The organism is Pseudovibrio sp. Ad5, assembly GCF_001623095.1.
In the GTDB taxonomy this organism is placed as follows: domain Bacteria; phylum Pseudomonadota; class Alphaproteobacteria; order Rhizobiales; family Stappiaceae; genus Pseudovibrio.
On record NZ_LMCH01000066.1, the window covers coordinates 458,206 to 515,876 of the forward strand.

The window sequence follows — 57,671 nt, forward strand, 5'->3', positions numbered from 1 at the left end:
ACCAGCAAGGTGCGTACCACCATCACGCTGTGGGATGTTGTTTGTGAAGCACAGAACGTTTTCGTGATAACTGGAGTTCCACCACATCGCCACTTCTACAGTGATGCCGTCTTTTTCGGCAATCATTGTAACAGGCTCTTCGATGAGTGGGTGCTTGGCACGATCCAGATAACGAACGAAAGCTTCCAGACCTCCTTCGTAGTAGAGCTCTTCAACGCGAGGCTCAACACCACGATTATCTGTCAGGATGATACGGGCACCGGAGTTGAGGAAGGCCAGCTCGCGCAGGCGGTGCTCAAGGGTGTCGTAATCAAACTCAATTTTGGTGAAGGTTTGAGGAGACGGGGTGAAAGTCACCTCCGTACCGGATTTACCCGGAGCGTCGCCGACAACTTTCAAAGGAGCTTCAGCTTCACCGTGATGGAAGCGAAGGAAGTGCTCTTTGTCATTACGAAATACACGCAGCTCCAATGTGGTGGACAGTGCGTTCACCACAGAAACACCCACACCATGCAGACCGCCGGATACTTTGTAGGAGTTGCTGTCAAACTTACCACCAGCGTGGAGCTGGGTCATAATAACTTCAGCCGCAGAAATTCCCTCTTCCGAGTGAATGTCTACCGGAATACCGCGTCCGTTATCGGTTACCGAGACAGAACCATCAGCGTTCAACGTAACGGTCACATAATCAGCATGACCGGCCAGCGCTTCATCGATGGAGTTGTCGACAACCTCATAGACCATATGGTGCAGGCCCGAGCCATCATCGGTATCACCGATATACATGCCGGGGCGTTTACGTACAGCATCCAGGCCTTTCAGCACTTTGATGGAATCTGCACCGTATTCACCTGCGCCATTTTCCTGCTCAGGTCCGCCATTTTCAGGGGTCGACGTTTCGCTCATTCGAATCACTTCACACAACGGTTTTCATTAGGGTTCATGTTATAATTGGTTGGGCAAATGGTTCAAGCAATCTGGGAGTTTAAGCGCTCGTAAACCAAGGGAAATATTGCATAAACACTATTTTTAAGGGGGGATAATTTCCTTAGCGTGCATCCCATGGATTTGCTTGCACGATTAGCACCCCAAGTTTTCATTTTTGTGCCTGGCATTTTCTGAAAATTGAAACGACTTATCGGTGATATTGCTACCGTGTAATCATCAGGACTGCGATGCCGAGAAGTCCCAAAGAAGCCAGTCGATTAATCAGGTACATCGTCTTTTCTGACCTCAAGAACTGGCAAAATTTGACTGCCAGAAATGAATAGGCACCGTTGATGATCAGTAAGATAGCTGACAGCACAGCGGCGAGTTCAACAAAGCCCAGCAGGTTCATTTCCTCAACGCTGACCAAATTGGGCATCAGCGCGAGATAGAACATGATCGCCTTGGGGTTTGAAAGGTTGAACAGTAGCCCAGCAAACAAGAATGTCTTCGCAGAAGATTGTGGTGGGATTGAGTTGCTGTACTCCTCAGAAGGAGCCGCATTTGCGCTCTTCCAGATGCCCCAGGCTAAATAGGTGAGATAGGCAGCACCTAACCACTGCAACGCCACAAAGGCTCCAGAAAAACTGCTGGCAATTGCCGCTAATCCCAGTGCAGCCATGGAGAACCAGAGCAGATCACCACTCAACAGCCCCAAACAGAACAGCACTGCACCGCTGCTGCCAAAGCTCATAGCGCGGGCAATGATTGCAAAAACAGCAGGGCCGGGAATGATCGCTAATGTGAAAAGCGTGCCACCGAACAGGGCAAGGCTGGTTACATCCATAAAACTACGGCAGTTCTTTCGTGGTGACGAGCACTTTCAGTTTACGGCGCCGCAGTCTTCCGCAAGCGCCGTCTCAAAGAGCAGATTGCTCAGCGGGTCACCATGGTTGCTGCCACGCCGACCATTACCACGCTGGAACTTCGGTTCAGCCGCTGGAATGCTTTTTGCGACGAAATCAGCTTCTTTGCAGAGACCGCCAAATAGGCATAGATGCCGAAGACGATGAACAACACACTGGCCATGGTTGCTGCCAGTTCCCAATAAGCCAGCAGGTTGATCTTATCCATGGGCACGATGTTCGGCATCAGCGCCATATAAAAGATCACGACCTTTGGGTTGGACAGGTTCATTGAGAGACCAGCAAGCAAGGCTGTAAAACGTGAGGACGCCTCTACAGCTGCATCACCATCTTGCGTTGGGGATACGCCTTTTGAGTTCCACATCCCCCAGGCGACGTATAGCAGATAAGCGGCTCCAACCCATTTGAGCGCCATGAAAATGATCGCGTAGTTGGTCGCAATGGCTGCCAGCCCCATGATTGCAAGCGTAAACCAAAACAGATCGCCACAGATCATACCGACAACGAACATAGGTGTGCCACGCATGCCTTGTCCGAAAATACGGGCGAGCAAAGCGGCGATACCGGGACCCGGTGTGATGGCTGCAGCGAACAACGTTCCTGCAAAGAACAAAAGAACTGCCAATTCCATTTTATTGCTCTTCTTATCGCGCCACGATTGCGGCAGCGGTGCCAAACATTGCAACACTCGCGCTCTTATTCAATCGTGTCACGGCTTTTTCTGAGGTCAGGAGGCTTCGTGCCCGTACGGTCACACCAATATAGATTGTAAAGACCAGTGACAACACGGCAAGCGTAACAAACATCAACTCAACCAAGCCAATGGTCGTGATGGTTTCCATGGGCACCACGCTTGGCATCAAAGCCGCATAAAACAGCAAGCCTTTAGGGTTGGAAAGCGTGATCAGCATGCCGGAGACCAGTGTTTTGGCATTGCTTTTGGTGTTTGGCGTTATGGCGGCGGTGCCTTCAGTTGCCTGCGCTGTCTGGAGACCACTGGCAAGCCAGAGCTTCCAAGCCAGAAACAGCAAATAGGCAGCGCCTGCATATTTAACGATGGTGAACGCCAGTACATAAGTACTCGCCAGTTTTGCGAGGCCCAGGATTGCCAGAATAAACAGACACATGCTGCCAATCAGCATGCCAGAGACAAATGTGAGTGTCCCTTGCAACCCAAAACCGAGTGTACGCGAAACCAGTGCTGTAATCGCAGGGCCCGGTGTGATGGCAACAACAAACAGAGTTGCCCCAAATACGAGGAGAATTTGCAAGTCCATGGGGATCACTTAGGTCAGAGATAAGGCGCTTAACGCAGTTCGCGTATTCTCATCGGAAAGCTTGTCTCTGCTTTTCCAGAATACCGCCCAAGACTAATCACAAGGATATTTCTCTGACAAGCGAGATAAAAGCGGCTTGCCTTCAAGCCAGCTCAATGATGACACTTTCAGCTTAGCGCAATACCACCGTTTGCAACCTCGAAAATCTGTGCCGCACTTGGCAGATCTTTGAAGAGGTTTTCATCGGTGCCAGTCATGAAAACCTGACCACCCAGAACTTCTAGCCGTGTAAAGAGAGCTTCGCGGCGGCCCGGATCCAGATGGGCGGCGACTTCATCCAGCAGCAGGATCGGGGTCATGCCGGAGATTGATGAGGTGAGGTCTGCATGTGCCAGAACCAAGCCAATCAACAGCGCTTTTTGCTCTCCAGTTGAAGCTTGCGCGGCAGGCATTTGCTTTTCGCTATGGACCACGTAGAGGTCAGAGCGGTGCGGACCATCCAGAGTACGCCCTGCGGCACGGTCGCGGAAGCGGCCTTCCACCAGCAAATCCCGATAGCAATCTTCCCGATCTGAAGCGCTCATGCCGATGGTCGCGGTTTCAAACGCGCCTTGCAGGTGGATTTCTGCGGACGGGAAGGGGAGGCCGAGCTGCTTTTGTGCTTCCAGTGTTTTGGCCAGCAAACTCACGGTTTCACTACGAGCCAGAGCGACAGCGGTGCCCAGTTCAGCAACCTGCGCTTCGATGGCATCCAGATATTCGGGTGTTCCGCCCTCAGACAGCAGGCGGTTTCGCTGGCGCAAAGCTTTTTCAAAGCTTGCAACCATTCTGCCATGAGACGGATTGAGGGAGAGGACCAGACGATCGAGAAATTTGCGTCGATCAGAAGCTGAGCCCGTAAACAGGCCATCCATGGACGGGACCAGCCACAACACACGAAGGTATTCCAGGAGAGCTTCGGAAGAACGAGCTTCTTCACCGTCAATGCGGACGCGGCGTCCCGGTTCTCCGGCAGTTAAACCTGTGCCGATGCGGGTCTCACCAAATTCTCCATCCAAAATCGCGCTGACAGCCCAGCCGCCAGATCCATCGGCCCGGGCGATATCACCAAGGGTTGCGCGGCGGAGACCTCGACCAGCGGAGAGAAAGGAGATTGCTTCGAGAATATTGGTTTTGCCTGCGCCGTTATCGCCAACAAAAGCGACCATTCGGCTGTTCAACTCAACGCTTGTTGCGTTGTAGTTTCGAAAATCCGTTAGCGCGAGGCGAGTAAGCGCCACAGGCACTGGATCCGACATTCAGGCTCTCTTTGGTTACATGAATTTTGAGCATATTCTCATCCGAAAATTGGCCGCCATTTTTCGGGAATATGTAGCAGAAGAAAAAATGCCCCCGGCTTAGGACCGAGGGCAAAACATTTAAACGCGCATTGGCATCAGCACATAAAGCGCTTCATCACTGCCTTCATCGCGAACGAGGGTCGGAGAACCGGAATCTGCAAGCGTAAAGAGAGCAGAATCTGCTTCCAACTGAGCTGCGATATCCAACAGGTACTTGGAATTGAAGCCGATCTCGAATTCTTCGTTGTCGTACTCAACTGCAACTTCTTCAGTCGCAGAACCAGAGTCCGGGTTGGTGACCGTCAGAACGATCTTGCCTTCGCTCAGGGACATTTTGACTGCACGGCCACGATCAGATGCGATGGTGGATACGCGATCAACTGCTTCCTTGAAGGCATCACGATCAACGCGCAGTTCCTTGTCGTTTCCTTTTGGAATGACGCGCTCATAATCCGGGAAGGTTCCGTCGATGAGTTTTGAGGTCAGGATGATGTCACCAATGGTGAAACGGATCTTGGTTTCAGAGATCTCAACTTTGATCTCAACTTCCGGATCATCCAGCAGCTTCTGAATTTCGCCAACGGTTTTACGCGGCACAATGATACCAGGCATACCCTCGGAGCCTTCCGGCGCCTCAAGCTCAGCCTGAGCGAGGCGGTGTCCGTCCGTTGCGACAGCGCGGAAACGCAGGCCTTCTCCGATATCCAGAGAGTGCATGTAGATACCATTGAGGTAGTAGCGGGTTTCTTCCGTAGAGATCGCAAACTGAGTGCTGTTGATCAACTTGCGGATGCCACCGGCGGTCATGGTGAAGCTGTGAGTGAACTCACCAGCAGTCAGATCAGGGAAGTCGGTGACTGGCAGGATTTGCAGCGCGAAGCGGGAGCGCCCGGCGCGAATTTCCATAGCGCTGTCATCACCAGACGTTTCCAAAACAACCTGAGAACCATCTGGCAGCTTACGCACGATCTCGTAGATCATGTGAGCTGGCACTGTGGTTCCACCTGGCGTTTCGACCATTGCCGCGATGCTTTCCACGACCTCAAGATCCAAATCTGTTGCCTTGAGCTTGAGGTTGCCACCTTCAGCCTGCAGCATCACGTTGGAGAGGATCGGAATGGTGTTCCGCCGTTCCACCACACGGTGTACGTGGGTCAGAGACTTCAAAAGCTCGGTCCGCTCAAGTGTCACTTTCATGCGAAACGTCCATTCTTCTGGGCGGAGCATCGCGCCGGTGCAGCGAACTCCGCGAATTACTAATACAAATTGCCCAGTTTCAGTGCAGAGGCCCACTTGGTCTGCACTTGCCCACTATGCCGAGTTTAACCTCGTGCAGGGTCGTTCAAACTGCACGTTTAGCTCGCAAAATGCAAGAGGGGCGCTGCAAGCAGCGCCCCAATAATCACCAAATTCCTGCAAGGAGTCCAGATGGCTCCGTGTAGAGGACGCTTATTAGAGCACGTTGCATTCACGCATCGCGCTCTAAGTTCTTTCCTTGAGCTCATTCAGATCATTTGATTGAAGCCAATCAAATGGAATGCGCTCTAGGCGTCCAGCATACGCTTCAGCAGCTCCAGCTCCTGCGCAAGACCGTTATCTGCCTTGGAGAGCTCTTCGATTTTACGAACTGCATGGAGTACTGTTGTGTGGTCACGATTGCCGAAGCGACGACCGATCTCTGGCAGAGAACGTGGGGTCATCATCTTAGCGAGATACATAGCGATTTGACGAGGACGCACGATGGTGCGTGTCCGGCGTGCAGAAAGCAGATCTGCTTTTGTGACGTTATAATGCTTTGACACAACGCGCTGAATGTCTTCGATTTTAACGCGGCGTGGTTCAGCTGCACGGATGAGATCACGCAGAGTGATTTCAGCCATTTCCAGAGTTACCGGAGAGTTTGTCAGCTGATTATGCGCAACGAGACGGTTCAGAGCACCTTCCAGGTCACGACCTGAAGAGGTTACGTTACGAGCAACGTAGTCCAGAACGGCCTCCGGCACAGTGAAGTTCGGGTATGAGCGCTGCTGAGCACGCATACGATCTTCAATGATAGCGCGACGAAGCTGGAAATCTGGTTCGGAGATATTTACGACCAGACCACCTGCCAGGCGGGAGCGAACGCGATCATCCAGGCTTTCCAATTCAGCCGGAGCGCGGTCAGCTGCAACAACAACCTGACGAGCACCATCAATCAATGCATTAAGAGTGTGGCAGAACTCCTGCTGCACCTGCTTGCCATGAAGGAACTGCATGTCATCGATCAGAAGAAGATCGATAGAACGTAGAGTTTCCTTGAAGGACATTGCAGACTGCGCCTGAAGCGCGGCAACGAAGCGGTACATGAAATGCTCTGCGGTGAGGTACAGAACGCGGCGACCAGCCATGCGGGCCTGATTTGCAATCGCCTGCATCAAGTGGGTCTTACCAAGACCTACAGAAGCATGGAGGTAAAGCGGGTTAAAGGTTACGACACCGCCGCCTGCAACTTGCTTTGCTGCTGCAAGAGCCAGAACGTTGGATTCACCTTCAACAAAACTTTCGAAGACGTATTTCGGATCGAGGGATGCCCCTTCGAGTACGTCTTTAGAGGAAAGGTCGGAACGACCACCTCGACCGCCCATCATAGATGGCATTGGGGACGTTGCGCGCAGACCAACAGGATCATTTACCTGAATTGGGCGCATATCAGTCTTGCCACCCAGTGCTGGGCGTGCAGCTGGCTTAGCCGCTGCAGGACGGGGACGAACGGCACCGCGAACGGTGAGCTCGATCTTATGAATGTCATCACATTCATTTTTCCAAAGTCCCATCAGACGCTCTGAATAATGAGACTGAATCCATTGCTTCAAAAACCGCGTAGGAACAGACAAACGAACGGTGCCGTTGGTGTGCCCTTCCATGTCTACACGTGCAAACCAGCTGGAGAATACATCTTCACCCAGCTCAACACGTAGACGTTTCTTAACGCGATCCCATTGCTCCGGCCCTGGAGCTTCCTGAACGTGCATGCTCGCCTCCTTGCAGCCGTTGAGTATTCCGCCACAGATACTCAACCATCAAATCTATTGCGCTCATTTCGAGCTTTGTTGAACCAGACGCTTTTTTATTTCGTTGCCATTAGACAAAAACATCACATCGGTGTGGCGCCCACACACCGTTGCTAAATTCTAATATTTCTTGGGAGCTATCCTTGGCTCCACGGAAGACCTTGAGCCTTCCACCCAGAAACCGAGCCTCGATGACCTTCAGCATCATGACCGCCTTCAAAGCCGTCTGCCACGTTGTAGCAGTTTTTATAGCCAAGGGCTGTCATCGCGATCGCTGCTGCCTTACTCCGAACTCCAGAGCGGCACAAAAAGAAGATTGCAGCGTTTTGGTCAAGTCCTTTTTGCGTCAATGCGTCAGAAAGTTGACTCGCAAAGCCCTCATGAGGGCCATTGGATGGGAAACCCTGCCATTCAGCAAGGATGACTTCCTTCTCCAATTTGGAAAGATCCGGAATGCCTACGAAGGTCCATTCAGCGTTGGTTCTTACATCTACAAGAATTGCAGAACCATCAGCTTTAAGGCTCTCGAAAACTTCCGTTACGCTTCGATCACCTGCATAGGACTCATGCATAGATACTTCCATTTACTAACCTAGACGCATTACGTTTGCTCACCCAAATGAGTAAGCCACTATAAAAAGACTCAAAATCGAAATTCAAGAAAAATCAGAAGGAAAAGCAACAATAGCAGCAAAATGACGCAACAACTCTAGTAGTCTAAATTGCAATTACTATAAAATGCAACGCCTAGACTTTACGCCATCTGACCAGCTTTGCCCGACCCTGGTTCGATTCTTCTAACTTGTATGCTGGGATCGGGTAGCAACCCGACTTCTTCTTGACCATACACAGCCGATTTTGGTCCCGCAATAGCGGAAAGTTTACAAAACGCAAATGCCCTTTCTGTGACGCAAGGTCAAGCTCATATGTCGTCAACGGCTAAGTTCAGCAAAAAGCAGTGAACTCAACAACTTTCTCGATATGCGCTTGGTTAATGGTGGGCCCGGGAAGCGAATAAAAAAAATTTATCCGGCCATCTCTTGACTCACCAAGAATCTGCTCATTTCAACTGTGACAATTTTAACCTAGATCCAAGTCATTGTTTTTTAAGGATTTTCCTTGACAGGCTCCGAGACTAGTCCACAGGCTATCCGCCGTGAAAATGCCCCAGTTTTATCCTAGGGTAAGCTTATCCAGCTAACAAAAAAGCCCGGCCATACGACCGGGCTTTTTTAGTCCAAAAAAATTGGATTAGGCGCCGAGTGCCTTAATGCGGGCATTCATGCGGGATACTTTGCGAGACGCAGTGTTCGCATGCATAACGCCTTTAGTAGATGCACGCATGATCTCAGGCTGTGCAACTTTGAATGCTTCGTTAGCAGCTGCCTGGTCACCCGCGACAATTGCTTCTTCCACTTTACGAACGTATGTACGTACGCGGCTACGGCGAGCCTTATTAGTGGCCGTCTGGCGAGCAATTTTACGTGCCGCCTTCTTGGCCGAAGGAGTGTTGGCCATGGGCTCTGTCCTGATCTGTCAGTAAGAACTGTTTTCAAATCGCGAACGAGACCGCCCAAAGCCGCCCCGATCAAACGAATTCAGTGACGAACAAAATCCGCCTCTGGTTGTGGAGCGCTTATAGTTGGGAGTCTGAGCCTCGTCAACGAAAAAAGGTGTAGACCTGCCTAAAAACGGCTTATCCGTCTTCGAATTCAGGTTTTCTCTTTTCTATGAATGCCTTCATACCTTCTTTTTGATCGCTGGTTGCAAACATAGAATGGAACAAACGACGCTCAAAACGAATGCCTTCAGCAAGTGTTACTTCGTAAGAACGGTTTACACTTTCCTTCGTCATCATAACAATTGGAGTCGAGAAACTTGCAATCTTTTCAGCAGCTTTGATTGCTTCAGCAACCAGATCCTCATTTGCGATAACACGAGAAACCAGACCAGCGCGCTCAGCCTCTGATGCATCCATCATACGGCCTGTCAAGCACATTTCCATTGCTTTTGACTTGCCAACAAGTCTTGTTAATCTCTGTGTACCACCTGCACCCGGCATAACGCCAAGTTTGATCTCTGGCTGACCGAATTGCGCAGATTCTGCTGCCAGAATGAAATCACACATCATGGCAAGCTCACATCCGCCGCCCAGCGCGAAGCCTGCGACCGCTGCGATGATTGGTTTACGCTTTTGCGCGATCTGATCCCAGCTGGTGATGAAGTCCATCAGATAGGTCTGCGGATAGTCGTATTCTGCCATCACTTTAATGTCAGCGCCCGCCGCGAAGGCTTTCTCGGAGCCGGTGATGACTGTCGCGCCAATTTCAGGGTCACGATCAAATACGTTCAGTGCTTCATCAAGCTCAGCGATCAGGTCGCTGTTCAATGCATTCAATACTTTCGGGCGATTTAGCGTAATCAGGCCAATCTTGCCGCGTGTCTCAACCAGAATATTCTCGTAGGACATATGTCCCTCCCAATAAAATCAACTTGGATTTCTGCCCTAACATTGAAGAGTGATGGCTTAGCGGCAAGGTATCCGTTTGTCTTAGTTCTATCAGGCGTCTGTGTTTGCCCGCTCTGGAAACAGCGCTGCGAGCCCTTCTTTGCTAGCTGCACAGGCACCACGCTCGGTGATCAAGGCAGTGACGTACTTTGATGGCGTCACATCAAACGCGAAGTTGGACAAAGGGGTCTCTGGTGGGCAAATGCGCACCTTCTCAACCTTGCCCTCCGCGTTTTCTCCCGAGATCCACGCGACCTCTTCGCCGCCGCGTTCCTCAATCGGAATTTCCTTCAGGCCATCAGCAACGGTCCAGTCGATGGTTGAAGAGGGCAGAGCCACGTAGAATGGGACGCCATTGTCATGGGCTGCCAGCGCTTTGAGGTAGGTGCCGATTTTGTTGCAAACATCGCCGTGTGCAGTGGTTCTATCCGTTCCCACAATGCAAAGATCCACCATGCCATGTTGCATGAGGTGGCCACCTGCATTGTCGACAAGCAACGTATGAGGCACGCCGTGCTCTCCCAGCTCCCATGCGGTCAGGCCAGCGCCCTGATTGCGTGGGCGGGTTTCATCAACCCAGACATGGACCTTGATACCCTTGTTATGGGCCTGATAGATCGGAGAGGTGGCTGTTCCCCAGTCCACGGTCGCCAGCCAGCCCGCATTGCAGTGGGTCAGAATGTTGATGGTTTCGCCCGGACTCTTTTGCGCAGCGATCTCCTCAATCAGCTTAAGGCCGTGCTTGCCGATGGATTCGTTACAGGCCACATCTTCATCAGAAATCTCGACGGCCCGCTTCCACGCAGCTGCCGCTCTTTGCTCCAATGGCAGCTCTGAGAGCAGGCTTTGCATGTCATTCAACGCCCAGCGTAGATTGATTGCGGTGGGGCGGGTTGCATGGAGCACCTGCCACGCATTGCTTAGTGCTGCATCGCTTGGGTCCCGCGCCATTTCCAGTGCAACACCAAAGGCAGCTGTTGCGCCAATCAGTGGGGCGCCTCGAACCCACATGTCCTTGATGGAAACGGCTGCATCTTCCAGATTGCGCAGTTCAACCTCGACAAAACGATGAGGTAGGCACGTCTGGTCGATGATCCCGACAGATTTTCCAGCTTCCAGCGGCCAAATGGAACGGTATGCTTTACCATGAACCTTCATCGCGACGTCTCCTACCCATGTATGCGGTTTGTGCGTCAGATTATCGGATTTTTCCGTGGCTCCATCTGCATTTTATCGCGTCCGGTTTCTTTTCCTCATAAAGTTCTGCAGTCCGCAGTTTCCGCATGGTCCAATTAGATGAAAGCCTTTCATCTCCTCTTTAACCATACTGCGCTACGCTGACTCTCTTACGTCAGTTTACACATAACTTTGCCGGGTTGATGAAAGAGGCTTCCGATGGCTCCGCTGGACACTGAAATTCGCGTTATGGATGAAGATGGCATTTTGACCATGCTGGATTGGGCCGCCCAAGAGGGGTGGAATCCAGGTGAAGATGATGCGCCATCCTATTATGCGGCGGATCCCGGCGGTTTTCTTGGCTGCTATCTAAACAATCAGCTGGTCTCAATGGTGTCTGCCGTTCAATACGGTGAGGCCTATGGCTTTCTCGGCTTTTACATCTGTCATCCGGAGTTTCGCAGGCAGGGCCTCGGGGCCGTTATATGGAATGCCGCCATGAAACGGCTAGAAGGACGGACGATTGGCCTTGATGGCGTGGTGGAAGAGCAAGACAATTACGCGAAGTCCGGCTTCAGGCTCGTTCATCAGAATATGCGTTACAGCGGTCTATCTGATGTCACCATGCCTATGGATCAGCGGATTTCCATCATTGGCAAGGGCATTTTGCCGAGCATTATAGAATATGACCGCAACTACTTTCCCGCAGAGCGCTCCGCCTTTCTGGAACGCTGGATGGAGCCAATGAACCCTATGCGCCGGGGCCTATATCTGGTTGAAGAGGGAATTGTTCGCGGTTATGGCGTAATCCGTGCGGCCCGTGATGGGTATCGTATCGGCCCAATGGCCGCTGAAACTCCAGAAGGGGCTGACCTGCTGTTCCGCGCCCTTGCTGGTAGCGCCAAAGGGCAGATGATCAACATTGATCTGCCTTTGCCTAATGAACAAGCCGTGGAACTGGCAGAGCGCTACGACCTATCACCCGTGTTCGCTACCGCCAGAATGTATAAGGGCCAAGACCCCAACCTCCCCCTCGACAAGATCTACAGCTTTGCGAGTTATGAGCTGGGGTAGAAGTGGATGGACAGAAGCGGCAAGACAACTACGAAGCGATTTACGACACATTTTGCATCAAAATACGTATCCACAACCTAGAATAGATATCACTCTTTAACACAAGCAGTTCTTCCCAACTTTCTAGCAGATAGCTATAGTCTACACTAGGAAGCACGGGAGAGGTTCAGTGTATTATTATCATGACGGCAAGCATGAAGTAGGGCCGTTTGATGTCCGTAATCTTCGCATACTTCGGCAGAACGGTTTGATAACGGAGAGTACGCTTGTTCGCTCTACCAATGGCGATGATTGGACATCTGCTGGTCAAATTCTCGATAATGAAGGTACTTCGGCAACAATTGAGCAGAACCTAAGTTTAGATGATACAGAAGTAAATACCGACCAGATTCTAAAACTTCGCCCAGCGTCGGAAAACCTGTTTCCAACTTTGCATGCACCCCTTCATGAAGAATCATCACAATCAGAAGTAGGCACTGCCCCCAAGGGATGGCTTGCGAACCCGCCTACACCTTGGAGAAGATATGCAGCCCGGCTATTTGACACGACCTTTAACGGCGTTGTTTTAGTCATGCTATTGGCTTTTGTTTTTTACGCTATTGCGCCTGCTGCAGCTGATGAGTTCTTCTCATTGTTTGATGGTCCTGGAGGCCGTCTGATAGATTTAATGTTTACCGCAAGTGCTGCCTCTGTATTGGGTGGAAGTTTAATCGGCGTCAGTGGCACTACTCTTGGAAAATTTATATTTGGGATAAAAATAACTCGGACCGATGGCCAACTTCTTGGGTTTTGGGATGGCTTAAAACGTGACTTCAACGTTTTACTCAGAGGGTTGGGACTCGGAATTCCAATAGTCGCCCTGTTTACTATGTGGGGCTCCTATCAAAGACTAAAGTCAAATAAAACAACAAGTTGGGATACAGAAAAATATACTGCTTGGCATCGCCCCAGCGGAATTGGGCAATACATTCTCAATGTGATCGGTATCGGCCTGTTTTTCCTAATCTTGACCATGGTGCGCGCTATGGAGCAGCTATAAGCGTTTATGAAATATAGAGTACTAAAAACGCTCTTCGCATTAGCATCTTTTGTTAGCGGCGTAGTAGCGTGGTTTATGACACAAGGTTATAGCTATCTTGCTAACGATGTCTTTTGGGGCCACGTGGGCTTAACCGCAGCCTGTTGCTTCTTTTTCTTAATTACTGCGTCAATAGTAATTGCCAGTTCTATAAATCAATCAGGTAATATTAAAGCACCTCATTCATTGAATGATCTCTTCCTCCTGATACTACTGATTCTACAAGGTGGTGCAGCGTTGGGCACTATCTTCAATTTTGAAGCTTCATTACAAATTGCCCAAGCGCCTGCTCAGTTGAAAGGTGTTGTTGTTTCTGTTCAGAACAAAGGCAGTGCTGTGCTTTATGGCGAAATTGGCTCTAAGACATTTGATACTCTCAAGATGGCCCACTCAAAAGCCCCAATTCATTCAATAGAGTTGCGTAGTGGTGGAGGAGACATCACAAGCGCAGAAAGGATTGGTGCCTTTATAAACGACAAGGGCATTGAAGTGCTCGTCAAATCTCACTGCGCAAGTGCTTGTGTTTTGATCGCATTGTCAGCTTCAGAACTCTATGTTTCTCCTGACGCCCGGTTTGGTTTTCATCAGGCTAGCACAGCAGCAAGCCTAGATAGCCAAATGGGGAGCTTCTATGGAAAAATCGCAACTGAAGAGTTTATTTCACAACTAAAGATTCTGGGTACGCCCAGCTTCCTTTTAGAACAGGTTCGAAAAACGCCTCCTAATCAGATGTATTATATTTCTGGAGAAGACCTATCTCAATTTGGATTGGCCGAGATCATATCTGTTTCACATCAGTAGCAAACTGATAACTCACAAACCGACTCACAATCTATCTAAAGGCGGTTTAGGCCACTCCCTACTGTGGCAACAACGTCTCTCGGTCCAGTTGCTGTTCGTGGGCTTCTTCCTGGAGCCATGCTTTGAAGGATTTTACGACTGGGCGCAGGGTGCGGTTTTCGGGGTAGACGAAGTGGTAGGCGGAGGAGAGTTTCAGGCTGATGTCAAACAGGCGGACCAGTGTGCCTGCGGCGAGCTCTTCCTCAATAAAGAACTTTGGCACCAGCGCAACGCCCAGGCCAGAAGCAGCAGCCTGTGAGATCATGGTGAACTGATCGAAACGCGGGCCCTGAAAGGCGCCATCTGTTTCTACACCTGCCAGAGAGAACCATTTTTGCCATCCATCTGGCCGTGTTGACTGGTGCAGGCGCATAACGTCGATCAGGTCCTCCGGTGTGCGCAGGCTGTGTCTGTCGCGGAATGCTCTGGAGGCGACTGGAATGACTTCTTCCTGAAACAGCGGCTCTGCGATGGCTCCTGCCCAGACAGGTTCTCCGTAATGGATCGCTCCATCAAACGGTTCTACCGAGAAATCGAAGGGGCGCAGACGGACGGAGAGGTTGAAGCTGGCTTCCGGGTAGCGCTCGTGGAAACGGGGGAGGCGGCGGGCGAGCCAACGGGTGCCGAAGGTTGGGAGGACGGCGACGTTGAGCACATCCTCACTGCCCGCAAAGGACATCACCTGACGGGTCGCGCTGGTCATCTTTTCCAGCGTGCCGCGGATGTCATGCAGGTAGATACGCCCGGCATCCGTCAGAACAATGCGCTGGCGAATCCGTTTGAACAGCTCAACACCCAAGCGACCTTCCAAAAGGCGCACCTGTTTGCTGACTGCGCCTTGCGTCAGGAACAATTCTTCAGCTGCACGCGTGAAACTGCCGTGCCGCGCTGCGCTTTCGAATGCGATCAAACAGTCTATCGGGGGGATAAAACCACGCTTCATCCTGACCTCTCATGATGCCGTGAACAGCTCGAAACTCCTGAAATCGCGAGGTTAAGCACACCCAACACGATTAAATTTCGTTCTATCTGGCATCATCTCCTTCTTAAAACAGAATCTCAAATAAGCCGATACCCATTATTATCCTACTGATTTTAAGCAGTTTTCTCACTAGCGCAAGATCCAAGCGAAATTATCAGTCATTCCATATGCGAATGAATAATGGAAAAGACGTAGCTTTTACCCGTGAACAGGACAAGAGAAACTCTGCTCAAATTTCGAACTGACTGTTTCTCACTCTTTGGGGGCTTCAATGACCGTAGGTCTGGATACCGCGCAATTCGCAAAAGAAACAATTGAACTCATGGAGCGTATGGGTGTAGCCCGCGCTGCTTTGGAAGGGGGCACACTTGCTGCAACTTCTCCAAACTCCGGTGAAACGCTGGCGATGATCAAAGAAGACAGCGCCGCGGAAACCACCGCTGCGATTGGTCGTGCTCACGATGCTTTCAAAGAGTGGCGCAAGCTGCCAGCCCCTCGTCGTGGCGAACTGGTTCGCCTGCTGGGTGAAGAGCTTCGCACTTATAAAGATGACCTTGGTAAGCTGGTGAGCCTGGAAGCAGGCAAGATCACCTCTGAAGGTCTGGGTGAAGTTCAGGAAATGATCGACATCTGCGATTTTGCAGTTGGGCTTTCGCGTCAGCTGTACGGTCTGACCATCGCGACCGAGCGTCCGGGTCACCGTATGATGGAAACCTGGCACTCATCCGGTGTTATTGGTGTGATCTCCGCGTTCAACTTCCCAGTCGCGGTCTGGTCCTGGAACGCAGCACTGGCATTTGTTTGTGGTGACTCCGTTGTTTGGAAGCCATCTGAGAAATCTCCTCTGACAGCAATGGCGTGTGCTGCGCTGTTTGAGCGTGCGGTTGCCAAGTTTGGTGATGATGCGCCGAAGGGCTTGCTGGAAGTTATTGTAGGTGGTCGTGAAATCGGTGAGACGCTGGTCGACGACAAGCGCGTGCCTGTTATCTCCGCAACCGGTTCCACTCGCATGGGTCGTCAGGTTGGTCCACGTGTTGCACAGCGCTTCGGCAAGTCCATCCTTGAGCTGGGCGGCAACAACGCAGCGATCGTGACCCCATCTGCTGATCTGGACCTGACCCTGCGCGGCGTGGCCTTCTCTGCAATGGGTACTTGCGGTCAGCGTTGTACTACTCTTCGCCGTCTGATCACACATGACAGCGTTTATGATGCGCTGATCCCACGTCTTATCAAGGCGTATGCCTCTGTGAAGATCGGCATTCCGACCGAAGAAGGCACGCTGATCGGTCCGCTCATCGACAAAGACGCTTATGACAACATGCAGAAGTCTCTGGAAGCTGCGAGGGCAGCTGGCGGCACCGTGCATGGTGGCCAGCGCGTGATGGCGGACGAGTATCCGGATGCCTATTACGTTCAGCCTGCTGTTGTTGAAATGCCAGGTCAGGTTGGTCCTGTACTGGAAGAGACTTTTGCTCCGATCCTCTACGTCGTTCGCTACAGCGACTTTGATGAAGCGATTGAAATTCAGAACGGTGTTGGTGCTGGTCTGTCTTCTTCCGTCTTCACCAAAGACATGGGTGAAGCTGAAACCTTCGTTTCTGTTGTTGGCTCTGATTGCGGCATTGCAAACGTCAATATTGGCCCATCCGGTGCTGAAATTGGCGGCGCATTCGGTGGTGAGAAAGAAACTGGTGGTGGTCGTGAAGCTGGCTCTGATGCCTGGAAGGCATACATGCGCCGCGCGACCAATACCATCAACTACTCTGGCGCTCTTCCATTGGCGCAGGGTGTGAAGTTTGACGTTGAATAAGGAATTTTGAGCATGAGTAGTGATCCAACCGGCGGAGGCGTCTTTAATTGGGAAGACCCGTTCCTCATGCGCGACCAGTTGAATGAAGACGAAGTCCTCATCATGGAAAGCGCGCGTGCCTACGCTCAGGAAAAGCTTCTGCCACGTGTGATGGAAGCCTACCGCGAAGAGAAGACTGATCGCTCCATCTTTAACGAGATGGGGGAACAGGGTCTGCTTGGCGTGACCCTTCCAGAGCAATACGGTGGTTCAGGTGCGTCTTACGTGGCCTACGGCCTTGTTGCCCGCGAAGTTGAGCGTGTGGACAGTGGCTACCGCTCCATGATGAGTGTGCAGTCCTCCTTGGTGATGTACCCAATCTACGCCTACGGCTCTGAAGAGCAGCGCATGAAGTATCTGCCGAAGCTTGCTTCTGGCGAATACGTTGGCTGTTTTGGTCTGACCGAGCCGGATGCAGGGTCTGACCCAGCTGGCATGCGCACCCGCGCTGTGAAGACCGAGAGCGGATACCGCATCACTGGTTCCAAGATGTGGATTTCCAATTCCCCAATCGCAGACGTGTTTGTGGTTTGGGCGAAGTCTGAAGCGCATGACAACCAGATCCGCGGTTTCGTTCTTGAAAAGGGTATGGAAGGTCTTTCCGCCCCTAAGATCGAAGGCAAGCTGTCTCTGCGTGCTTCCATCACCGGTGAAATCGTGATGGACAACGTTGAAGTGGGTGAAGATGCGCTGCTGCCTAACGTTTCTGGCCTGAAAGGTCCGTTCGGCTGTCTGAACCGCGCTCGCTATGGCATCTCCTGGGGTGCGCTGGGCGCTGCGGAAGATTGCTGGATGCGTGCTCGCCAGTACGGCATGGACCGCAAGCAGTTCAACCGTCCTCTGGCACAGACACAGCTGTTCCAGAAGAAGCTGGCAGACATGCAGACCGAGATTACCCTCGGTCTTCAGGCTTCCCTGCGTGTTGGTCGTCTGTTTGACGAAGGCCGCGTTGCTCCTGAGATGATTTCCATTGTGAAGCGCAACAACTGCGGCAAGGCGCTGGATATTGCGCGTCAGGCACGTGACATGCACGGTGGTAACGGCATCTCTGAGGAGTTTATGGTGATGCGCCATGCTCAAAACCTTGAGACCGTCAACACTTATGAAGGTACACATGACGTTCACGCCCTTATTCTGGGTCGTGCGCAGACTGGCCTTCAGGCTTTCTTTTAAGCCCTGATCAGCATCGTAATCTCGTGAAAGTGCTGGGAGGCCTTTTTTTGAGATTACGCATGATGCTCTTGGGAGGCGTTTCGCCTCCCTTTTAGACCGGCGCTCGCAAATACCCGCCTAATTGTTTCGGGCGTCGGTTCTTATCTTTTTCATTTCTCAGTATTCAGGTGTGACTATGGCGATAGCTTCAGTGGATGTTGCTATTATTGGGGGGGCTGTCATCGGGTCATCGGTGGCGTACCATCTTGCACAACGCGACGACTTCAAGGGTAGCATTGCGGTCTTTGAGAAAGACCCGTCTTACCAACATTGCGCTTCGGCGCTTTCTGCCGCTTCTATTCGCCAACAGTTCTCCTCTGCCGTGAACATCGACATTTCGCTCTACGGCATCGATTTCCTGCGCGATATTGGCAGTCTTCTGGAAGTTGACGGCGAACAGCCACGCATTGATCTGGTTGAGGGCGGTTATCTATTTCTCGCAACGCCAGACAAGCGCAGCATTTTGGAAGAGAACCACGCGCTTCAACAGAAGATGGGTGCGGATATTGGGTTTTTGGATTCTGATGCGCTGAAAGCCAAATTTCCGTGGCTCAATGTCTCTGATCTTTCTGCTGGCTGTCACGGTCTTTCTGGCGAAGGCTGGTTTGACGGCTATGGCCTGATGCAGGCGTTTCGCCGCAAAGCGCGCTCGCTGAACGTGCCTTATGAGCCGTATCAAGTGGTTCACCTTGAAAAGATCATGGGCGGCAGCTGGATTTTGACACTCTCCAATGGAGAGCAGGTGGAAGCTGGTGTTGTGGTGAATGCAGCAGGGGCGTCAGGTGGCACTCAGATTTGCATGGAAGCTGGCTTTGATGCTCCGGTGCACTCCAAAAAGCGCATGATTTTCACCTTTGAATGCCGCGATGAGGTTCCGGGTCTGCCGTTGCTGGTTGATCCAAATGGAACCTATGTACGCCCTGAAGGGACAGGCTTTATCTGCGGCAGCTCACCAGATGAAGAGCAAGACCTGGATTCCTTCGACTATGATGTCGATTATTCCTTCTTTGAGGAACACCTTTGGCCAACACTCGCCAATCGGATTCCTGCATTTGAGGCCATCAAACCCGGTGCGGCTTGGGCAGGGCACTATGATGTGAACCTGTTCGATCACAACGCATTTACCGGTCCGGTGCCTGGCATTGAAGACTTTTACATCGCGCTGGGCTTTTCCGGTCACGGCCTTCAGCAAAGCCCTGCGGTGGGACGCGGTCTTGCCGAACATATCGTAACAGGACGCTATGAGACGCTGGACCTTTCCGAGCTTGGTGTTGAGCGCCTGACCGCGAACAATCCGCTGATTGAGCGGAATGTGGTTTAAGAAGAGCGGCCTACTGAGGTGGGCCGCTTAATCTGGCTCGGTTTTTGATGATCAGGTCGGCGAGGAAGTCTGCCATGACGCGCATTCGGGGGGAATGGGCGAGGTCAGAGTGCATGACCAGATAGATTTGTTGATCAACGCCGATGTTGGCTTCCACGCAGACAAGCCCGGCTTCTGCTGCAAGGAAGTGAGGGAGAACCGCCAGACCGAGCCCGGCTTTGGCGGCGACCACTTGCGTGGCGAGTGATGAGGTTAAAACTGCGGGTTCACGGCCTTTTAAAGCGCGTCGAATCCATTGTGCTGCGGCAAGGTGAGCCTGCGCCTCACTCCAGGATATGCAGTCGTCGTCCTCATAACCTGCAGGCTTTTCGAGTTCTGTTCGCTTGAGCAGGTATTCTTTGCTTGCATAAAGGCCGAAGCCGAGCGTTCCCAAGCGACGAAGCGTGACGTTGCCGCTTTCCGGTTTCACCATCCGTATGGCGAGGTCTGCATCACGGCGGTGCAGGTTCACTGAGCTTACGTCGGTTAGAATTTCGATATGCAGGTCCGGATAGCTGGTGCGCAGCTCGGGCAGTGCAGGCAAAATCAGGTGAGTGGCGAGATTTTCTGCTGTGGCGAGGCGTAGTTTTCCGGAAATGCCTGCCTGAGCCTTTGCGCCGGAGGAAAATGCTGCGGCTGCGGCTTCCAGCGCTTCTGCTTTTGCCAGCAGCTCACGGCCATCCTCCGTGAGCTGATAGCCGGACTGGTGCCTGACGAACAAAGGGATTTTCAGCGTTTCTTCGAGACGATCAATCTTTCTCGACAGCGTCGCGACACCGATATGCAGGTGTTGAGCAGCCGCGCTGAGTGTTCCTGTTCTGGCGACAGCCAGAAAGGCTTTGGTGTCATCCCATACAAGGTCGCGCAGAACTTCATTTCCAAATTCGGAAATCAGCTTTCCATTTCTACTCGTATTTTCCATTTTTGAAACATGGCAAGTATTCAGCAGCAACACAAGGAAGCTTCTGATGAAAACTCGCCAACTTGGATCTAAACTTAACGTCTCAGCGCTTGGTCTGGGCTGCATGGGGATGAGTGAGTTTTATGGCTCACACGATGATAGTGTGTCCTTGGGTGTGATGGCACGAGCCGTTGAACTGGGCATAGATTTCTTCGATACGGCTGACATGTACGGCCCCCACCACAATGAGGAGTTGATTGGCCGTTTTTTGAAGGAAACGAAAGCGCCTCTCAAAATCGCGACGAAGTTCGGCATCAATCGGAAACCCGGCGAATACAAGCGGACAATCGAGAATAGTCGGCAATATGCGCGGCAAGCTTGTGAGGCCTCTTTGAAGCGTTTGGGGCTTGATTACATTGATCTTTACTACGTCCATCGCGTTAACCCAGAGCAACCCGTTGAGGATGTCATGGGCGAGCTTTCGCGGTTGGTTGAGGAGGGTAAGATTGGCAATATCGGGCTTTGTGAGATCAACGAGAGCACGCTGCTCCGGGCTCATGCGGTTCATCCAATTGCAGCTGTGCAGACAGAATACTCGCTGTGGTCCCGTGATGTCGAAAGCGCAATCCTGCCTGCGTGTCGTGAGCTTGGTATTGGATTTGTCCCTTATTCCCCGCTGGGACGAGGTTTTTTGACGGGCAGTTTCAACTCGAAAACGGAGTTTGAAGAGGGCGATTTTCGCGCCAATCTGCCTAGATTTTCCAAAGAGGCCTTACTCATCAACGAGGGTATCGCGAAAGTGATTACAGCGGCCGCACACCAGAAGAAATGCACACCTGCACAGCTCTCCCTTGCCTGGTTGCTGGCAAAGGGAAACGATATCGTGCCAATTCCAGGTACGAAGAGACTAAAGTATCTGGAAGAGAACGCTGCAGCACCTGAGATTGAGTTGACCGCTGAAGAGGGGCTTGCGCTGGACGCTGAGATTGCTCGCATACCTGTTGTGGGTGAGCGGTACACGCCTGAGGGCATGAAAGGCCTTAATGCCTAAACAGTCTCTCTGAGCAAAACCGAGTGATCCCTAAAACTTATTCCCCTCCCAGTTTTCTCCCATACTCTGAGAAACATGCCCACGCAACGGGCTGCTGGCGGACCGTCCGTCAGTGAGGCGTGGGTTGGGTGGGGCTATCAGAAGAGGTAACGCATCTTTCTGGTGGTCCGGTGAACCGAACTTCAAACGTGACCGCATGGTTTGAGGGGAAGGGCCCAAGTTTGTAGGGTATCACGCGGCGACAAGTGCAAATGTACCGGCAGTAAAACCTGCTTTTACAGATGCGTTTGTCAAAGACGGAGGAACTGTTCGATTAGGGAAACCTGATTGGATAAGCCATTGTCTTTCCGGGAAACCGGCTATCGTGCCTTACAGGCAAAGAGGCGACGTTGTTCATTACAAGAAAGCCCGGGCGAGGCGAGCAGCCACTGCCGAAGACTCATATTTAAACAAGTAGCGCAGGCACTGCCTGCTCGCCTTGCTCATCCCAAGTTTGGGAACCTTAGCTTCAACACTGCATGGGCTGCCATGCGGTGCTTTTAGTGCATGTTTTTGTTGTTCCAGTGCCATTCAGAACAGCGCAACTCTGTAACCTCCTGCACAATCTTGGTGTCAGGCTTATAAAGCCCTGCATGACCAGTTGACCGCGTTCAGGAGGGTGGAACATGTCATCTTCAGTTGCTTTGAGCACACCGCAAATTAATCCGCACATCTCAGCGGGGGATCTTGAGAACATCAAGGGAGCCTCGGACAGAGACCATGTTGGGAATCCGGCAACACGGCTCTGGGACAAGATTGTTGACTGGTTTTGCGGGACGGACCGCGTAACAGCGAAGAAACTGGCGTTTGATCTGTACTCGCCGGGTGTGACGGACCAAAACAAGGTCAAAGCATTTGAGCAACTGCGCGAACTGGCTGGTGCGAACTATCAGGACAATTTCAAAGTCTATGACAGTTCCCATTATCGCAGCTACAGCGTTTTGGATTTCAAGCTGGAATTTGATGTGCGCAGTCCTGATGAAGACCGCGTGGAAGCTAACCTGAAAAACGACATCATGATGGAGGGGATCAAGACCCCTGAACAGCAGGGATTGCAGTTTCAAAAAGACTTTGACCGCAGGCAGGAACGCACTTTTACGTTCGATTCAAAACCGATTGAAGACATGAGCTTCTTTGATCAGTTTTCTTCGCAGGAACGTGCCGCCATCTTTGCAGTTTGCCATCAAGGGCTGTTTCCGCTGCTTTCTGATGCGGTGATGTGTATGTCCAACAATCAGGATATGCGGTTTGATATCAGCAAGCCGGGGCCAGATGATCTGCGCATTGAGGCCTACATGGAGAAGGACATCTCAATGGACTTCGATGGACCATTCTTCGAAGAACAACAGCAGCAGGTTGCTGAATATGACGGCGTTAAGAAGTCGCTGAAGATTGAAGCCGTGATCAATATCTGGCGAGGTGGCCAGGAAGTTGATCTGGTTTCTGCAGAAGTCCTGTCACAAAACGAAGTGTGACAGGAGCTGTTGCGGAGTTTTTTGCAGACGAAGGGAGCTGAGTTAGCTCTCCTTGTCCTTCTTCTTCATTGCCTTTTCGAGAGCATTGACCGTGGTTCGAAGCACCTGAATGCGAGCGTAACGCTTGTCTTCGGAAGAAATTAGCGTCCATGGGGCGTAACGGGTGGAGGTGCGGTCCACCATGTCACCCGCTGCGATGGCGTACTCATTCCATTTGAGGCGATTGCGCCAGTCTTCCTCGGTGATTTTGTAGTTTTTGTAGGCGGTTTCTTCACGGGCTTTGAAGCGTCGCAGTTGCTCTTCTTCTGAGATCGCGAGCCAGAACTTGCAAAGGACGAAGCCGGAATCTGTCAGCTCTTTTTCGAAGGCGTTGATTTCGTTGTAAGCGCGCATCCAGTCGGCCTCAGAACAGAAGCCTTCGACGCGCTCAACAAGAACCCGCTCGTACCAGGAGCGATCAAAGATGGCGCTGTGGCCCTTTTTCGGCAGGCGGCGCCAGAAACGCCAGAGGTACGGGTGCAGCTTTTCTTCGACGGAAGGGGCTGCGATTGGGTGCACCTTGTAGTTTCGCGGGTCCATGGAGCGGGTGAGGCGGCGGATTGAACCACCCTTGCCAGCAGCATCGTTGCCCTGGAAGACGGAGATTAAACCGAACTTTTTGAAACGCTTGCGGTCTGTCAGGTACGCCATCTTGTCCTGAAGCTCTTCAAGCTCTGCCTTGTAGTCTTCTTTGGAGATGGTCGTCGTCAGGTCTATCGCATCCACAGCGTTGGCCTGCGACAGGGTCGTGACCACAGCCGGAGCTGAAACCGGATTGCCGTTGCCGCTTTCCAGCTTCTTCTTCATGGATTGTGCGATGGTTTCGGCCAGCGCGAGATCGCGAACATCCGGATCCTGAGAGGGAATTACAAACCAAGGGGCATAGCCGGTGCTGGTTTGCAGGGATGCCTTTTCGCCAGCCGTCTGCGCGGCGCGATAGTGCTCTGAGCCAGACCATTCCTCAATGAAGTTGCGGCCTTTTTTGCCTTTGACTTCGATATCATGCAGGCGCTCCTGCTGCTCAGCCTTTGGAAGAGTGAACCAGAACTTGAGAAGGAGAATGTTCTCGTAGGCCAGCATTTTTTCAAAGCGGTTGATGGCTGACAGCTGGCGCTCCAGCTCTGCGTCATCAATCTTGCCCATAACGGCATCACGCAAAGGTTCCTGATACCAGGAGCCAAACACAATGGAGGTTTCGCCCCGTGCAGGCAGATCACGCCAGTAGCGCCAGTAGTTTGGCCGGGCGCTTTCAGACTCGCTGCGCTCTTCATGGTAGGCGTTGCAGAACAGATAACGGGTGTCCATCCACTCATACAAACGGGAGATCGCCGCTCCTTTACCCGAGCCGTCTACACCAGCGAGCAAAATGATCGTTGCAAAAGCTTTATTCTCTCTCAGCTTATGCTGAACTTCCAACAATTCCTCACGGAGTTCAGGCAGTCTTTTTTGAAGCAGCTCTTTGCTGACTGTCTGAGGAATGTTTGCAGACTGAAACATGCAAGTGACCTTCGCATCTGGGGCATGGCGTAAAATGTTATTTTTGCTCATTCGGCTTTGCAGCCAAGAATAGCCATTCTGTATTATTGCTTAAAGAGCTAAACGATGTTTTTCGTCACCAGAATTAACGTATGGGTCTGATTAGTGGGACTATTATGCTTTTTGAAGGGATTAGGGCTTGTTATTTCCCTTTCAAAGCGCCAGATGCCTGCATATAAATGTAACAGAATGCAGACCTTATTTTGGTCACCTTGGCACTATGTATACATTTCAAGCAGTCACCCAGCGATCTAAGTCATTTATGAAAGAGCTAGAGACTTTTCAGTGAACGTCGATTTCGTCACCACATTCCTCAACCACATTGTTGATTTCATTGCAGCAAACCCAGCGTTCGCTGGCCTTATCTGTTTTATCGTCGCAATGGGCGAAGCGCTCTTTCTGATTGGACTGGTGTTTCCAAGCACGGTTGTTCTTGTGGGCGCCGGAACGCTTATTGGCCTTGGCGAGCTGCCCTTTCTGAGCATCTTTTTATGGACAACCGCAGGCGCCGTAACCGGCGACGCGTTTTCCTATTGGTTTGGCTACTTTTACAAAGACAAAGTGCGCACCATCTGGCCATTAAGCCGGTATCCGGATTGGCTGCAGCGCGGTGAAGACTATTTTGCCAAACATGGCGGTAAGAGCATCTTTATTGGCCGTTTCGTGCCGGGTGTGAAGTCTGTGGTACCCGGAATTGCTGGTATGGCGGACATGAGTTTTGGCCGCTTTACGTTCTTCAACGTGACATCAGCCTTCGCATGGGCCGCGATCCATCTGATACCCGGTGTGATGGCTGGATCTGCTCTGTTTGCTATTGGCGAGTTCAATACGCGTCTGGCGATTATTCTTGGTGGCTTGCTGCTGGTTCTCTTGATTGCCGTGGCCCTGATCCGCTGGCTGATCATGTTTATTCTGCCAATCGTTGGTGGTTCTCATCAGGCAACAGTCAATTGGTTTGCCCGCCGTCCAGATCGCTTCAGCCAATGGGTTGCACGGACGTATGACCCTGAAAACCCACGTAGTGTGGGGATGCTGGTTTCTGCGTTCTTCCTGCTTGTGACGCTGCCCGGTTTCATTTGGTTTACAGGTGCCGTGGCGCCGGGAATGCCGATGGCGCGGGCTGATCTTGCGATCAGCAACTTCTTCCAGATCGCCCGGACACCGATCATCGATAAGGTCATGGTTATGATCACCATGATGGGCGATGGACATGTCACTGCAACCGTGACACTGGCTGTTGGGCTTTATTTGTTTGGGCGGAAGGCATGGCGCAGAGCGACAGGCTTTGTCATCGCGATTGTCAGCTCCTCAATCTTTGTGGTGATCACCAAGGCGTTGATTGGCCGTGATCGTCCAATTGAGCTGTACTCTGGAGCGGACGCATTTTCATTTCCATCCGGGCACGCGACGATCAATACGGTTCTAATCGGGGTCATTGCGGTTTTGGTGGCTCATGATCGTTCGCGTCTGAGCAAGACGATCATCTATTCTGTGGCGGCAACCTTTGCGATCCTGATCGGGTTCTCACGAGTTTATCTTGGCGCGCACTGGCTTTCTGACGTGCTGGCTGGTCTCTTGTTTGGCTCCGGTACGGTCTTCTTCTTCTCATTCGTGTTTGGGCACATTCACAACGAGAAAGTCGGCAGAACTGCGCTGACGATCATTTCGCTGAGTGCACTGGCGATTGCTTCCGTCTGGCACATCAGCACAAATTACAAGACAACTGCTGAGGCTTATGAGCCGCGCAGTGAATCTGTTGTGATCCAAAAATCCAGCTGGCGCTTGCAGGACTGGCGTTTGCTGCCTGCCAAGCGTGTGTCCATTACGGGTGAACTGGAAGAGCCGATAACACTGCAATGGTCCGGCACGCCGGAACAGTTGGAAAAGCAACTGACAGACCTGGGCTGGCGCAAGGCTCCGGAATGGTCTGTTCCAACGGCGACTGGATACCTGAAAGGCGAGACACCTGCTGGCGAACTGCCTCCGGTACCACACACCAATGCAGGCTTTCTGCCTGCGCTGACGATGGTTTATGAAAGCGATCAGGACCACAGACAGGTGTTCTGGCTCTGGGAAACCCGGTTCAAGCTCTCCGATGTGAGCGGAGAGATTTCCAATCTGTATATCGGCGGTGCGCTGGACGAAGAAACCGTCCGTCTGTTTGGTGAGTTTTCAGGTCTGAAGTCTGAAGATGAAATTCCGGTGGATCTTCACATGTTCAACCAGCTACCAAATGCAGAAGAGAAGCGCAGGTGGGATGGTAGCTCTGTGGTAATTGCGGGGCCTTAAAGCAGGCCCTGCTAGGCTTTTTCCTGAGGAGCGCAATACAGGCCGTAGAGAGTTTGCAACACGGATTCTACTTCGGCACTTGCCAGAGAATAATAGATTGTCTGGGCGCTACGACGGGTGGAAACCAGATTGCTGGCACGCATCTTGGCAAGGTGTTGTGACAGCGCGGACTGACTAAGATTAACAGCTTCTGCAAGTTCACCTACAGTACATTCGCTCTGTACCAGTCGACACAACACCATCAAGCGCTTGGGATGCGCCATGTTAGCAAGAAGCCGCGAAGCTTCCTCAGCGTTTTCTTCTAAGTCTTCAAAATTTGCATCAATCAAAGCTCGAACCCTAATCTTTAATGTTATTAGCAGCAGGCCATTTATAGGATGTGGGCCATAAAAGCAGCGTCATTATTCTTGGTCCCCATACATAAAGAAGAACATGAAACATGCAAGTAGCTGGACTGCTCTAACCAAATTTGTCGTCCTTTTCTTGTCGGGACAACCAGAATATTATGCTCTCCTGCAATAATTCTAGCATAATGTGGCGGGTCTATGTTAATAGCCCGATCAAACCGAGCCTCAGAGACTATTCCAGTAGAATTAATTGAAGCTGCCTGCTTTTGTGCTGGATTTCTCGAAGGCAAACTTCTTCAAGCTTGTTTTGTGCGTATCCTAAATCGAAAAATGGTTTTTAGTTTTCCGGGCCGCGCAAAAAACACATGATGAAATCAGCAGAACCGGCTTCGGACACTCTGCTCATTCGAAAGATCACTTTTGACCGACTTCGACAAACTTGGTGTTGCAAAACCATTTCAGATCGCCCTGAAATCTAAAGGTTATGACGAGCCAACACCTATTCAGGAAAACGCTATTCCATACATTCTGGATGGCAAGGACCTGCTTGGTCTTGCGCAGACCGGAACGGGTAAAACCGCAGCTTTCGCAGTTCCGCTTCTTCAGCGCTTGCTTGAGAGCCGGTATCGCGCAGCGCCGAAGAGCGTGCGCAGCCTTATTCTGACGCCAACCCGCGAGCTGGCGGATCAGATTTCAAAGAACATCAAGGCCTATTCAGGCCGCACCAAAATGTACTCCAGCTGCGTTGTTGGCGGTGTGCCATTTCCTCCGCAGTTCCGTGCTTTGCAGCGTGGTCTGGATGTACTGGTGGCGACACCTGGCCGACTGCTCGACTTGCACCGCAAGAACGGCGTCAGCTTTGATGAGCTGGAGATTTTCGTTCTCGATGAAGCGGACCAAATGCTGGATCTCGGCTTTATCGCAGAACTGGAAGAGATTGCTTATCTGCTGCCGGAAAAACGGCAGACTCTGCTGTTCTCAGCAACGATGCCTGCAGAAATTCGTGAGTTTGCTGGTCGCTTCCTAAGTGATCCTGTTGAGGTGAGCACTGCGCCACCAGCTACAACAGTAGAAGCCGTTATCCAGAAGATCGCGCATCTGGAAGATAACGCCAAGTATCCATTGCTGAAGACGCTTCTTGAAACGGAAGAGTGCGAGCGCGCTCTTGTGTTTACGCTCACCAAAAAAGGCAGTGCGCGACTAGCTGCCCGGCTGAACGCAGACGGTGTGCCAGCAGAAGCTATTCATGGCGACATGTCCCAGGCAGAACGCCAGAAGACGCTGGACAAGTTCAAAGGCGGTAAGCTGAAAACCCTTGTTGCGACTGATGTTGCAGCCCGCGGGATTGACGTTTCAGATATTTCGCATGTGATCAACTTTGACATGCCGAATGCGACTGAGAACTACGTGCACCGCATTGGCCGTACGGCGCGTGCGGGTAAGAGCGGAAACGCGATTACGTTCTGTTTGCCAGAAGATCGCGGTATGCTGCGTGCTGTTCAAAAGCTGATCGGCAAGAAGATCCCCGAGATGGATGGATACACCTTCTTCCCATCAGATCGCGAGCCGAAAAGCGCGCGCAGCAGTGCGCAATTGGCGGGCAAAAAACAGAAGCTTGGTGGGCAGCGTAAAGGCCCGGGCGGCGGCAAGTTCGCTCAAAAGCCAAAGGGCAAATCTTCTGCCAAGCCGGGTAAAAAAGCACCTCCACGCCGGTCGCCAAGCAAGTCATCTGACACGTCTTCAGCTCCTGCTTCCGGTGGTGGCGTTTATCTCAAGCGCAAGAAGCCTTAAGCCTCCGCTCAATGCAGAGTCTTACGACAGTGCAGAGTGTATCTCACGGATTGGAAGTAAAGTTCCAATCCGGTGGTCGCAGCGGTGTGTTACTGGTTGTTTTCTCTCAGGTCCGGATACCCTCTGGTAAATTCGGGCTGGAGCGCTTGTTTGCAAAGACACAGCATTCCTGTGTTTTTCTGAATGATATCCAATCGCAGTGGTACCTTAGTGCTCAACAGGGCATTGACTGTGCGATTGACGAAGCGATTGCGCAAGAGAACCCGGAGCGCATCATCTATTACGGCGCATCCATGGGGGCTTATGGGGCGTTGGTGACCGGCCTGCGGCGTCAGGACGGTGAGATTTATGCATTTTCAACGGAGCTGGAGCTGGGTGTGGTTGGCTCACAGAGCGCTGCATACCTGGCACCTTCTGCTCATGAAAAAGTAGATCTACTGGCGCTTCTATCAGAGAGTATGAAGTATCCCGTTCACCTCTTCTTCGGGCTATTCGATTGGGTTGACACGAACGGATACCTTGCCGCGCAGCGATTGCCGCATTGTGCAAACTGGTTTTATTATGGGGTTGCAGGGCCGCATGCGTTGCATGATCAGCTCTACTCTCTCAACATTATTCGCCAGCTGATCAAGACGTTTCAGCGCGATGTTGCTGAGCTGCTTAGGGCGCGAGGTCTCCTTATCACGCCAAGCCTTGCTGACTGCGCGGGTTTCGTTCGTCTGGGGCAAGCGCTCGCAGAAGGCAGAGTGATGCATCTGCCAGATGTATCGAGAGCACTCTCTGCAAATCCGGGCTATGGGTTGCTAAAGGCCGAACATCTTGCGTTGCAAGGAAAGCCTCAAGAGGGCGCTGAACTGCTTCAGGAGTGGGATAGAACCTTGCAATGTGATACCGTGTTGAAGACGACACCAAAGCGTTGGCGCAAGAGTTTTTTGATAGGTGCAGCCGAGTTGTATTCAAGCTGCTTTGAGCACACAAAAGCTCGGGAAGCCCTTGCTAACTGCGCAGCACAGTTTCCGATTGATGAACGGATGTTGCAGTTGGCAGCAAAGCTGGATTTCGTTTTACCTGAAACTCAGTGAAGCCCTGATCTAATCTTGGATTGAAATTGTAGGGCAGCTTGATAGTATCACTAAGAACAAAGTGGGAACGGTTTCATGGAATTTGTGAAGGGCTCAAATCGCGTTCAACTGGATGATCCGCTGGTCGATGGTCGTCAATCCGAGCGTGCGTTGAAAATCCAGCGTGGGGTGCAGCGCTATCTGCGAGTGCTGGGTCATACGAGCCTGCCAGAAATCACATTGGCCTCAGGCCGTCGGGCTGATCTGGTGGTTCTTGGCAAGAAATCCGAGATTTGGATTATCGAGATCAAGTCATCAATCGAGGACTTCAAAGCAGACAATAAATGGCATGAGTATCGCGATTATTGCGACCGGCTATTTTTCGCTACCAGCGCAGACGTTCCGCAAGAGATTTTTCCAGAAGAAACCGGCTTCATTCTGGCTGATGACTACATGGCAGAAATCATTCGCGAAGCACCGGAACACAAGCTTTCTGCTGCAACCCGTAAAGCGGTGATTTTGCGATTTGCGCAGGCTGCGGCGAACAGACTGCACGATCTGACTGACCCGAACCAGAGAAACCTGCGCAGGGGATAAACTGGGGAAGAACCTCAGCAAGCCTCTGCGTTCAAATGTTATTTTCAAAGAACGCCCTCAGAGAAGTTTAGCGCATAACATACTCACCAGAATGTTCAGGTTTCCGTTTGGGGAAAGGCTCACTAACATTGAAACATAAAACAGCTTGTCCGTATTGGGGTGAGTGGAAAATGCGTTAGACATTTTTGCTGTGTCATTTCCGGGAGAGTTGAGGGCTTTCGGGCGTGTGATGTGTTTCTGGGGAGGGGCGCAATGAAATTTGATTATGTGATTGTTGGAGGCGGCTCGGCAGGGTGTGTGCTTGCAGCCCGACTTACAGAAGACCCTTCAGTAACCGTTTGCCTGCTTGAGGCTGGTGGTGAGGGAAAGTCCGTTTTGGTACGAGCACCCCTTGGTATTGCAGCGATGGTTTCCGCAAAGCCCTTTGCCATCAACAATTGGGCTTTTAACTCGGTTCCACAAACAGAGCTGAACGACAGAACTACATTCCATCCACGTGGCAAGGCTTTGGGTGGTTCCAGCGCAATCAATGCGCAACTTTATATCCGCGGCCAAAAACAGGATTATGATGGCTGGGTGGAGCAGGGTGCTGAAGGGTGGTCCTTTGATGATGTGCTGCCCTACTTCAAAAAATCTGAATGTAATCAGCGCGGTGAAAGCGGAATGCATGGGGCCGATGGGCCTTTACACGTTTCCGAGCAACGTTCGCCTCTTCCAATATCGCATGCCTTTTTAGCTGCAGCTGAAGGCAGACAGATTAAACGCAACAATGACTTTAACAGCGGTGATCAAGAGGGCGTTGGGCTTTATCAGGTCACGCAGTTCCATGAGGATGATAAAAAAGGCGAGCGCTGTTCGGCTGCTGCTGCCTACCTTCACCCAGTTATGGATCGCTCCAATCTGACTGTGATTACCCATGCACGCAGTACTCGAGTGTTGTTTGAAGATAAGAAAGCCGTTGGTGTTGAATACAGCCGGAAGGGCAAACTTGCGACGGTGAAAGCAGGTCGTGAGGTTATTGTCTCAGCAGGCGCTTTCCAGTCTCCGCAGTTGCTTATGCTTTCTGGCATTGGGCCAGCGGATGAGCTGGCGAAACACAACATTCCGGTCCTGCATGACCTGCCTGGTGTGGGTAAGAACCTGCAGGATCATCTGGATTACACCATCAGCTACCGCTCTAATAAAACGGATATGCTGGGACTGGGCTTGAAGCCGGGCATTCAGCTGATCAAGGAAATACTGCGCTGGCGGAAAGACGGCTCTGGCATAATTGCTTCTCCGGCAGCAGAGGGTGGGGCTTTTTTGAAGACCAACCCGGAACTAGACAGGCCTGACATTCAACTACATTTCGTCATCTCCATCATCGATGACCATGGCCGGAAGCTCTATGGCGGATACGGGTTTGGCTGTCACGTTTGTGTTTTGCGTCCAAAATCAACCGGGGAAGTTGGGCTCAATTCAGCAAATCCGATGGATGCACCGCGTATTGACCCGAAATATCTGACAGATCCGGAAGATATGGATGTGTTGGTGAAGGGTATCCGCATGACACGGGACATTCTGGAAGGGCCAGAGCTCTCAGACTATCGGGAGGACATGCTCTACGAGTTTGGTCGTGATGAGCGCAGTATCAAGCAAGCAGTGCGGGAGAGGGCGGAGACGATCTATCATCCTGTTGGCACTTGCAAAATGGGCACAGATGAAATGTCGGTCGTCGGGTCGGACCTGAAAGTACACGGGCTGGAAGGCCTGCGTGTGATTGATGCTTCTGTGATGCCTTCGCTGATCTCAGGCAATACGAATGCTCCGACAATCATGATTGCCGAGAAGGCTTCAGACATGATCCTCGGTAAACCGGTTTTGAGTGCAGAACACGAGAGCGAACAGGTTTCGGCCTAAACAGCAAAAGGCCGGTACGAACTTACCGGCCTTCTAACGAGACTGTTGGGTGAGCGGGTTAAGCCAACTCTGCAATCTTTTTGACGAGCTGGCGAGCGACTTCGTCCTTACCCATCTTCGGCCAGTCTTCCACGCCGTTATGGGTCACGAGACGGACGGTGTTGTTGTCGCCGCCCATGACGTTATTCTCTGGGCTGACATCGTTTGCTACAATCAAATCAGCGCCTTTACGCTCCAGCTTTCCGCGGGCGTTGTTGATCAAGTCATTTGTTTCGGCAGCAAAACCAACCACTAGTTTTGGTCGTTTGCCTTGCAAGTGCCCTACTGTTTTCAAAATATCCGGATTTTCGACAAGGCTCAGAGGTGGCGGCAAGCCTGTTCCGTCTTTCTTGATTTTCTGGTTGCTATCGTGAGCAACCCGCCAGTCTGCTACGGCTGCAGCCATGATCGCGATGTCAGCTGGTAAGGCACATTCAACTGCGGCCAGCATAGCGCTTGCAGACTCTACGCGAATTGTCTCAACACCTTTCGGGTCTGACAGAACTGTTGGGCCTGAGACAAGTGTCACTTGCGCACCAGCTTTCGCGGCGGCTTCTGCAATGGCATAGCCTTGTTTGCCGGAGGATCGATTGGCGATGTAACGCACTGGATCAATTGGCTCATGGGTTGGGCCAGCAGTGATGACAATGCGTTTGCCCTTCAAGGGCTTTTCTTTGGGAGAAAGGAGATCTTCAATCGCGGCAACAATTTCCAGCGGTTCGGACACGCGGCCATAGCCTGCTTCGCCTTTTTCCGCCATCTCACCCGCATTGGGGCCAACAAAATTCAGGCCATCCGCTTTCAACTGAGCAACGTTGCGCTGGGTGGCCGGGTGGCTCCACATTTTGGAGTTCATAGCAGGAGCAATCAGGACCGGTTTGTCATTGGCCAGCAATACGCAGGAGGCCAGGTCGTCAGCCAGTCCATGTGCCATCTTTGCCATGATATTTGCGGTGGCTGGGGCGACGACGACAAGATCCGCCTCTCGCGACAAGCGGATGTGGCCGACATCGTGCTCGGCTTCTCTGTCAAACAGCTCGGTGAAGACTGTGTCGCCCGTCAACGCACCAACAGCAAGCGGTGTGATGAACTGGGAGCCACCGTTGGTCAGAATTGCCCGAACTTTCGCGCCTCGCTCTTGCAGGCGGCGGATCAGATCCAGCGATTTATAGGCTGCAATACCGCCTGTGATGATGAGGAGAATGCGCTTGTCTGAAAGCATTTTAAAACCACCTTTTGCGCAGGCTTGATCACCATCAGGCCCGCCAACTCATTTCCTGAGGTATTTCTATCCGTTTTCGCTCCAGATTTCATTAGTTTCCTAAAGGCCTTTCGTCCCATTGAGTAAATCGCGGTAACAGTGCAGCGCCTTCAGATCCTGAATTTTCCGGGATGAGGCCAAATTTCCTCTTCGGGTTTATCGAATTGCATGAGTTCGATGAGGTTTCTACCCTCCAAAATGAAAGCGACCCAAACGCCTTTGGCCGGACTTTCCGGAGACAAAATAACGTTCTTACCTTGCAAAGCTTCGGTAAGGTCATCAACCACATAGGCAACATGAGGGGTTGTCTTGATTATCTCGGGGAGTGGGTTGTCATCATCAAAGTTCATCCACTCAATGGCATAGGGACCCTCAAAATAGCCTGTTGCAGTGAGTTTAAGGGTTTTGTTGTGGTGCGTTTCCGGCAGCTTTTCGCTGGTTGGAATACCGACATGATGAAAGCGTAGTTCCTGCATGGCTCCTTGCCTCTAATGGCGATTTTGCCAATGCAGATTAGGCTTTTTCGATCACCACAGCCCCAAGATAACAGGTGCAATTGAAGCCATTTTTCAGGGCCACACGCAAAAAAGCCCCGCTCTTGCGAGCGAGGCTTTCAACATCAAAAGTTTCGGAGCCTAGAATTGGCCAGAGAAGCTGCGAGGTGCCGGAGCAATTGGTTCGGCAGTCCTCTTGCCAGAAACAGCATAAACCGCAAGTCCACGGTCATTCAGGCCATCTTGCTGGAAGCGGAAGATACCATCAATGCCGAGGAAACCATCACGATTGGTCAACACACGGTCAGAGAAGCGATCAGGTCCAGCGGAGCGGACCAGCCCAGCGGCCAGAATTGTTGCATCATAAGCCAAGGACGCATTGCGCGGTGGTTGAGAGCCATAGGTTTCGCGGTAACGGGTCGCGAGACGCTCGAAGCTCTGGTTATCCGGACCCGGGAACCAACTGCCAACCATGACAGGAGACTGGAGGATGTCCGGTGTGTTCCATTGACCACTGCCGATCATCTTCACTTCACCAAGGCTTGCACCCATTTCGGTCATCACCTGCATCACAAATGGAGGAACACCGCCCCCTTCAGGAACAAACAGAGTGTCCACCTGCGAAATAGAGCGGCTCAGGCTGGCAACGCGAGCGCGGATGTCTTCAGCATTGCCCGGGATGTAGCGCTCAATGGTGATGATACGGCCATTTGTTTGCCCAACAGCCTGACGGAATGCAGCTTCAGCCACCGCACCATAGGCATTGTTTGGCAACAGTGCAGAATAGGAGCCACGCTCTTGTTCTGCTGCATAAGACACAATGCGGTTCACGTCAGATACTGGCAGGTAGCTGAGCAGGTACGTGCCCGGCTTTGCTGCATTGGTATCAGAGGAGAATGCAACGATTGGAACACCAGAGCGTCTCGCAACAGCGGAAGCCCCCTGAACAGCTGGGGCAAAAACCGGACCGATAAGGAGTTCTGCGCCTTCACTGATCGCCTGCTGAGCAGCAATGCTTGCACCCTCTGAGGTTCCGCCAGTGTCTTTTACGAGCAGCTGGATGTCAGCACCCTGAAAATCCTCAAGTGCAAGCTTGGCGGAGTTTTCGAAAAGAGTGGCAACAGAAGAAGCGGATTGGCCTTCGCCAGAATATGGCAACAACAGGCCAACACGAACAGAACCATTGCCAATGGCACGGCCTGAAACCAGTTGCGGCTGGCCGTTCGGGTTCAAATCAGGCTGAAAAGGAGTGTTCACCGATGAGAAGTTAGGTGAATTAACACAGCCAGCCAACAAGAAGGAGACGCCAAGTGCAGCCCCTGTCACAAGTTTGCGGAAGCTCATTCCACGCAGTGTGGCTGATCCTAAGCTCATGGATGCCCCATCTATTCCGAAGGCCGTTCGATCAATCCCTCATTTTGCAAGGGACGAAATCCGGCAATTTACATTTAGAACTCGTCGCGATTGTTCCCGCGCCATGCTCTAATCGATTATTTTACGCATACTCTTATCCGAAAACCGGACCCCACTTCTCGGAGATGCGCCTTAGTTTGGTTTATTTCTACAGATCCAACGCAGTTAATACAGCCTCAACCCAAGGAAATCCGCGATTTTTTTAAGGATTCTGTCAAAAACTCCCCGTTGTAATTAGTCATTTTGCGGTTTGTTGGTTAGATGTGCACTCTCTACTGTGCAAAACTTGCTCCATTCTGGAGCTTTCACGAGGCGACCATGGATCATTCCGAAGCTGCATCTGAGCGGAAATACTACATTAGCGAGCATTCGCTAACGGCTAAACGGATTGAACCGGGACTGCACATCGTTTCAACCCCAATCGGCAATCTGCAGGACATCACAATCCGTGCGCTGGAAACTTTGGCGGCTTGCGATCTTATTGCCTGCGAAGATACCCGTGTGACGGGTGTTTTGTTACAGCGTTATGGCATCCGCACGCAGATGATGACCTATCATGAGCACAATGCCCACAGACAACTGCCTAAGATTTTGGAGGCATTGGGTGCTGGACGAGCCGTTGCATTGGTTTCCGATGCTGGTACGCCGCTCATTTCTGATCCAGGTTTTCGGCTTGTAGGTGATGTGGTAGAGCACGGACACAAGGTGGTGCCAATTCCAGGTGCCTCAGCCATGTTGAGCGGTCTGGTTGGCGCCGGTTTACCCTCTGACACTATTTTGTTTGCTGGTTTTCTGCCCAATAAGACCCACGGCAGAAAGAAACGTCTTGAAGAACTGAGAGATATTCCGGCGACACTGGTGTTTTATGAGAGCCCTCACAGAGTTGGGGCTTCTCTTGTCGACATGACTGAAATTCTTGGGAAGCGTAAGGCTGCTGTTGCACGTGAGCTGACCAAGCGGTTTGAGACCTTCCAGCGTGGTACCCTTGCAGAACTGAGTGATTTCTATTCGGGGGATCGCCCTAAGGGAGAAATTGTTATTCTTGTTTCACCACCTGAAGAGCAAGAACTGACCGAGGTTGATGCAGACGAACTGTTGCTCGAGGCATTGAAAGAAATGCCAGTGAGCGCAGCAGCGAAGAAAGTCTCCAAAGCAACCGGGGTGGATCGAAAGACGATTTATACCCGTGCTATGGAGCTGAAAAATGCAGGAACGGCAGAAGAGCCCGAGAGCGACTAAAAGCAACCTTCTTAAGAAGCAGGCTGCTTATCGAAAAGGACTGCAGGCGGAGCTGAAAGCAGAGATGCTGCTTCGCCAAGCAGGCTGGCAGATTCTTGAAAGACGCTACAAAACCAAGCAGGGCGAGATCGATTTGATCGCCGAACAAGACCAGACGATCGTGTTTGTAGAGGTGAAAGCCAGGCGGGGTGTGGATGATGGCTTATATGCAATCACGCAACGCTCTCAACGAAGGATTGCAAATGCCGCCCGAGAATGGGTTTCGCATCACAACGATGTGGTTGGAAAAACCTTGCGATTTGATGCGGTTATTCTTCCCAAACACGGAGAAGCCCAACACTTTCCTAATCTTTTTGAAGCTGAAATTTTTTAGGAAACAAATATTTTATCGCAAAAATGTAGACAAATTGCTTTCTGACCCACATATCTGCAGCTAACATCCATTTTTATTTACATGGATTTCTATCCCAGCGTTATTTCAGGAGTGCCTCATGTCCCAAGCAGCTTCTTCTGGTGCCAAGCGGCCGCTTAAAGTCGCCGTACAGATGGACCATATCTCTACCATCAACATTGCGGGCGACAGTGCTTTTGCTCTGATGCTAGAAGCGCAGGTTCGTGGTTATGAACTGTATCACTACACACCAGAGCGTCTGGCGCTGTGGGGTGAAAAGGTTATGTGCCGCGTTGAGCCGGTAACCGTGCGCGACGAAGCAGGCAATCACTTCAGTTTTGGTGAGCCCCAGCGCGTTGACATGTCTGAGATGGACGTCGTTCTGATGCGTCAGGATCCTCCATTTGATCTGGCTTACATCGCTGCGACCCACATTCTCGAAAAGCTTTCCGAGACAACGCTCGTTCTGAACAATCCAGTCTCTGTACGTAATGCACCAGAGAAACTGTTTGTGACCCAGTTTGCGGACCTGATGCCACCAACGCTGATCACTCATGATCGCGAGGAGATTGATGAGTTCCGCAACATCCATAGCGACATCGTAATGAAGCCGCTGTTTGGGCATGGTGGAGCTGCTGTTTTCCGCGTGACCAAGGATGACCTGAACTATGGGTCTCTTTACGACTTCTTCTCCGTCACATTCCGCGAACCTTGGGTCATTCAAAAGTTTCTGCCGAATGTGAAACACGGTGATAAGCGCATTCTCCTGGTTGATGGTGAGTTTGCTGGTGCAGTGAACCGTGTGCCTGCAGAAGGTGACTTACGCTCCAACATGGTGCGTGGCGGTTCTCCTAAAGACAGTGACCTGACTGAGCGCGAAAGAGAGATTTGCGCGCGCCTTGGGCCGACACTGAAAGAACAGGGGCTCATTCTCGTTGGAATCGATGTGATTGACGGAAACCTCACTGAAATCAACGTGACTGCCCCAACTGGCATTCGAGCGATCCAGAAGCTGGGCGGGCCAGATGTGGCCGGCATAGTCTGGGATGTGCTTGAGAAAAAGCTGGAAGCCTAAAAAGTAACAAAAGCCCTGTTCTTCAGCAGGGCTTTTCTTTTTCATCATGAACTCCGAGAATTCAGGTAGAGCTTCTTATGGGGGCTTTCGTATTTCTGAGTATTCAAGGCTTGTGTGTTTCTCATTCGTTCCTGCTTAATTACTACAATGATGATTAATTGTGGCCGCAGGAGTGTCAGGTGTTTGCTCGCATCTCTACCGTTTCCTTTCAGGGTGTCGACGCTGCAAATGTTGACGTGCAGGTCCAGATTAGCCCCGGATCCGTCTATTTCACTCTTGTTGGCCTGCCCGACAAGGCAATTGCAGAGAGCAAAGAGCGGGTTCGTTCAGCTCTCATTGCCTCCGGCCTGGCGCTACCCGCCAAACGTGTGACGGTTAATCTGGCTCCGGCTGACCTGCCAAAGGAAGGATCTCATTATGACCTTCCAATTGCACTTGGTCTCTTGGTGGCGATGGGGGCACTGCCTGCGGAAGCTGTCGAAGGCTTCCTCGTTCTAGGTGAGCTCTCACTGGATGGCAGCATTTCGCACGTAAACGGAGCCCTCCCAGCTGCAATCGCTGCTGTTGCAAACGAGAAAGGTTTGATCTGTCCGGCAAGTTGCGGCTCTGAAGCGGCATGGGCGGATGAGAACCTGAAGATTATGGCCGCGGGATCACTGGTTCAGCTCTACCGCGCATTGAAAGGTGATATTACTCTTTCTGCCCCAAAACCGCGCAGCTCTCCACAAGCTGCCAGTTCACTGGACCTTGCCGATATTCGAGGTCAGGAAACAGCGAAGCGGGCACTGGAGATTGCTGCAGCTGGCTCTCATAACCTGATGATGGTCGGCCCTCCAGGCTCAGGAAAAACCTTGCTCGCAAGCAGGTTACCCGCTCTATTGCCACCACTTTCAGCTCGCGAACTGCTGGAAGTATCCATGATCGCTTCCATTTCAGGAGAGTTGGAAGATGGCGCTTTGAGCAATCAACGCCCCTTCCGGGCACCACATCACTCCGCATCCATGGCTTCACTGGTTGGCGGAGGCATAAAGGCCAGACCTGGCGAAGTGTCCATGGCTCACAATGGTGTGCTTTTTTTGGATGAACTGCCAGAGTTCGATAGCTCCGTTCTGGACAGCTTGAGGCAGCCTATTGAGAACGGTGTGGCGACGATTGTTCGCGCCAATTATCGGGTGAGCTATCCATCCATAGTGCAAGTGGTTGCTGCGATGAACCCTTGTCGTTGCGGATATGCAGGAGAACCGGGACATACTTGCAGGCGAGGCGATAAATGCGCCAGTTCTTACCAGTCGCGAGTGTCTGGGCCTTTCGTGGACCGGATGGATTTGCAACTTCATGTTCCCGCGGTTTCTGCAAGAGACCTGATCAGCCCGCGCACTTCTGAGAGTTCGCAGGTGGTTGCTCAACGTGTAGGGCGCGCTCGTGCAATACAGCAAGCTCGCTATGCCTCTCTTGGGTTAGATATCACTGTCAATGCACATGCCAGTGCGCGGACTATCGAGCAAATTGTTGCATTGGATCAAGGCAGTAAGGAATTAATTGAACAGGCCTCCATACAATTTGGTCTTTCTGCACGTGGCTACCATCGTGTTTTGAAACTATCACGGACAATCGCAGATATGGACGGGTCAGAGTCCGTTCAGCGTATTCACCTGGCCGAGGCCCTGAGCTTCAAACGCTCTTCAGCCTATTTGGCCGCAGCATAATCTGGTATATCCTACCAATTGAATTTTACTGATTTACCGAAATAGTTCGGGTGGAGCAAAAGCTGTGTTGAAACGGAGACTGAAAACTGAGGAGAGCACCCATGTTGTTACTCAGGCTCGCGTGTCTCTGATTAAGCAAAGCGAAATCACCGAGAAATCCTCCTTTGTTCTAAAGAGCCTCTCCATTTTTGTGGGCGTTATATGCTTGCTGATTGCGCTGCTGCTGACCGATTGGCAATCCTTGCAAGGTTTCTATGTTGTATTGCTTGCATTTGGGGCTGGCGCTGTCTTGTTTCGCCGGTTTCCAGCAAGTGATGTTATCGCCCAAAGTTGGAAGACAGCTCAAATCCAGAGTGAAGTGGAGCAACTTGAAGACCCATCTGAATTAGCTAGCGATACTGACTGGCAATTACGTGAAGCGGATGATCGGCATCGTTCCATTCTGGATGCGCTGGGCGCTATTGTGATCCGTTGTGATAGCAATGGGGTGGTGCTGTCAGTCAATGATGCAGGTAAACGCAATTTTCCAGCTGGGTTTGGAGTTGAGATCGGAGGAGCTATTCATCTGCCTTATGCCGATGACTTTACTCCTGATCTTGAGGAAGGGGCTGCTGGGACTACCGAAGACGTTGCTTTGCGCACAAAACATGGCACCCGCTGGTATTCACTCCTGCGCCTGAGCATTCGTGATGGCAGCGGTGGAGCTCCTATCATTCAGTGGATCCTGACGGATGTCACAGATAGGCGACAAGCAGAGCAAAAACTGCGGGAAGATCGCGATCATGCTGCAAATGCCAGCGAGGCAAAATCTCGCTTCCTCGCGATGGTCAGTCACGAAATTCGCACGCCTTTAAACGGTGTCTTGGGCATGGCAGATTTGTTGGATGACACGACAACCACTGCAGAGCAGCAAAATTACATTAATGCGATCAGAACTTCAGGCTCCACACTTTTGATGCTCATTGATGAGGTACTTGATTACTCCAAGATCGAAGCAGGAAAGCTGGAGTTGGAGACTGGCAATGTTGAACTTGCTCCGTTAGTGGAACGCGTTGTGGAGCTGCTCTCTCCCAAAGCCCATGCAAAGGGGCTACAGATTGGTTCATTTATCAATCCAGCCGTACCAGATACCATCCAGAGTGACCCGGCACGGTTGCAGCAAATCCTATACAATCTAGTTGGAAACGCGATCAAATTTACAGAAGAAGGCGGTGTTTCTTTAGTCCTGCAAGTCACTACGGATACTACAGGCCACCACTTGCTGGAGTTCGCTGTTCAAGATACTGGCCCCGGCATGGATGACGTCACAGCAGCTCGCATCTTCCGGGAATTTGAACAGGGTGAATATGGGCGAGACCGCAAGTTCGATGGAGCAGGCCTGGGCCTGGCAATTTCCAAACGACTCGCGGAACTTATGGGAAGTTCGCTCACCGTTCAAAGCCAGCTGGGTTGTGGCTCCACTTTCCTTCTTGAGATGCCAGTTGATGAGATTTCAGAGGACTTTGTAAAAGAACATAATGATCGTATCGCGATCATAACCAGCAATCAGATTGAGGCCGACCTCGTCTATAAAACGCTGAGCACAAGCGGTTACAATCACACCAAGGTTCTGGCAGCAGATGAACTAGAAGGTTTGTCTCCTACGATACAATTTGACCGTTTGCTTGTCGGTGAAGAATATGTAGAACGCATTCGCAATTTCTATGGGCGGCAATCTGAGAGTGCGCCGGAGATCTTTGTCCTCATTAAACCTCAGGAACGAGCTCGAATTGCCGACATCAAAACTGGAGAGTTCTCCGGTTACTTGACCCGTCCTGTTCGTCGCAGCTCACTGCTTCGGGTGCTCTCACCCAGCTCACTGCAGACTGACGAGGTAGACAAAGATATAGCAGAAGAAGAGGTGGCATCTACACCACAAGGCCAGAGTACAAATCTCAATGTGTTAGTGGCCGAAGACAATCCAATTAACTGGACGCTGGTTCAGGCACTACTGGACAAATTGGGCCACACATCCTCGCTTGCTGAGGATGGGCATAAGGCTGTTTCGCTCTGTGCCAGCGGCTCGTTTGATATTGTGCTCATGGATCTGCACATGCCCGGTCTGGATGGACTTGAAGCCATCTCAAAAATTAGAGGCCGGGAAGAAAAATCTGCATCGAAAGTGCCAATTTATGTTGTTTCAGCAGATGTTATGCCAGATGCAAAAGAAGAGGCTCTTAATGCTGGAGCAGACGGTTTTTTAAGCAAACCCCTAAAAAAGCAGGATCTCGAAGCTGTTTTAAAACGCTATGCTAAGGGATAGCTCGGTATATTTAGCCTGTTCAATATCACGAGGCGGTTGTTATACTCAGATTAACCGCGACCGCAGCATTGTTTAGCAGATGTGAGCGTCGTTACGCGGGTAAATGTTGGTGTTATGTCACTCAACTGTCCTAAAATGGGCTTATATCACAGATTGACTACCCAAAATTGACATGGGTGACTCGATTGGTGCAAATTCAGAAAGGCGTTCTCATTATTGCATTGTTTCATAAACACCTAAGCAATATGAGATAATAATAGTATGGCTGGATCTGGACATATCTCCCCGATGAAAGTCCTAAAAAAGTTTACACCGAGCAAGTTGTCAGGGCGACCTGCGCCGCGGTGGATCCCTCAGGCAATGCTTGGAAAAATGCCGGAGGCAGGACAAAGCCTCGGTAAGGTCGGCCCACTTGAGGTTCGTCTTTCCAACGGAGCCAAAGAACTCAAGCAATCTCAGCGTTTACGCTACGAAGTGTTTTACGAAGAGATGTCCGCTATTGCAGATGCACAAACGCAGTTATCGCGTCTTGATCGCGACAGTTATGACGAGATTTGTGATCATCTATTGGTCGTTGATCACAACAGTCAGGTTCGCAACAAACCATTTTCCAAACTCAAGCCGCAGATTGTAGGCACATACCGATTGCTCCGTCAGGAACTTGCACAGCTCAATGGCGGTTTCTACACAGCAGGTGAGTTTGATATTCAAGGGATTCTGGATCGCCACAGTGATCTGAATTTCATGGAACTCGGTCGTTCTTGTGTTTTGAAACCTTATCGCACCAAGAAGACCGTAGAATTGCTATGGCATGGCATCTGGTCTTATGTGCTGACGCACAATGTAGATGTAATGATTGGCTGTGCCTCTATCGAAGGTACTGATCCTGATCTTCTTGCTGAGCAGCTTTCCTTCCTGCATCATTTTGCTAGTGCACCAGAAGAATGGCACGTATCAGCGCTGCCGGACCAGTATGTAGAAATGAACCGCATTGCGAAAGATCAGGTGGATCAACGCGCTGCGCTGCGTTCTCTGCCACCGCTGATTAAAGGATATCTACGCCTTGGCGCCTATATCGGTAACGGAGCAGTTGTTGATCACCAGTTCGGTACCACTGATGTTTTGATCATCATGCCAGTGTCCAAGCTGAACTCACGCTATGTGAACTACTATGGTCAAGATGCCAGCCGGTATTCCAGCTGATCACAGAGCTACTAGTATCTCAAAATGGAGAGGGCGGGTTTCCGCCCTTTTTTATTTGCGTAGAAGCGCTAGCATCTCTGCATATTTTTGGCATTTCTCAGCCAACTGCGCGCAATTCACCCCAATAGCTTAACGCTCAATTAAGCGTGTTTCCCTAAAATCGTTCGTGTTTTGTATCCAGGTTGCGATCTCCCTCCCAAGCGGTCAGCAGCCTGAGTTTGTTCAGGCTTGCTCAATCTTTCATGGCAATATTTGCCCAAAATTTGAGTGATCGGTACTGGGGTGTTTTAGAGTTATGGCGACAGGCCAAAATGGAAATGGCAGAAAACGGAGGCCAATGCGCCCCGGGCAACGCCCTTCCGGCAAGCCGCCTCAACATCCCGAAGGACAGCGGCCAAAACGCCCAGCACAACCTCAACGCCCACGCTTACAAGGCGTCGCATTGCGTCCGGACGAGGTCGAAGATTATATTCGCCGTCCGAGCAAAGCCAACGCTCCAAGCAAGCAATCATCATCAGGGCAACGCTCTTCACCGCAAAACCCAACGGCACAGGCCAGAAAACCTGCTCCTCAGCGTCCCAGACCTGCGCAAGGAATGCCAGTCAAGAAGCCTGCCAAAAAACCTAGCCGCAAGGCACGTCAACAGACACTGGCAGCTCTTGATGCAGCGACCTCTTCTGGCAAGCCAAAGAGCCAAAGCAAGTTTCGGCGGTTCTTGTGGAAGTCCTTTCGCTTTTCCATGTATTGGAGCGTCGTACTTGGCATTTGGGGGATCGTCGTTGTTGGCGGAATTCTCACCTATTACGCTGCGCATTTGCCACCAGCTTCGGAGTGGGCTGTTCCACAACGCCCACCTAACGTGCGCATCGTTTCAGCAAACGGCACCTTGATTGCCAATCGTGGCGATACCGGTGGAGAGGCGGTCCGTCTGGAGCAGTTACCTACGTATCTGCCTGAAGCTGTGATGGCTATCGAAGACAGGCGGTTCAGGTATCATTTCGGCATCGATCCAATCGGTCTTGCCCGCGCTGCATTTGTCAATTACACCAGCGGGCGCACTGTGCAGGGCGGGTCAACACTCACACAGCAGCTGGCGAAGAACCTGTTCCTAAAGCCTGAGCGCACCATGCGACGTAAGATGCAGGAAGTGGTGATGGCGCTGTGGTTGGAGTGGAATTACAGCAAGGACGAAATTCTGGAGATGTACCTTAACCGGGTCTATCTCGGAGCCGGGGCTTATGGTGTTGATGCCGCGTCGCGGGTTTATTTTGGTAAATCCGCTCATCTCATCAACCTCGCTGAAGCGGCAACCATTGCAGGACTGCTGAAAGCACCTAGTAAATATGCACCCACACGCAATGCCGCTCTTGCAGAGGGTCGTGCGCAGGTGGTGATCGCATCAATGCACAAGGCTGGCTTCATCACCGCTGATGACGCCAAGAACGCATTGTTCAACCCAGCGCACGTGGTTACAAGCCACAACAGTAGCAGTGGCAATTATGTTGCTGATTACGTGATGGAGTTGCTACCCGGCTTCGTCGGCTCTATTGGTGAAGACATCATCGTCGATACCACCATCGATTGGGATATGCAGCAAGCGGCAGAGACAGCGCTGACCACTCGAATTGCGGAGTCTCGCCGAGAGTTTAATGTCACTCAAGGCGCGGTTGTTACGCTCAATCGCAGCGGTGCAATCCGTGCTCTGGTTGGTGGTGTTGATTATCGGAAAAGCCAGTTCAACCGCGCTGTATATGCACGCAGACAGCCGGGATCTGCTTTCAAACCGTTTGTCTATCTTGCGGCGTTAGAACGGGGTATGACTCCTAATACTGTCCGCAGGGATGCTCGTGTCACCTACAGGGGCTGGACGCCGAAGAACTACACCAAGCGATACTACGGCGATGTGACATTGACGCAAGCGCTTGCATTTTCGATCAACACCGTTGCAGCAAAGCTGGCGCATGAGGTTGGCCCAGCCAATGTGGCGCGTACAGCACGTCGTCTGGGCATTACATCCGCGCTCAAGTCCAATCCATCCATCGCTCTTGGAACTTCAGAGGTTACTCCGCTTGAGATTGCAGCTGCGTATGTGCCTTTCTCCAATGGCGGATATGGTGTCGTTCCTCATGTGGTACGGCAAATTCGAAATGAACATGGCAAAGTGCTTTATCGCCGATCTGGTGACGGGACAGGACGCGTTGTTCGCGGAGATAAGCTGAGTGAAATCAACACTATGATGGCGCAGACAGTTTATGGAGGCACAGGAAAGCGAGCTTTGCTGGCTGGTCGACCGGCGGGAGGCAAAACCGGTACAACGCAAGGCTACAAAGATGCGTGGTTCATTGGTTATACAAACTCACTCACCACTGCGGTTTGGCTTGGGAATGATAATAACAAGCCGATGAAGAAGGTGAGTGGAGGTACACTACCAGCAGAAATCTGGGCATGGGTGATGGAGACAGAGCATCAGGGTATCCCGATTGCCAGACTGCCGGGTGTGCCGATTAATCTTGCCGAAACATCACCATTGTTGAAACCGGGCACTGCGCCTACGCGTCGTCAACCAACATTTGTGGCAGCTCCTCAGCCACCAAGGCCTGCTGTTCAAGCAACAACAGCTCCGCGCCCGCAAAACAACACCAGCACAAGCCCTCTGGACCTGCTTGGAAGGTTGTTTGGCGGTGGTTAGCTATTCCTGTCCGTAAAGGTGAAGTTGAGAGCCGTGCTCTTTGAGCCAGCGTTGGGCTTGCTTTGTGTGGGGTGCTAACTGCTCACAAACACGCCAGAACTCTGGTGAATGATCCAGTTTCACCAAGTGAGCAACTTCGTGAGCGGCTACGTACTCCAGAATGTCGGGTGGTGCCATCACAAGGCGCCAGGAGAACGATAGTTTCCCATCATACGAGCAGGATCCCCAACGGCTCTTGGTGTCTCGTAGTGTGATGCTATGATAGTTGCGTCCAAGCTTCTTTGTGAAGTGTTGTACGTGTGCCTCAAGAGCTTCTTTGGCTGATTTGCGCAGAAAATCTTTGGTTTTACGATGAAAGCTTTGGGTTTCGCCCGGCAGCAACAACAGCGGTTCATCCGTCTCTTCTTCGAGATCAAGCTTCGCAAGCCCACGCAGTTTGCCAGAAGACCGCAAGGTGTGCAGGACACCTTTAATGGGGATGCGCGCACCCTCTTCAAATTTGATGGTATCCGGACGAGAACCCAGTCTTTGCTTCAACCACTCGACTTGCCGGTTGGCGAAATCCTGGGCTGTCTTCAAATTGCCACGGGCAGGAACAGTGATGACGGGTGTTGGGTCTCCAGGGGGAATTCTGAGGATATAGCGCTTTGCTCTGGAGTTACGCTTCAGGCGGATTTGCAGAGGCTTATGCCCCAGATCCACCTCAATAAACTCCGGCAAAACCTTTGTCGCAAAGAACCCCATATCACCTCAAAAATTGCACTGGTCGCTCTCGTTATTGCAGAGAAAGGGGCGATTTGAAAGTCGACCAGTGCGAATTACTTTAGCGCGTGTGTTGCTTTGCGAGTAAGCCTCAACGCACAAAAGGGTGCCCTGCGAAAGCAGAGCACCAGATGCTTGTTATGAACCTTTGAGAACCACTAGATTGCTTCACCAGCAGATGGCTCGCCTGGACGGTTGTGGCGGTTTCTCATGAAGCGGTCGAATTCTTCCTGATCTTTAGCCCGACGCAGGTCGTTCATGTAATCATCGAATTCCTGACGCATGCTATCAAGCTTTCTGCGCTCTTCTTCCAAGCGGGTCAGCTCTTTTTCACGGTAGTCGTCAAATGCAGCATTACCGCTGCGGGTCGCATTTTGCATATTGTCCATCGTATTTTTCAAGTTGCTACGATTCCACTGGCATTTAGCTTCACGCTTCCAGCCATTAAAGTTGTCGCCCCATAAGATGTAGGCAAGCATAGCAAGGCCAAGAGGCCAGAAAACTACGAATCCAAGAACCATAAGTGCAATACTTAGAGGATTCCAGGAGGGTTTTATTGCATTTACATTCATTAAAATCACCCCTTTCTCAAATCAACAAGCTTGAGATGGGATGATTTTATTTTACTTTCAAGAGATAGAATGAAATTTTATTAGACGATGGGTTATCTTCACTTACGTTCAGTTGGAATGCACTGCTTCATTGAGACGGCGTGCCTGCTCAACCCAATTATCCCGGACCATGCGTCCGCGAATATCCAAACGATCGTCCAGCGCCGCGGCCTGATGTTCTGTCAGATTTGCAATTTGCCAGTAGTGGAAGATACCTGCGCCGTTCAAAGCCCGCTCTAGTTTAGGTCCAACACCGCTGATCAACTGCAGGTCATCTGCAGCGCCTTTTGGCTCAGCAAGCAAGATTTCGCGTAGTGGGTCACCCGCAATTTTCTCGGAGGTGTTTTCACGCAGGGTCTTTTTCGCTGCACGTTTGGAAACTTGCTCCGCGCGCACGTTTCTTGGATTATCCTGAATGAACTTGACGATACGTGGCGCGATTTCAGAACGATACTTTGAACCGTTAAACACACCGTAGTGGCCTACACCCGGCTGGATGTAGTGCAACCGGCGGCTGGATGGGATGTTTTCAGCCAGTTTTTGAGCCGCTTGGGTTTGGCCAACACCAGAAATGTCGTCGTTTTCGCCTTCAACAGTAAACAGCGCCGTGCCGGTGATCTTTTTCGGATCAACCATCTTGCCACGATGCATCATTTCGCCTTTTGGCAACGAATGCTCGATGAACACGGTCTCCACGGTTTGGAGATAGAATTCGGAGGTCAGATCCATAACAGCGAGATATTCATCATAGAAGTCACGATGCTTCTCAGCGCTGTCACCATCACCCTCAATCAGATGCTGGAAGAAATCGCGATGGGCAACCATGTGCCGGTCCAGATTCATGCTCATGAAGCCAGAGAGCTGGAGGAAGCCCGGATAAACCTGTCGTGTGAAGCCTTTGTGGGGGAAGGGAACTTCCATGACAACATTGCGCTTGAACCAATCGATACCTTTTTCGACGGCCAGATCATTCACGGCGGTTGGCGCCTCGCGGGTGTCAATTGGGCCACCCATCAGCGTCATAGTCGCCGGAGCGCATTTGTCTCCGTTCTCTTCCATCAAGGCAACGGCGGCATAAACTGGAACGGATGGCTGGCAAACCGCCAGAACGTGCGTATTTGGCCCCAGATAATGCAGCATCTGCATGATGTATTCGATGTAATCGTCCAGGTCGAAACGGCCATCAGCTACAGGCACCTGTCGCGCGTCTTCCCAGTCCGTGATGTAAACATCCAGATTTGGCAGTAAGGCTTCAACAGTGCCGCGCAGAAGAGTTGCATAGTGGCCAGACATGGGTGAGACGATCAGAATTTTAGGATCGTCTTTTCTGCTTTGAGGTAAATCACGCTTGAAGTGCAACAGGCCGCAAAATGGTTTCGCCCAGATGATTTCTTCCGTGATGTCTACTTCTTTGCCATCCACGACAGTGGTGTCGAGCTCAAACTCCGGTTTACCATAACGACGGGTTACGCGCTCAAGCATCTCACAGGATGCAGCAACCGTGCGACCAACCTGCGTGTGTGACATGGGATTGAGCGGGTTTTGAAAGCACAATCTTGTCATGTCTGCTGCAGCCCGGACAGGGGACATCGCTGCATGGTTCATTTCATACAAGTGGTAGAACAGCACAGAATGTTTCCTCCCAAGACGTTCGCTTCAGCCAACTCTTGTTCATGTAATTCTTGATTTCCGCAACACGAATACACTTTAGCCCGAAGTGCTGCACCGCAAAAGTATAGACAGCTCTATACCTTTTCAGCAACATAGACTCATGGAGAAATTCAAACCAACCTTAACTTGCATTGAAGATCAATAGGTTCTTCACCATCGCTGAGGTACATGTCAGTGTAATCAATTATGTTGCATTGCACAATATGTAAATTAATACCCCAATCGAATCGAGTAATTCGACTGCAATTATTTCACTAAGTTGAAATCGCTAATGAATTTTATTTGGGAATGCTAATCGGAAGCCAGCTCAGCAATTACGGCATCCAGTAGGGGAAAGCCTGCTTGCGTTGCACGCAGGCGAGTGTTGCTCACCCATTCTACCATGCCGTTTTCCTGCAGATTTAACAATCTCTGCGGATTGAACTGACGGCCAGAGAGCTGTTCATAACGTGGTACGTCAATGCCTTCATGCAATCGCATACCCATCAACAACAACTCGTCACCCTGCTCGCCATGACCAAGTATGTCTTCAGAGATAGAGCCGTGGCCCTGACTTTCAACCAAACCTAGCCATGTTTCCGGATGTTTTTCAGTCGAGGTTGCCAGCTTGGTGCCATCTTCCAGCGTCAATCGGCCGTGTGCACCAGGTCCAACACCGACGTAATCACCATAACGCCAGTAAATGAGGTTGTGCTGGCACTGAGCGTCAGGCGCCGCATGGTTTGAGACCTCATAGGCCGGCAAACCGCGTGCTGCGGTGACCTCCTGTGTCAGGTCAAACATGTCTGCGGCTAGATCAGGGTCCAGCATCTCCAGCTTTCCAGCTGCATACAAGCGCTGGAACATGGTGCCGCTTTCAATGGTGAGCTGATACATGGAGAGGTGATCAGCGGCCAGATCGATAGCACGGTTGAGCTCTTGCTCCCATACCTTCAAGGTCTGATTGGGGCGGGCGTAGATAAGATCAAACGAGATGCGCGGGAAAGTTTTGCGCGCAATTTCAACAGCTCGAATCGCCTCCGAAACAGAGTGCTGGCGACCAAGGATCTTCAGCTCTTTGTCATCCAACGCCTGAATACCAACGGAGAGGCGGTTTACGCCTGCAGATCTGTAGCCTGCAAAGCGGGTTGCTTCCACGCTGGTTGGGTTGGCTTCCATGGATATTTCAGCGGTGGACGGCAGATGCCAGAGGCGCGCAACTTCATTGAGGATTGTCTCAACGGTTTTCGGCTCCATCAAAGATGGCGTGCCGCCGCCGAAGAAGACGGAGTCAACTGTGCGACCCGGCACCATCTGCGCATAACGTGCCAGCTCTGTTGCCAGAGCTTTGGCGTAATGCTCCTGCGAAACCGGCTGGTGGCGCACGTGGGAGTTAAAGTCGCAATATGGGCATTTTGCCAAACAAAAAGGCCAATGCACGTAAATCCCAAAGCCGCCAACCGGTGACACAGTCATTCTTTTTCCTTTGCGTTTGCCAGCTCATTTGCACGAGTTCTTATCCGAAAACTGGAAGCCACTTTTCGGGAACGCGTATTACGCCGGCAAGCACTCTTTTTGAAACTTAACAAAGGCACGGGCGCGATGAGACAGCGCTTCGTCTTCTTTTGTTTTGTGTTTTTCTTGCTTGTCCATCTCACCGAAGGTTCTATCAAAACCCTCCGGAACGAACATTGGATCGTAGCCGAAGCCTTCCAGACCGCGCGGAGGCCATGCCAGGTCGCCATGGATTTCACCACGGTAGAACTGAGTGTGCCCATCCGGCCATGCCATGCACAGCACAGCAACGAAGTAAGCGGTCCGGTCTGTAGCGTTCGTTTCGGTCAACTTGTCCTGCACGGCCTGCATGGCCACGCCGAAGTCTTTACCTGGCCCAGCCCAACGTGCGGAGTAGATGCCCGGATCACCGTTGAGGCCGTTTACACAAAAACCGCTGTCATCTGCAAGGGCAGGCAGGCCAGTGGCTGTTGCCGCAGCAAGTGCTTTGATTGCAGCGTTTGCTTCAAACGTGTCGCCATCTTCCACTGGCTCTGGCAGATCCAGATCACCAGCAGAGAGAACTTCAAAGCCATGCGTTGCCAGCATGTCCTGAATTTCGCGCAGCTTGCCCTTGTTGTGACTGGCAAGCACGAGCTTGCCAGGTTCCAGGCGGCGGTTTTCTGTTGTGTCTGCCTGCATCAGAGCACCGTCAGCTTTTGCAGCTCAACCAGTTTGGAAATGGACTGTTTTGCAAGACCCATGAGCTGGCCGAGTTCTTCTTCGGAGAATGGCTCACCTTCAGCAGTACCCTGAATTTCAACGATGCCGCCTTTGCCAGTCATGACGAAGTTTGCGTCAGTGTCAGCAGAGGAATCTTCGATATAGTCCAGATCAGCAACCGGAGTACCTTCGTAGATACCGCAGGAGATCGCTGCGATGTGGTCTTTGAGAACCTTATCGGTTTTGACCATGTCGCGCGCTTCCATCCATTTCAGACAGTCGTGCAGAGCAACCCATGCGCCGGTGATGGACGCTGTACGGGTGCCGCCGTCTGCCTGAATGACATCACAGTCAACGGAGATCTGACGCTCGCCCAGTGCACCCAGATCAACAACAGCACGCAGAGAACGACCGATAAGGCGCTGGATTTCCTGAGTACGGCCAGACTGCTTGCCTGCAGAGGATTCACGGCGCATACGATCATGAGTTGCGCGTGGCAGCATGCCGTATTCTGCAGTTACCCAGCCACGGTTCTGACCACGGAGCCACGGCGGAACACGCTCTTCCAAACTTGCGGTACACAGAACATGGGTATCGCCGAATTTGATCAGGCAGGAACCTTCGGCATGTTTGGCAACACCGCGCTCCAGGCTGACTGGACGCATTTCTTCTGGTGTACGTTTGGATGGACGGTTCAAGGCAAGCTCCCTCGGGTTGCTTAATAGCTACAAATTCACAAATGGTATTGCGGATCTTTTAGCTGCGGATTGCCGTTAGCGCAAAGGCTGGTTTTGGTTTGAGAGGCTATTTTCTGCTAAAAATGAGTTTTGGCTGTTCAATTGTCCTGTGTTAGGGATTGAATACAGGCTTTAGCCCAAACCTGCTGTTGATGTGGAGTACCGATACCGTGACGAGCGTTCCTCCTTCTGTCCCTCTTGAGGATCTTGATGAACGTTCCCGTGAGGTCTTCCGGCGGATTGTTGAGAACTACCTTGATACCGGCGAACCGTTGGGGTCTCGCAACCTTGCACGCGGGCTTTCGCAGCCTCTGTCTCCGGCCTCTATTCGCAACGTAATGGCAGATCTGGAGCACCATGGGCTGCTCTACTCTCCGCACACCAGTGCTGGACGCTTGCCGACGCAGTCCGGTCTTCGTCTGTTCGTGGATGGTTTTTTGGAAGTTGGCGACCTGACCAAGGAAGAGCGCGAGCAGATTGCCGTGCAGGTGAAGGCTAAAGGTGGTGAGAAAACACCGGAGCAAGTCCTGACCGAAGCCAGTCAGATGCTATCTGGCCTGAGCCGCGGGGCGGGGGTTGTTCTTTCCAACAAGACAGACACCACTCTTCGCCATATCGAGTTTGTGCAGATTGAGCCGCTAAAAGCGCTTGTCGTGCTGGTGAGTGAAGATGGCTCCGTTGAAAACCGTGTTGTCGATCTACCTGCTGGCTTGCCTCCATCTGCGCTGACCGAAGCCTCGAATTACCTCAACTCCATCATCCGGAACCGCACGCTAGCCGATGCGCAATCTGCGCTAGTTCGGCAGCGAAACGAATTTCAGGCCGAGCTGGACACGCTGACATCCAAAGTAGTCGATGCAGGTGTTGCTGTTTGGGGTGGAGACAAGAATGATCCCGGAACACTGATCGTGCGTGGACGCTCCAACCTGCTGGAAAACGTGGGTGCGAAGGAAGATCTGGAGCGTATTCGCCTGCTATTTGATGATTTGGAAAACAAGAGTGAACTGATCCGCCTGCTTGATCTTGCAAAGGGCGGCGAAGGCGTACGTATTTTTATCGGGTCAGAAAACAAGCTGTTCTCGCTTTCCGGTTCTTCCTTGATCGTGTCTCCATACCGCGATAGTGAACAGCGCGTTGTGGGCGTTCTTGGTGTTATCGGGCCGACTCGTCTCAATTATGCGCGTGTCATTCCCATGGTGGATTACACAGCCCGACTGGTGAGCCGTATGCTCGGTTAAACTACTGGAGTCCCAATTGCTTTCCCTTACAGCTTCTGAACTGGAACGTTATGCCCGCCACATCGTCCTGCGAGATGTCGGTGGTCCTGGGCAACAGAAACTTAAAGCTGCGCGCGTTCTGGTAATCGGCGCTGGAGGACTGGGCGCACCGGTTCTGCAATACCTGGCGGCGGCTGGCGTTGGCACCATTGGTATTGTTGATGATGACGTTGTTTCGCTGTCTAACCTTCAGCGTCAGATCATCCATGACACGGAGAAGCTTGGCGAGCCTAAGGTTGCCAGTGCAGCGGAGGCGATTGCTCGGCTGAACCCGAATGTGCGCGTTGTTCCGCATCCGACACGCATTAGTGGGCAAAATGCCATGGCGTTGATCAACGATTACCATATCGTGGTTGATGGCTCTGATAACTTTGCCACCCGTTACCTCGTTTCGGATGCGTGCTTTTATGCTGGCCGTCCTTTGGTTACGGCTGCTGTGGGCCAGTTTGACGGCTCTGTTACGCTACTGAAACCATTTGAGCGCGATGATGAGGGCAATTACATCAACCCAACTTATCGCTGCCTGTTCCCCAAACGCCCTGAGGCTGGCTCCATCCCGACCTGCACAGAGGCAGGCGTTCTGGGTGCTTTGACAGGCCTGGTTGGTACACTGCAGGCACTTGAGGTGATCAAAGAAATCGTTGGGTTTGGTGAAGGTCTGGTTGGGCGCTTGTTGCTGGCAGACACACTGAGCATGCACTTTGAAACCATCAAGTACAAACGCTCTGCAAAGAACCCGCTCAACGGCGACACCCCAAAAACATGGAGTGAAATGCTGGAAATTGAGCACGGCTGATCCAACTTAATTGAGTTACAAAAGAAAACGGCGGAGAATTTCTTCCCCGCCGATCCCGGCCTTTCCGCCACAGAAGGCCTAGCCCCATTCAGGCAAACCTGTCTCACCAGCATTGCCAGACACACTGCATTTGCAGCACACCGAAGAGAGGCTTAAAACGTTTTCGCCAAGCTAAGCTTGAAGGACCGACCTTTGCCTTCGGTTTCACTCAGATGCGCTGTGTGTTTCTGATCGAAGATATTGGTCACGCTTGCGCGCACTTCTGAGCCTGCAAGGAACCCATCTTCAGGCTTCCAGGCTAAACGCGCACTGTGCAGCGCATAACCTGGCGAAGCATCGTCAGCATCGTTCACGCGATCCTGTTCTGCGTATAAATCAGAGCGCCAGGAAACATCCAGATTATAGTCAGTAATCTTATATCCTACTGAAAGGAAAAGATTATCTGCCGCTACGCTATCCAGATATTCATCATCAGAAAGGTTGTCACCCCGTGTAACTGAAGCACCCAGATTGCCGTACCAGCTGTCAGAGGAATAACCTGCTTCTAATTCGATGCCTTTGATCCGCGCCTCATCAATAGCAGTTGTGATTGTCTTGCCCGTTGCATGATCGCGAGAGGAATAGAGGTAGTTGTCGATGTTGTTGTAAAAGGCCGTTACTTTGAAGCGAAGGCTATCATTTTCCAACAATACGTCATTGAATTTAAAGCCTAAGCCAGCTTCAAAATTGTTAGATTTTTCTTTTCCGAGATCGGTAAAGCCATCACCCGAGAAAACTTCATCCAAAACTGGCATGCGTTCTGTGTGTGCAACAGAACCAAAGACATTCAGCCAGTTTGTCAGCTCGTAAATTGCTGCAAGTTTTGGAGAATAGGCCGTCTCATCCAGATCTTTACGCAGAGCCACGCCAGTCCCCGGCTTCAGGCGAGAATGGTCAACACGCATTCCAGGAATGAGTGTAAGGCGGTCATGAATTACAAACTCAGCCTGCCCGAACACACCAAGAGTGTGTGTTTCACCTTCTGGATGAGATGAGGAGCCCGGCGTTGAGCTTCCATCCGGATTCAGACGCGGGTTGAGGCGCTCCTGATATTTCCCTTCCACCCCGTAGGTGAAGTAGGTCTGTACACCTTCGGAAAGCCGAAATTCCGATGTGTTTTCCAGTTTTGCCTGCCAGTTGTTGTAGACGTACTCAGCTTCAGTTCCCAAAGGAGCACCAGGACCTGCGCGGAACGTAATATCATCCAAATCACGCTTGGTCTGGCTCCAGGATACCTGTGCTTTTACATCCAACAAATCATTGCCAGAAAAAGCGTTTTCATAAGCAAGCAATGCCTGTTGTTCGCTTGTGGTTTGGTCCGCATAACCAAATCCGGGACTAAAGGTTGTCTGGTCATATAGGCCATACCCAGACTTATTGACGTTGAAATAGCTTGCAGTAAGAGATTGATCGTTATCGACACCGAAGCTGTATTTCAACTTGGCGAGGCCCGAGAGATCTGTCATGCGGGAGTTGCCGAGGTCTGCGCCATCAGCACCCTCATAGTCTCCATCACGGCCATAGTTCAGGTTGACCAATAGCTCCAGATTTTCCAGAGGTCGAGCAGCGACTGTAACTGCGCTTCGCGCACCATTGCCGTTCGAGTCCCACATGGCTTTGGTGCGGACGGCCAGTTTGTCATCTCCCTCCAACAAATCGCTAGCATCTTTCGTACGCGCACTGACCACACCACCAAGCGCGCCTGCGCTGAACAATGTGGAGGCAGCCGGTCCACGCAGAACTTCGACTTCCTTAAGCAATTCAGAATCGAAGAAGAAAGAGCCTGCACGGTACATCTCGAAGTAGGAGGTGACGCCATCCACTTGAATGATATTACGGTTTTCACCGGAGCCGAGAGCAGAGCCGATGCCGCGAATATTGATGGACTGCCCCAGCGCATTGTCGGCATTTATGGTGGTGATCCCCGGAACCGCATCGAGGATCTCACCCAATGTGCTTGCTTGGGCTGCTTCAATTTGCTCCTGAGAGACTGAAGTCACAGCCTGAGGTGTATCAATCGCCACCTTCTCTTTACCTGCTGAAACAATGATTTCATCCAGCATAGTCGCAGGGCTGTCGGCTGCAACAGGCTGTGTAGCTTCCTGCGCTGAAACAGCCGCAGAAATCAGGGCGAGCGAAAGAGTTGTGCTGGCCAGGAGGGCCGCACGGGAATAGCGCGAAATGGACATGGTCGCCTCAGTCTGAATTTTTATGGGAGTGGCTGGCTGAGACGCTGCTTTGGCTAGCTTGTGTTTGCGTTCTGCAAACGTTGTTTCTATCCGTGTTTTATAAACATGAATATAATAGTCAAGTTTTAAATTGAGGGTTTTTCCCTAGCTGGGGATTGAGTGCATTCATCAGAAAAGCCTCCTTCGCAGGTTCCTGACTGCGAAGGAGGCCAAAAAACGATTGCATCTCCGTTGGTTAATCTGTTTCTTCACCACCACAAGTGCCGATGATCCAGCAGACTGCCGCCCCGATAAGCGCTCCAACTATTGGTGCCAGCCAGAACAACCAAAGCTGGTCCAGTGCCCAACCACCGTTGACAATCGCTGTTGCCGTGGACCGAGCCGGGTTTAAAGATGCACCCGAGATGGGGATCGCGATAATGTGCATGCATGTCAGCATCAGGCCGATGGCAAGCGGAGCGAGGGCTGCGGGTGCTTTTTTGGAGGTTGCACCAATAATAACAATCAAGAACAGCGCTGTGACTGTGATTTCGGTAATGCCGACCGCAATTTCAGAAAAGCCACCGTTGGAATGCTCTCCATAACCGTTGGAAGCAAAGCCCGGAGGGTCGCCCGGGCCATGGGCGAGAATGATCCAGAATACAAAGGCTGCTGCTGTGCCGCCAATAACCTGTGCGATGATGTAGGGGACCACATCTGAGGTTGGGAACCGTTTTGCAGCCCAAAGGCCGATGGTCACCGATGGATTGAAATGAGCACCTGACACATTGCCAAACGCGTAAGCCATACAGACAACTGAAAGACCAACCGCAAAGGCAACGCCCAGCAAGCCAGATCCGCCATACCACTCAACCGGTGCATAGGACACCAATGCCCCGCCGCACACAGCGGAGACCAGAGCAAAGGTTCCTACAAATTCTGCGCCTAGCTTCCTCAACATGACACTTCTCCTCATA

General features: G+C 51.6%; 48 protein-coding genes (1 of these 48 running past the window's edge). 22 read left to right on the forward strand and 26 right to left on the reverse strand.

The genetic code is table 11. The features are described from left to right. The 11 genes from gyrB to mtnA all read right to left on the reverse strand — a co-directional run. Nucleotides 1–906: the start of a DNA topoisomerase (ATP-hydrolyzing) subunit B gene (gene gyrB / locus PsAD5_RS27195; protein ID WP_063286294.1), read on the reverse strand. 1,548 nt of this gene lie to the left of the window's left edge; the window shows 906 of its 2,454 coding nt (coding positions 1–906); it begins with the start codon at nucleotides 904–906; its stop codon lies beyond the left edge, outside the window. Between the two features lie 244 nt (nucleotides 907–1,150). Beyond that, a complete protein-coding gene (locus PsAD5_RS27200; RefSeq protein ID WP_063294342.1) occupies nucleotides 1,151–1,774 on the reverse strand; it encodes a LysE family translocator in 624 nt (207 codons plus the stop codon). Nucleotides 1,775–1,863: 89 nt separating this feature from the next. Beyond that, nucleotides 1,864–2,484 carry a LysE family translocator gene (locus PsAD5_RS27205; RefSeq protein ID WP_063286292.1) on the reverse strand — a complete coding sequence of 207 codons (621 nt, stop codon included), beginning with the start codon at nucleotides 2,482–2,484 and terminating at the stop codon, nucleotides 1,864–1,866. 13 nt (nucleotides 2,485–2,497) lie between these two features. Further along, complete coding sequence (locus tag PsAD5_RS27210) at nucleotides 2,498–3,130, reverse strand: LysE family translocator (RefSeq protein WP_063294343.1); 633 nt, start codon at nucleotides 3,128–3,130, stop codon at nucleotides 2,498–2,500. 167 nt (nucleotides 3,131–3,297) lie between these two features. Beyond that, nucleotides 3,298–4,428 (reverse strand): DNA replication/repair protein RecF, encoded by a 1,131-nt coding sequence (gene recF / locus PsAD5_RS27215; protein WP_063294344.1) that lies wholly within the window; start codon nucleotides 4,426–4,428, stop codon nucleotides 3,298–3,300. A 120-nt stretch (nucleotides 4,429–4,548) separates the two neighbouring features. Further along, on the reverse strand, nucleotides 4,549–5,667 hold the full coding sequence (dnaN, locus tag PsAD5_RS27220; RefSeq protein WP_063294405.1) for a DNA polymerase III subunit beta: 1,119 nt from the start codon (nucleotides 5,665–5,667) through the stop codon (nucleotides 4,549–4,551). Between the two features lie 347 nt (nucleotides 5,668–6,014). Then, the gene (dnaA, locus tag PsAD5_RS27225) at nucleotides 6,015–7,481 is read right to left on the reverse strand and encodes a chromosomal replication initiator protein DnaA (RefSeq protein WP_057463134.1); all 1,467 of its coding nucleotides are present in this window, start codon (nucleotides 7,479–7,481) and stop codon (nucleotides 6,015–6,017) included. A gap of 176 nt (nucleotides 7,482–7,657) precedes the next feature. Further along, complete coding sequence (locus PsAD5_RS27230; protein ID WP_057463135.1) at nucleotides 7,658–8,092, reverse strand: rhodanese-like domain-containing protein; 435 nt, start codon at nucleotides 8,090–8,092, stop codon at nucleotides 7,658–7,660. A gap of 679 nt (nucleotides 8,093–8,771) precedes the next feature. Then, nucleotides 8,772–9,038: a 30S ribosomal protein S20 gene (rpsT, locus tag PsAD5_RS27235; protein ID WP_063294345.1), complete on the reverse strand. Its 267-nt coding sequence runs from the start codon at nucleotides 9,036–9,038 to the stop codon at nucleotides 8,772–8,774. A 178-nt stretch (nucleotides 9,039–9,216) separates the two neighbouring features. Beyond that, nucleotides 9,217–9,990: an enoyl-CoA hydratase gene (locus PsAD5_RS27240; RefSeq protein WP_057463137.1), complete on the reverse strand. Its 774-nt coding sequence runs from the start codon at nucleotides 9,988–9,990 to the stop codon at nucleotides 9,217–9,219. Nucleotides 9,991–10,080: 90 nt separating this feature from the next. Continuing rightward, nucleotides 10,081–11,187, reverse strand: coding sequence for an S-methyl-5-thioribose-1-phosphate isomerase (mtnA, locus tag PsAD5_RS27245; RefSeq protein WP_057463138.1), 1,107 nt, complete (start codon nucleotides 11,185–11,187; stop codon nucleotides 10,081–10,083). Nucleotides 11,188–11,424: 237 nt separating this feature from the next. Between mtnA and PsAD5_RS27250 the strand changes: the two genes are divergently transcribed. From PsAD5_RS27250 to PsAD5_RS27260, 3 genes are all read left to right on the forward strand, one after another. Next, nucleotides 11,425–12,279 (forward strand): GNAT family N-acetyltransferase, encoded by an 855-nt coding sequence (locus PsAD5_RS27250; RefSeq protein WP_063294346.1) that lies wholly within the window; start codon nucleotides 11,425–11,427, stop codon nucleotides 12,277–12,279. A gap of 169 nt (nucleotides 12,280–12,448) precedes the next feature. Further along, nucleotides 12,449–13,318, forward strand: coding sequence for an RDD family protein (locus tag PsAD5_RS27255; protein WP_063294347.1), 870 nt, complete (start codon nucleotides 12,449–12,451; stop codon nucleotides 13,316–13,318). A 6-nt stretch (nucleotides 13,319–13,324) separates the two neighbouring features. Next, a complete protein-coding gene (locus PsAD5_RS27260; RefSeq protein WP_063294348.1) occupies nucleotides 13,325–14,158 on the forward strand; it encodes a hypothetical protein in 834 nt (277 codons plus the stop codon). Nucleotides 14,159–14,216: 58 nt separating this feature from the next. Here the strand turns inward: PsAD5_RS27260 and PsAD5_RS27265 are convergent, their stop codons facing one another. Beyond that, entirely contained in the window at nucleotides 14,217–15,140 is a 924-nt protein-coding gene (locus tag PsAD5_RS27265) for a LysR substrate-binding domain-containing protein (RefSeq protein WP_063294349.1), read from the reverse strand. 310 nt (nucleotides 15,141–15,450) lie between these two features. Between PsAD5_RS27265 and amaB the strand changes: the two genes are divergently transcribed. The 3 genes from amaB to PsAD5_RS27280 all read left to right on the forward strand — a co-directional run bounded on the left by amaB (nucleotide 15,451) and on the right by PsAD5_RS27280 (nucleotide 19,561). Further along, nucleotides 15,451–16,989: an L-piperidine-6-carboxylate dehydrogenase gene (gene amaB / locus PsAD5_RS27270; protein WP_063294350.1), complete on the forward strand. Its 1,539-nt coding sequence runs from the start codon at nucleotides 15,451–15,453 to the stop codon at nucleotides 16,987–16,989. A 12-nt stretch (nucleotides 16,990–17,001) separates the two neighbouring features. Beyond that, nucleotides 17,002–18,201 carry an acyl-CoA dehydrogenase gene (locus tag PsAD5_RS27275; RefSeq protein WP_057463143.1) on the forward strand — a complete coding sequence of 400 codons (1,200 nt, stop codon included), beginning with the start codon at nucleotides 17,002–17,004 and terminating at the stop codon, nucleotides 18,199–18,201. A 175-nt stretch (nucleotides 18,202–18,376) separates the two neighbouring features. Continuing rightward, nucleotides 18,377–19,561, forward strand: a complete 1,185-nt coding sequence (locus PsAD5_RS27280; RefSeq protein ID WP_063294351.1) for an NAD(P)/FAD-dependent oxidoreductase — start codon at nucleotides 18,377–18,379, stop codon at nucleotides 19,559–19,561. Between the two features lie 10 nt (nucleotides 19,562–19,571). Here the strand turns inward: PsAD5_RS27280 and PsAD5_RS27285 are convergent, their stop codons facing one another. Continuing rightward, nucleotides 19,572–20,522 carry a LysR family transcriptional regulator gene (locus PsAD5_RS27285; protein ID WP_063294406.1) on the reverse strand — a complete coding sequence of 317 codons (951 nt, stop codon included), beginning with the start codon at nucleotides 20,520–20,522 and terminating at the stop codon, nucleotides 19,572–19,574. Nucleotides 20,523–20,568: 46 nt separating this feature from the next. Between PsAD5_RS27285 and PsAD5_RS27290 the strand changes: the two genes are divergently transcribed. Both PsAD5_RS27290 and PsAD5_RS27295 read left to right on the forward strand, forming a co-directional pair. Then, on the forward strand, nucleotides 20,569–21,552 hold the full coding sequence (locus PsAD5_RS27290; RefSeq protein ID WP_063294352.1) for an aldo/keto reductase: 984 nt from the start codon (nucleotides 20,569–20,571) through the stop codon (nucleotides 21,550–21,552). A 665-nt stretch (nucleotides 21,553–22,217) separates the two neighbouring features. Further along, on the forward strand, nucleotides 22,218–23,066 hold the full coding sequence (locus PsAD5_RS27295) for a hypothetical protein (RefSeq protein ID WP_063294353.1): 849 nt from the start codon (nucleotides 22,218–22,220) through the stop codon (nucleotides 23,064–23,066). 42 nt (nucleotides 23,067–23,108) lie between these two features. Here PsAD5_RS27295 and pap read toward each other — a convergent pair whose 3' ends face one another. Continuing rightward, nucleotides 23,109–24,602, reverse strand: a complete 1,494-nt coding sequence (gene pap / locus PsAD5_RS27300; protein ID WP_063294407.1) for a polyphosphate:AMP phosphotransferase — start codon at nucleotides 24,600–24,602, stop codon at nucleotides 23,109–23,111. Between the two features lie 324 nt (nucleotides 24,603–24,926). Between pap and PsAD5_RS27305 the strand changes: the two genes are divergently transcribed. Further along, a complete protein-coding gene (locus PsAD5_RS27305) occupies nucleotides 24,927–26,930 on the forward strand; it encodes a bifunctional DedA family/phosphatase PAP2 family protein (protein WP_057463147.1) in 2,004 nt (667 codons plus the stop codon). 11 nt (nucleotides 26,931–26,941) lie between these two features. On the opposite strand, the gene PsAD5_RS27310 is transcribed toward PsAD5_RS27305, so the two are convergent. After that, nucleotides 26,942–27,259 carry an ArsR/SmtB family transcription factor gene (locus PsAD5_RS27310; protein ID WP_057463148.1) on the reverse strand — a complete coding sequence of 106 codons (318 nt, stop codon included), beginning with the start codon at nucleotides 27,257–27,259 and terminating at the stop codon, nucleotides 26,942–26,944. Between the two features lie 438 nt (nucleotides 27,260–27,697). Between PsAD5_RS27310 and PsAD5_RS27315 the strand changes: the two genes are divergently transcribed. The 4 genes from PsAD5_RS27315 to PsAD5_RS27330 all read left to right on the forward strand — a co-directional run bounded on the left by PsAD5_RS27315 (nucleotide 27,698) and on the right by PsAD5_RS27330 (nucleotide 32,625). Continuing rightward, nucleotides 27,698–29,068, forward strand: coding sequence for a DEAD/DEAH box helicase (locus tag PsAD5_RS27315; RefSeq protein WP_063294354.1), 1,371 nt, complete (start codon nucleotides 27,698–27,700; stop codon nucleotides 29,066–29,068). A 29-nt stretch (nucleotides 29,069–29,097) separates the two neighbouring features. Continuing rightward, complete coding sequence (locus tag PsAD5_RS27320; RefSeq protein ID WP_208988859.1) at nucleotides 29,098–30,150, forward strand: hypothetical protein; 1,053 nt, start codon at nucleotides 29,098–29,100, stop codon at nucleotides 30,148–30,150. Nucleotides 30,151–30,225: 75 nt separating this feature from the next. Then, a complete protein-coding gene (locus PsAD5_RS27325) occupies nucleotides 30,226–30,726 on the forward strand; it encodes an MmcB family DNA repair protein (RefSeq protein ID WP_057463151.1) in 501 nt (166 codons plus the stop codon). Between the two features lie 252 nt (nucleotides 30,727–30,978). Continuing rightward, complete coding sequence (locus PsAD5_RS27330; RefSeq protein WP_063294356.1) at nucleotides 30,979–32,625, forward strand: GMC family oxidoreductase; 1,647 nt, start codon at nucleotides 30,979–30,981, stop codon at nucleotides 32,623–32,625. Nucleotides 32,626–32,683: 58 nt separating this feature from the next. On the opposite strand, the gene coaBC is transcribed toward PsAD5_RS27330, so the two are convergent. The 3 genes from coaBC to PsAD5_RS27345 form a co-directional block, all read right to left on the reverse strand. Next, on the reverse strand, nucleotides 32,684–33,886 hold the full coding sequence (gene coaBC / locus PsAD5_RS27335) for a bifunctional phosphopantothenoylcysteine decarboxylase/phosphopantothenate--cysteine ligase CoaBC (protein ID WP_063294357.1): 1,203 nt from the start codon (nucleotides 33,884–33,886) through the stop codon (nucleotides 32,684–32,686). Between the two features lie 149 nt (nucleotides 33,887–34,035). Then, the gene (locus tag PsAD5_RS27340; protein ID WP_057463154.1) at nucleotides 34,036–34,401 is read right to left on the reverse strand and encodes a hypothetical protein; all 366 of its coding nucleotides are present in this window, start codon (nucleotides 34,399–34,401) and stop codon (nucleotides 34,036–34,038) included. 159 nt (nucleotides 34,402–34,560) lie between these two features. Then, nucleotides 34,561–35,793 carry a penicillin-binding protein activator gene (locus tag PsAD5_RS27345; protein ID WP_063294358.1) on the reverse strand — a complete coding sequence of 411 codons (1,233 nt, stop codon included), beginning with the start codon at nucleotides 35,791–35,793 and terminating at the stop codon, nucleotides 34,561–34,563. 357 nt (nucleotides 35,794–36,150) lie between these two features. On the opposite strand from PsAD5_RS27345, the gene rsmI reads away from it, so the two are divergent. From rsmI to PsAD5_RS27385, 7 genes are all read left to right on the forward strand, one after another. Next, entirely contained in the window at nucleotides 36,151–37,071 is a 921-nt protein-coding gene (gene rsmI, locus PsAD5_RS27350) for a 16S rRNA (cytidine(1402)-2'-O)-methyltransferase (RefSeq protein ID WP_057463259.1), read from the forward strand. Continuing rightward, the gene (locus tag PsAD5_RS27355) at nucleotides 37,037–37,444 is read left to right on the forward strand and encodes a YraN family protein (protein WP_152986685.1); all 408 of its coding nucleotides are present in this window, start codon (nucleotides 37,037–37,039) and stop codon (nucleotides 37,442–37,444) included. Before rsmI ends, PsAD5_RS27355 begins: the two co-directional genes overlap by 35 nt. Before the next feature lie 118 nt (nucleotides 37,445–37,562). Next, on the forward strand, nucleotides 37,563–38,537 hold the full coding sequence (gene gshB, locus PsAD5_RS27360) for a glutathione synthase (RefSeq protein WP_084406058.1): 975 nt from the start codon (nucleotides 37,563–37,565) through the stop codon (nucleotides 38,535–38,537). A 179-nt stretch (nucleotides 38,538–38,716) separates the two neighbouring features. Continuing rightward, complete coding sequence (locus PsAD5_RS27365) at nucleotides 38,717–40,243, forward strand: YifB family Mg chelatase-like AAA ATPase (RefSeq protein ID WP_063294359.1); 1,527 nt, start codon at nucleotides 38,717–38,719, stop codon at nucleotides 40,241–40,243. 64 nt (nucleotides 40,244–40,307) lie between these two features. Next, complete coding sequence (locus PsAD5_RS27370) at nucleotides 40,308–42,545, forward strand: hybrid sensor histidine kinase/response regulator (RefSeq protein ID WP_208981625.1); 2,238 nt, start codon at nucleotides 40,308–40,310, stop codon at nucleotides 42,543–42,545. 360 nt (nucleotides 42,546–42,905) lie between these two features. Then, on the forward strand, nucleotides 42,906–43,748 hold the full coding sequence (locus PsAD5_RS27375; RefSeq protein ID WP_108818558.1) for a GNAT family N-acetyltransferase: 843 nt from the start codon (nucleotides 42,906–42,908) through the stop codon (nucleotides 43,746–43,748). A 295-nt stretch (nucleotides 43,749–44,043) separates the two neighbouring features. Then, nucleotides 44,044–46,437, forward strand: a complete 2,394-nt coding sequence (locus PsAD5_RS27385) for a transglycosylase domain-containing protein (protein WP_244272119.1) — start codon at nucleotides 44,044–44,046, stop codon at nucleotides 46,435–46,437. Here PsAD5_RS27385 and PsAD5_RS27390 read toward each other — a convergent pair whose 3' ends face one another. The 6 genes from PsAD5_RS27390 to rph form a co-directional block, all read right to left on the reverse strand. Then, nucleotides 46,438–47,181: a M48 family metallopeptidase gene (locus tag PsAD5_RS27390; RefSeq protein ID WP_063294362.1), complete on the reverse strand. Its 744-nt coding sequence runs from the start codon at nucleotides 47,179–47,181 to the stop codon at nucleotides 46,438–46,440. Nucleotides 47,182–47,357: 176 nt separating this feature from the next. Next, on the reverse strand, nucleotides 47,358–47,771 hold the full coding sequence (locus PsAD5_RS27395) for a DUF2852 domain-containing protein (protein WP_063294363.1): 414 nt from the start codon (nucleotides 47,769–47,771) through the stop codon (nucleotides 47,358–47,360). A gap of 108 nt (nucleotides 47,772–47,879) precedes the next feature. After that, nucleotides 47,880–49,400 carry a polyhydroxyalkanoate depolymerase gene (gene phaZ, locus PsAD5_RS27400; RefSeq protein WP_063294411.1) on the reverse strand — a complete coding sequence of 507 codons (1,521 nt, stop codon included), beginning with the start codon at nucleotides 49,398–49,400 and terminating at the stop codon, nucleotides 47,880–47,882. Between the two features lie 372 nt (nucleotides 49,401–49,772). Continuing rightward, the gene (gene hemW / locus PsAD5_RS27405; protein WP_063294364.1) at nucleotides 49,773–50,936 is read right to left on the reverse strand and encodes a radical SAM family heme chaperone HemW; all 1,164 of its coding nucleotides are present in this window, start codon (nucleotides 50,934–50,936) and stop codon (nucleotides 49,773–49,775) included. 78 nt (nucleotides 50,937–51,014) lie between these two features. Beyond that, complete coding sequence (gene rdgB, locus PsAD5_RS27410) at nucleotides 51,015–51,656, reverse strand: RdgB/HAM1 family non-canonical purine NTP pyrophosphatase (RefSeq protein ID WP_063294365.1); 642 nt, start codon at nucleotides 51,654–51,656, stop codon at nucleotides 51,015–51,017. Beyond that, nucleotides 51,656–52,375, reverse strand: a complete 720-nt coding sequence (rph, locus tag PsAD5_RS27415; protein WP_082596820.1) for a ribonuclease PH — start codon at nucleotides 52,373–52,375, stop codon at nucleotides 51,656–51,658. The genes rdgB and rph overlap by 1 nt, the downstream gene beginning before the upstream one ends. Nucleotides 52,376–52,566: 191 nt before the next feature. Between rph and hrcA the strand changes: the two genes are divergently transcribed. Together hrcA and PsAD5_RS27425 are read left to right on the forward strand one after the other, a co-directional pair. Continuing rightward, nucleotides 52,567–53,652, forward strand: coding sequence for a heat-inducible transcriptional repressor HrcA (hrcA, locus tag PsAD5_RS27420; RefSeq protein ID WP_063294366.1), 1,086 nt, complete (start codon nucleotides 52,567–52,569; stop codon nucleotides 53,650–53,652). Nucleotides 53,653–53,668: 16 nt separating this feature from the next. Then, entirely contained in the window at nucleotides 53,669–54,487 is an 819-nt protein-coding gene (locus tag PsAD5_RS27425) for a HesA/MoeB/ThiF family protein (protein ID WP_063294367.1), read from the forward strand. Nucleotides 54,488–54,639: 152 nt separating this feature from the next. On the opposite strand, the gene PsAD5_RS27430 is transcribed toward PsAD5_RS27425, so the two are convergent. Then, a complete protein-coding gene (locus PsAD5_RS27430) occupies nucleotides 54,640–56,715 on the reverse strand; it encodes a TonB-dependent receptor domain-containing protein (protein WP_063294368.1) in 2,076 nt (691 codons plus the stop codon). 235 nt (nucleotides 56,716–56,950) lie between these two features. After that, a complete protein-coding gene (gene aqpZ / locus PsAD5_RS27435; RefSeq protein WP_063294369.1) occupies nucleotides 56,951–57,655 on the reverse strand; it encodes an aquaporin Z in 705 nt (234 codons plus the stop codon). Nucleotides 57,656–57,671 lie beyond the last annotated feature (16 nt).

What these genes read in the sequence shown, in the direction of transcription:
- hemW (WP_063294364.1), bottom strand. Translation starts at nt 50,936, where the DNA reads ATGACTGTGTCACCGGTTGGCGGCTTTGGGATTTACGTGCATTGGCCT.
- PsAD5_RS27210 (WP_063294343.1), bottom strand. Translation starts at nt 3,130, where the DNA reads ATGGACTTGCAAATTCTCCTCGTATTTGGGGCAACTCTGTTTGTTGTT.
- PsAD5_RS27325 (WP_057463151.1), top strand. Translation starts at nt 30,226, where the DNA reads ATGGAATTTGTGAAGGGCTCAAATCGCGTTCAACTGGATGATCCGCTG.
- rpsT (WP_063294345.1), bottom strand. Translation starts at nt 9,038, where the DNA reads ATGGCCAACACTCCTTCGGCCAAGAAGGCGGCACGTAAAATTGCTCGC.
- pap (WP_063294407.1), bottom strand. Translation starts at nt 24,602, where the DNA reads ATGTTTCAGTCTGCAAACATTCCTCAGACAGTCAGCAAAGAGCTGCTT.
- aqpZ (WP_063294369.1), bottom strand. Translation starts at nt 57,655, where the DNA reads ATGTTGAGGAAGCTAGGCGCAGAATTTGTAGGAACCTTTGCTCTGGTC.
- PsAD5_RS27345 (WP_063294358.1), bottom strand. Translation starts at nt 35,793, where the DNA reads ATGAGCTTAGGATCAGCCACACTGCGTGGAATGAGCTTCCGCAAACTT.
- dnaA (WP_057463134.1), bottom strand. Translation starts at nt 7,481, where the DNA reads ATGCACGTTCAGGAAGCTCCAGGGCCGGAGCAATGGGATCGCGTTAAG.
- PsAD5_RS27330 (WP_063294356.1), top strand. Translation starts at nt 30,979, where the DNA reads ATGAAATTTGATTATGTGATTGTTGGAGGCGGCTCGGCAGGGTGTGTG.
- PsAD5_RS27275 (WP_057463143.1), top strand. Translation starts at nt 17,002, where the DNA reads ATGAGTAGTGATCCAACCGGCGGAGGCGTCTTTAATTGGGAAGACCCG.
- PsAD5_RS27290 (WP_063294352.1), top strand. Translation starts at nt 20,569, where the DNA reads ATGAAAACTCGCCAACTTGGATCTAAACTTAACGTCTCAGCGCTTGGT.
- amaB (WP_063294350.1), top strand. Translation starts at nt 15,451, where the DNA reads ATGACCGTAGGTCTGGATACCGCGCAATTCGCAAAAGAAACAATTGAA.
- PsAD5_RS27385 (WP_244272119.1), top strand. Translation starts at nt 44,044, where the DNA reads ATGGCGACAGGCCAAAATGGAAATGGCAGAAAACGGAGGCCAATGCGC.
- phaZ (WP_063294411.1), bottom strand. Translation starts at nt 49,400, where the DNA reads ATGTCCCCTGTCCGGGCTGCAGCAGACATGACAAGATTGTGCTTTCAA.
- gshB (WP_084406058.1), top strand. Translation starts at nt 37,563, where the DNA reads ATGTCCCAAGCAGCTTCTTCTGGTGCCAAGCGGCCGCTTAAAGTCGCC.
- rsmI (WP_057463259.1), top strand. Translation starts at nt 36,151, where the DNA reads ATGGATCATTCCGAAGCTGCATCTGAGCGGAAATACTACATTAGCGAG.
- PsAD5_RS27280 (WP_063294351.1), top strand. Translation starts at nt 18,377, where the DNA reads ATGGCGATAGCTTCAGTGGATGTTGCTATTATTGGGGGGGCTGTCATC.
- PsAD5_RS27355 (WP_152986685.1), top strand. Translation starts at nt 37,037, where the DNA reads ATGCAGGAACGGCAGAAGAGCCCGAGAGCGACTAAAAGCAACCTTCTT.
- PsAD5_RS27205 (WP_063286292.1), bottom strand. Translation starts at nt 2,484, where the DNA reads ATGGAATTGGCAGTTCTTTTGTTCTTTGCAGGAACGTTGTTCGCTGCA.
- PsAD5_RS27285 (WP_063294406.1), bottom strand. Translation starts at nt 20,522, where the DNA reads ATGGAAAATACGAGTAGAAATGGAAAGCTGATTTCCGAATTTGGAAAT.
- PsAD5_RS27265 (WP_063294349.1), bottom strand. Translation starts at nt 15,140, where the DNA reads ATGAAGCGTGGTTTTATCCCCCCGATAGACTGTTTGATCGCATTCGAA.
- PsAD5_RS27395 (WP_063294363.1), bottom strand. Translation starts at nt 47,771, where the DNA reads ATGAATGTAAATGCAATAAAACCCTCCTGGAATCCTCTAAGTATTGCA.
- coaBC (WP_063294357.1), bottom strand. Translation starts at nt 33,886, where the DNA reads ATGCTTTCAGACAAGCGCATTCTCCTCATCATCACAGGCGGTATTGCA.
- recF (WP_063294344.1), bottom strand. Translation starts at nt 4,428, where the DNA reads ATGTCGGATCCAGTGCCTGTGGCGCTTACTCGCCTCGCGCTAACGGAT.
- PsAD5_RS27340 (WP_057463154.1), bottom strand. Translation starts at nt 34,401, where the DNA reads ATGCAGGAACTACGCTTTCATCATGTCGGTATTCCAACCAGCGAAAAG.
- PsAD5_RS27430 (WP_063294368.1), bottom strand. Translation starts at nt 56,715, where the DNA reads ATGTCCATTTCGCGCTATTCCCGTGCGGCCCTCCTGGCCAGCACAACT.
- rdgB (WP_063294365.1), bottom strand. Translation starts at nt 51,656, where the DNA reads ATGCAGGCAGACACAACAGAAAACCGCCGCCTGGAACCTGGCAAGCTC.
- dnaN (WP_063294405.1), bottom strand. Translation starts at nt 5,667, where the DNA reads ATGAAAGTGACACTTGAGCGGACCGAGCTTTTGAAGTCTCTGACCCAC.
- PsAD5_RS27250 (WP_063294346.1), top strand. Translation starts at nt 11,425, where the DNA reads ATGGCTCCGCTGGACACTGAAATTCGCGTTATGGATGAAGATGGCATT.
- PsAD5_RS27200 (WP_063294342.1), bottom strand. Translation starts at nt 1,774, where the DNA reads ATGGATGTAACCAGCCTTGCCCTGTTCGGTGGCACGCTTTTCACATTA.
- PsAD5_RS27295 (WP_063294353.1), top strand. Translation starts at nt 22,218, where the DNA reads ATGTCATCTTCAGTTGCTTTGAGCACACCGCAAATTAATCCGCACATC.
- PsAD5_RS27390 (WP_063294362.1), bottom strand. Translation starts at nt 47,181, where the DNA reads ATGGGGTTCTTTGCGACAAAGGTTTTGCCGGAGTTTATTGAGGTGGAT.
- PsAD5_RS27375 (WP_108818558.1), top strand. Translation starts at nt 42,906, where the DNA reads ATGCTTGGAAAAATGCCGGAGGCAGGACAAAGCCTCGGTAAGGTCGGC.
- PsAD5_RS27230 (WP_057463135.1), bottom strand. Translation starts at nt 8,092, where the DNA reads ATGCATGAGTCCTATGCAGGTGATCGAAGCGTAACGGAAGTTTTCGAG.
- mtnA (WP_057463138.1), bottom strand. Translation starts at nt 11,187, where the DNA reads ATGAAGGTTCATGGTAAAGCATACCGTTCCATTTGGCCGCTGGAAGCT.
- hrcA (WP_063294366.1), top strand. Translation starts at nt 52,567, where the DNA reads ATGTGGAGTACCGATACCGTGACGAGCGTTCCTCCTTCTGTCCCTCTT.
- PsAD5_RS27260 (WP_063294348.1), top strand. Translation starts at nt 13,325, where the DNA reads ATGAAATATAGAGTACTAAAAACGCTCTTCGCATTAGCATCTTTTGTT.
- PsAD5_RS27240 (WP_057463137.1), bottom strand. Translation starts at nt 9,990, where the DNA reads ATGTCCTACGAGAATATTCTGGTTGAGACACGCGGCAAGATTGGCCTG.